48 protein-coding genes (2 of these 48 cut by a window edge) are annotated in these 57671 nt (G+C 64.6%); 20 read left to right on the top strand and 28 right to left on the bottom strand.

Translation table 11 applies throughout. The annotated features are described in order from the left end of the window. Together AC54AG_RS02545 and AC54AG_RS02540 are read right to left on the bottom strand one after the other, a co-directional pair. On the bottom strand, window positions 1-508 hold the 5' portion of the coding sequence (locus tag AC54AG_RS02545) for a sugar phosphate isomerase/epimerase family protein (RefSeq protein ID WP_072455608.1). It extends 314 nt beyond the left edge of the window; only the first 508 of its 822 coding nucleotides appear in the window; it begins with the start codon at window positions 506-508; the stop codon falls past the left edge of the window. Further along, window positions 508-1347 (bottom strand): phytanoyl-CoA dioxygenase family protein, encoded by an 840-nt coding sequence (locus tag AC54AG_RS02540; protein WP_034747250.1) that lies wholly within the window; start codon window positions 1345-1347, stop codon window positions 508-510. Before AC54AG_RS02540 ends, AC54AG_RS02545 begins: the two co-directional genes overlap by 1 nt. Window positions 1348-1456: 109 nt before the next feature. On the opposite strand from AC54AG_RS02540, the gene AC54AG_RS02535 reads away from it, so the two are divergent. Further along, the gene (locus AC54AG_RS02535) at window positions 1457-2416 is read left to right on the top strand and encodes a LysR family transcriptional regulator (RefSeq protein WP_496629420.1); all 960 of its coding nucleotides are present in this window, start codon (window positions 1457-1459) and stop codon (window positions 2414-2416) included. 3 nt (window positions 2417-2419) lie between these two features. Here the strand turns inward: AC54AG_RS02535 and AC54AG_RS02530 are convergent, their stop codons facing one another. After that, the gene (locus AC54AG_RS02530; protein WP_496629419.1) at window positions 2420-3490 is read right to left on the bottom strand and encodes a M29 family metallopeptidase; all 1071 of its coding nucleotides are present in this window, start codon (window positions 3488-3490) and stop codon (window positions 2420-2422) included. Window positions 3491-3782: 292 nt separating this feature from the next. Between AC54AG_RS02530 and AC54AG_RS02525 the strand changes: the two genes are divergently transcribed. After that, window positions 3783-4202 (top strand): hypothetical protein, encoded by a 420-nt coding sequence (locus AC54AG_RS02525; protein WP_080698430.1) that lies wholly within the window; start codon window positions 3783-3785, stop codon window positions 4200-4202. Window positions 4203-4357: 155 nt separating this feature from the next. Here AC54AG_RS02525 and AC54AG_RS02520 read toward each other — a convergent pair whose 3' ends face one another. Both AC54AG_RS02520 and AC54AG_RS02515 read right to left on the bottom strand, forming a co-directional pair. Further along, entirely contained in the window at window positions 4358-5860 is a 1503-nt protein-coding gene (locus AC54AG_RS02520) for a hypothetical protein (RefSeq protein ID WP_034747262.1), read from the bottom strand. Continuing rightward, window positions 5857-6741 carry a hypothetical protein gene (locus tag AC54AG_RS02515; protein WP_070301377.1) on the bottom strand — a complete coding sequence of 295 codons (885 nt, stop codon included), beginning with the start codon at window positions 6739-6741 and terminating at the stop codon, window positions 5857-5859. The genes AC54AG_RS02520 and AC54AG_RS02515 overlap by 4 nt, the downstream gene beginning before the upstream one ends. 168 nt (window positions 6742-6909) lie before the next feature. Here AC54AG_RS02515 and AC54AG_RS02510 point away from each other — a divergent pair, with 168 nt between their 5' ends. After that, window positions 6910-7824, top strand: coding sequence for a hypothetical protein (locus tag AC54AG_RS02510; RefSeq protein WP_496629418.1), 915 nt, complete (start codon window positions 6910-6912; stop codon window positions 7822-7824). A gap of 65 nt (window positions 7825-7889) precedes the next feature. On the opposite strand, the gene acpA is transcribed toward AC54AG_RS02510, so the two are convergent. Beyond that, window positions 7890-10010, bottom strand: a complete 2121-nt coding sequence (gene acpA, locus AC54AG_RS02505) for an acid phosphatase (RefSeq protein ID WP_496629417.1) — start codon at window positions 10008-10010, stop codon at window positions 7890-7892. Window positions 10011-10173: 163 nt separating this feature from the next. Between acpA and AC54AG_RS02500 the strand changes: the two genes are divergently transcribed. Together AC54AG_RS02500 and AC54AG_RS02495 are read left to right on the top strand one after the other, a co-directional pair. Beyond that, window positions 10174-11454 carry a cytochrome-c peroxidase gene (locus AC54AG_RS02500; protein ID WP_319990847.1) on the top strand — a complete coding sequence of 427 codons (1281 nt, stop codon included), beginning with the start codon at window positions 10174-10176 and terminating at the stop codon, window positions 11452-11454. Between the two features lie 137 nt (window positions 11455-11591). Then, entirely contained in the window at window positions 11592-11924 is a 333-nt protein-coding gene (locus tag AC54AG_RS02495; protein WP_034747273.1) for a hypothetical protein, read from the top strand. 31 nt (window positions 11925-11955) lie between these two features. Here AC54AG_RS02495 and AC54AG_RS02490 read toward each other — a convergent pair whose 3' ends face one another. From AC54AG_RS02490 to AC54AG_RS02475, 4 genes are all read right to left on the bottom strand, one after another. Then, a complete protein-coding gene (locus AC54AG_RS02490) occupies window positions 11956-14007 on the bottom strand; it encodes a sensor domain-containing diguanylate cyclase (protein ID WP_319990848.1) in 2052 nt (683 codons plus the stop codon). A gap of 183 nt (window positions 14008-14190) precedes the next feature. Further along, a complete protein-coding gene (locus AC54AG_RS02485) occupies window positions 14191-15999 on the bottom strand; it encodes an ABC transporter ATP-binding protein (RefSeq protein WP_496629416.1) in 1809 nt (602 codons plus the stop codon). Beyond that, window positions 15989-17740, bottom strand: coding sequence for an ABC transporter ATP-binding protein (locus AC54AG_RS02480; RefSeq protein WP_496629415.1), 1752 nt, complete (start codon window positions 17738-17740; stop codon window positions 15989-15991). Before AC54AG_RS02480 ends, AC54AG_RS02485 begins: the two co-directional genes overlap by 11 nt. Window positions 17741-17906: 166 nt before the next feature. After that, window positions 17907-18767, bottom strand: coding sequence for a phasin family protein (locus tag AC54AG_RS02475; RefSeq protein ID WP_496629414.1), 861 nt, complete (start codon window positions 18765-18767; stop codon window positions 17907-17909). A gap of 380 nt (window positions 18768-19147) precedes the next feature. Here AC54AG_RS02475 and AC54AG_RS02470 point away from each other — a divergent pair, with 380 nt between their 5' ends. The 3 genes from AC54AG_RS02470 to AC54AG_RS02460 are packed head-to-tail and all read left to right on the top strand — an operon-like array spanning window position 19148 to window position 21498. Beyond that, window positions 19148-20422, top strand: a complete 1275-nt coding sequence (locus tag AC54AG_RS02470; protein ID WP_496629413.1) for an amidohydrolase family protein — start codon at window positions 19148-19150, stop codon at window positions 20420-20422. A 36-nt stretch (window positions 20423-20458) separates the two neighbouring features. Next, window positions 20459-20977 (top strand): GNAT family N-acetyltransferase, encoded by a 519-nt coding sequence (locus tag AC54AG_RS02465; protein WP_034747283.1) that lies wholly within the window; start codon window positions 20459-20461, stop codon window positions 20975-20977. Then, on the top strand, window positions 20974-21498 hold the full coding sequence (locus tag AC54AG_RS02460) for a GNAT family N-acetyltransferase (protein WP_070301383.1): 525 nt from the start codon (window positions 20974-20976) through the stop codon (window positions 21496-21498). The genes AC54AG_RS02465 and AC54AG_RS02460 overlap by 4 nt, the downstream gene beginning before the upstream one ends. A 29-nt stretch (window positions 21499-21527) precedes the next feature. Here the strand turns inward: AC54AG_RS02460 and AC54AG_RS02455 are convergent, their stop codons facing one another. The 6 genes from AC54AG_RS02455 to AC54AG_RS02430 form a co-directional block, all read right to left on the bottom strand. Further along, window positions 21528-22775, bottom strand: a complete 1248-nt coding sequence (locus tag AC54AG_RS02455) for an ROK family transcriptional regulator (protein ID WP_496629412.1) — start codon at window positions 22773-22775, stop codon at window positions 21528-21530. 103 nt (window positions 22776-22878) lie between these two features. Then, on the bottom strand, window positions 22879-25506 hold the full coding sequence (locus AC54AG_RS02450; RefSeq protein WP_496629411.1) for a GH32 C-terminal domain-containing protein: 2628 nt from the start codon (window positions 25504-25506) through the stop codon (window positions 22879-22881). A 44-nt stretch (window positions 25507-25550) separates the two neighbouring features. Next, on the bottom strand, window positions 25551-26006 hold the full coding sequence (locus tag AC54AG_RS02445; RefSeq protein WP_496629410.1) for an RbsD/FucU family protein: 456 nt from the start codon (window positions 26004-26006) through the stop codon (window positions 25551-25553). Then, window positions 25999-26790, bottom strand: a complete 792-nt coding sequence (locus AC54AG_RS02440) for an ATP-binding cassette domain-containing protein (protein ID WP_496629409.1) — start codon at window positions 26788-26790, stop codon at window positions 25999-26001. The genes AC54AG_RS02445 and AC54AG_RS02440 overlap by 8 nt, the downstream gene beginning before the upstream one ends. 5 nt (window positions 26791-26795) lie before the next feature. After that, complete coding sequence (locus AC54AG_RS02435; RefSeq protein WP_496629408.1) at window positions 26796-27755, bottom strand: ABC transporter permease; 960 nt, start codon at window positions 27753-27755, stop codon at window positions 26796-26798. A gap of 96 nt (window positions 27756-27851) precedes the next feature. Continuing rightward, window positions 27852-28844 (bottom strand): sugar ABC transporter substrate-binding protein, encoded by a 993-nt coding sequence (locus AC54AG_RS02430; RefSeq protein ID WP_456150849.1) that lies wholly within the window; start codon window positions 28842-28844, stop codon window positions 27852-27854. Window positions 28845-29137: 293 nt separating this feature from the next. On the opposite strand from AC54AG_RS02430, the gene AC54AG_RS02425 reads away from it, so the two are divergent. The 9 genes from AC54AG_RS02425 (at window position 29138) to AC54AG_RS02385 (ending at window position 40670) form a co-directional block, all read left to right on the top strand. Then, window positions 29138-30409, top strand: coding sequence for an ABC transporter substrate-binding protein (locus AC54AG_RS02425; protein ID WP_070301390.1), 1272 nt, complete (start codon window positions 29138-29140; stop codon window positions 30407-30409). Window positions 30410-30528: 119 nt separating this feature from the next. Further along, a complete protein-coding gene (locus tag AC54AG_RS02420; protein ID WP_058048862.1) occupies window positions 30529-31419 on the top strand; it encodes a carbohydrate ABC transporter permease in 891 nt (296 codons plus the stop codon). Then, window positions 31407-32234 (top strand): carbohydrate ABC transporter permease, encoded by an 828-nt coding sequence (locus tag AC54AG_RS02415; protein ID WP_319990861.1) that lies wholly within the window; start codon window positions 31407-31409, stop codon window positions 32232-32234. The genes AC54AG_RS02420 and AC54AG_RS02415 overlap by 13 nt, the downstream gene beginning before the upstream one ends. 11 nt (window positions 32235-32245) lie before the next feature. Then, complete coding sequence (locus tag AC54AG_RS02410) at window positions 32246-33286, top strand: NAD(P)-dependent alcohol dehydrogenase (protein WP_331776932.1); 1041 nt, start codon at window positions 32246-32248, stop codon at window positions 33284-33286. A gap of 2 nt (window positions 33287-33288) precedes the next feature. Beyond that, window positions 33289-34413: an ABC transporter ATP-binding protein gene (locus AC54AG_RS02405; protein ID WP_496629407.1), complete on the top strand. Its 1125-nt coding sequence runs from the start codon at window positions 33289-33291 to the stop codon at window positions 34411-34413. A 35-nt stretch (window positions 34414-34448) separates the two neighbouring features. Beyond that, window positions 34449-35339, top strand: coding sequence for an AraC family transcriptional regulator (locus tag AC54AG_RS02400; protein WP_058048865.1), 891 nt, complete (start codon window positions 34449-34451; stop codon window positions 35337-35339). Between the two features lie 17 nt (window positions 35340-35356). After that, window positions 35357-36826 (top strand): xylulokinase, encoded by a 1470-nt coding sequence (gene xylB, locus AC54AG_RS02395; RefSeq protein ID WP_496629406.1) that lies wholly within the window; start codon window positions 35357-35359, stop codon window positions 36824-36826. Between the two features lie 232 nt (window positions 36827-37058). Then, entirely contained in the window at window positions 37059-38687 is a 1629-nt protein-coding gene (locus AC54AG_RS02390; RefSeq protein ID WP_496629405.1) for a methyl-accepting chemotaxis protein, read from the top strand. A 168-nt stretch (window positions 38688-38855) separates the two neighbouring features. Beyond that, complete coding sequence (locus AC54AG_RS02385) at window positions 38856-40670, top strand: putative bifunctional diguanylate cyclase/phosphodiesterase (protein WP_496629404.1); 1815 nt, start codon at window positions 38856-38858, stop codon at window positions 40668-40670. On the opposite strand, the gene AC54AG_RS02380 is transcribed toward AC54AG_RS02385, so the two are convergent. The 8 genes from AC54AG_RS02380 to AC54AG_RS02345 all read right to left on the bottom strand — a co-directional run bounded on the left by AC54AG_RS02380 (window position 40661) and on the right by AC54AG_RS02345 (window position 50039). Next, window positions 40661-43108: a TonB-dependent siderophore receptor gene (locus tag AC54AG_RS02380; protein WP_496629403.1), complete on the bottom strand. Its 2448-nt coding sequence runs from the start codon at window positions 43106-43108 to the stop codon at window positions 40661-40663. The two genes, AC54AG_RS02385 and AC54AG_RS02380, sit on opposite strands and share 10 nt — an antisense overlap. 78 nt (window positions 43109-43186) lie before the next feature. After that, complete coding sequence (locus AC54AG_RS02375) at window positions 43187-44140, bottom strand: FecR domain-containing protein (protein ID WP_496629402.1); 954 nt, start codon at window positions 44138-44140, stop codon at window positions 43187-43189. After that, window positions 44137-44664 (bottom strand): sigma-70 family RNA polymerase sigma factor, encoded by a 528-nt coding sequence (locus AC54AG_RS02370; RefSeq protein WP_496629401.1) that lies wholly within the window; start codon window positions 44662-44664, stop codon window positions 44137-44139. The genes AC54AG_RS02375 and AC54AG_RS02370 overlap by 4 nt, the downstream gene beginning before the upstream one ends. 5 nt (window positions 44665-44669) lie before the next feature. Next, the gene (locus AC54AG_RS02365) at window positions 44670-45023 is read right to left on the bottom strand and encodes a DUF3325 domain-containing protein (RefSeq protein ID WP_034747326.1); all 354 of its coding nucleotides are present in this window, start codon (window positions 45021-45023) and stop codon (window positions 44670-44672) included. Then, on the bottom strand, window positions 45023-46645 hold the full coding sequence (locus AC54AG_RS02360; protein WP_496629400.1) for a PepSY-associated TM helix domain-containing protein: 1623 nt from the start codon (window positions 46643-46645) through the stop codon (window positions 45023-45025). Before AC54AG_RS02360 ends, AC54AG_RS02365 begins: the two co-directional genes overlap by 1 nt. Next, window positions 46642-46977: a DUF3649 domain-containing protein gene (locus AC54AG_RS02355; RefSeq protein WP_070301399.1), complete on the bottom strand. Its 336-nt coding sequence runs from the start codon at window positions 46975-46977 to the stop codon at window positions 46642-46644. Before AC54AG_RS02355 ends, AC54AG_RS02360 begins: the two co-directional genes overlap by 4 nt. 2 nt (window positions 46978-46979) lie before the next feature. Further along, on the bottom strand, window positions 46980-47726 hold the full coding sequence (locus AC54AG_RS02350) for a DUF4198 domain-containing protein (protein ID WP_496629399.1): 747 nt from the start codon (window positions 47724-47726) through the stop codon (window positions 46980-46982). A gap of 51 nt (window positions 47727-47777) precedes the next feature. Further along, window positions 47778-50039 (bottom strand): TonB-dependent siderophore receptor, encoded by a 2262-nt coding sequence (locus AC54AG_RS02345; RefSeq protein WP_496629398.1) that lies wholly within the window; start codon window positions 50037-50039, stop codon window positions 47778-47780. Between the two features lie 316 nt (window positions 50040-50355). Between AC54AG_RS02345 and AC54AG_RS02340 the strand changes: the two genes are divergently transcribed. The 3 genes from AC54AG_RS02340 (at window position 50356) to AC54AG_RS02330 (ending at window position 53780) form a co-directional block, all read left to right on the top strand. Beyond that, entirely contained in the window at window positions 50356-51987 is a 1632-nt protein-coding gene (locus AC54AG_RS02340) for an alpha-D-glucose phosphate-specific phosphoglucomutase (protein WP_496629397.1), read from the top strand. A gap of 152 nt (window positions 51988-52139) precedes the next feature. Continuing rightward, window positions 52140-52439 carry a helix-turn-helix transcriptional regulator gene (locus tag AC54AG_RS02335; RefSeq protein WP_070301402.1) on the top strand — a complete coding sequence of 100 codons (300 nt, stop codon included), beginning with the start codon at window positions 52140-52142 and terminating at the stop codon, window positions 52437-52439. 3 nt (window positions 52440-52442) lie between these two features. Continuing rightward, a complete protein-coding gene (locus AC54AG_RS02330) occupies window positions 52443-53780 on the top strand; it encodes a type II toxin-antitoxin system HipA family toxin (RefSeq protein WP_496629396.1) in 1338 nt (445 codons plus the stop codon). Between the two features lie 73 nt (window positions 53781-53853). Here the strand turns inward: AC54AG_RS02330 and AC54AG_RS02325 are convergent, their stop codons facing one another. The 4 genes from AC54AG_RS02325 to groL all read right to left on the bottom strand — a co-directional run. Beyond that, the gene (locus AC54AG_RS02325) at window positions 53854-55428 is read right to left on the bottom strand and encodes a POT-type proton-dependent oligopeptide transporter (RefSeq protein ID WP_051990839.1); all 1575 of its coding nucleotides are present in this window, start codon (window positions 55426-55428) and stop codon (window positions 53854-53856) included. A gap of 81 nt (window positions 55429-55509) precedes the next feature. Next, complete coding sequence (locus AC54AG_RS02320) at window positions 55510-56067, bottom strand: GNAT family N-acetyltransferase (protein WP_496629395.1); 558 nt, start codon at window positions 56065-56067, stop codon at window positions 55510-55512. Between the two features lie 87 nt (window positions 56068-56154). Continuing rightward, complete coding sequence (locus AC54AG_RS02315; protein ID WP_496629394.1) at window positions 56155-56667, bottom strand: hypothetical protein; 513 nt, start codon at window positions 56665-56667, stop codon at window positions 56155-56157. 210 nt (window positions 56668-56877) lie between these two features. Further along, on the bottom strand, window positions 56878-57671 hold the end of the coding sequence (groL, locus tag AC54AG_RS02310; protein ID WP_010400981.1) for a chaperonin GroEL. The gene runs 856 nt beyond the window's last position; the window shows 794 of its 1650 coding nt (coding positions 857-1650); its start codon lies beyond the right edge, outside the window; its stop codon occupies window positions 56878-56880.

Raw genomic sequence — 57671 nt, 5'->3', positions numbered from 1 at the left:
GGTCTTCCAGCAGCGATTCGCAGGCGCAGCACCAGTGCGACAGGTCGGCCGTCAAGGGCAGATCGGGATACTGCCGCAGATACGGCAGCAGCAGCATCGGGTGGCCGCTGAAACGGCTGCGGTGGATTTCATGCACGATGGGCACGCCGTGCCTGGCTGAGATGGCGGCGGCCAGGTCGAGCAGTTCTGCGTTTTGCGCCTGCGTATAAAAATCCTTGCCCGTGTGCGTGTTGACCAGCACGGGGCGTGCCAGGCAGGCGTTTTCCAGCAGTTCGGCGAGAGCGGCGCGGTGCAGCGCGAAGTCGCTGTGGAACACGGTTTCCCACTGCGCGGCGATCAGTTGCAGTCCCGCCTTGGCGATGCGGTCCGTCCATTCCTCGCGCAGGGCGGCGTCGAGCGGTAGCGACATCTCGATGCCATCGAAGCCGGCCGCCGCTACCCTGTCGATGAAGACGTCGGGCGGCAGCGCGTTATTGCCCCAGTGGGCGGCGAAGACGTCGATGCGCATCAGACGAAGCCCCGCACGGGGAAGGAGTCGTCGCGCTGGATCCAGTTGTGGGCCGCGTATTGTGTCCGGCCGTCGGTGGCGTGCAAGGTGTAGGCGTGGCGCGACACGGGCGAGCGGTTCGGCGCGCTGTAATGGGGCAGCAAGCCGTGGAAGCAGACGAGGGCGCCCGCCTTCACTTCCAGCGGCACGGCCGTGCTGTCGTCGGGCCACGGCATGGCATCGAGTTTTTCCACGCGCACCTGGTCGCCGTTGCGGATGAAGCGTTCGCGCAGGGGGCCGCGGTGGCCGCCCGGTTCCGCCCACAGGCAGCCGTTTTCCAGGGTCGCGTCTTCCAGCGCGAACCAGAACGTGGTCACGCTGATCGGCGTGGTTTCGAAATACGTGGCGTCCTGGTGCCAGCGCACTTCGCCGCCGATGCCGGGCTGCTTGAAGATGTACATCGATTGCCACACCTGCGCGTCCGCCAGGCCCAGGTCGCGTGCCACTTCAGCCAGTTTCGGATCGGCCGAAAAAGCGCGGAAGACGGGGTCCAGGTCGTGCATGGCGTGGCCGATTTTGTTGATCGACAGCGATTTGGCCTGCTTCAACTGGCCGTCCGGACCGAACGCTTCTTCCTCGAAGAAGCAGCGGATGGTGTTGTCGGACGCGAGGAAATAATCGTTGGTGTTCTTTGCCTGGTCGCGCGTGGTGAAGATGGATTGACTCAGGCTGGGATCGAATTCGTTGACAATCTGCTCGGCACGCGCGCGCAGGGCGGCGATGTCGTCCGCACCCTTGAAACCGGGCAGGATGATGTAGCCGTCGCGTTGATACTGTTCTTGTTGTTCGATCGTTAGCATGGCGGCGGCTCCTGAAGTCAGTGGAAAGCGCCATTGTAGGATGGGCGAGGGCGGCAAACAATCGCCCAGCGGTTGACAGATTGTCGCCAAAACGAAGACAATCTTTGACATGGATCAATTAAAAGCGATGGAAATTTTTGTCGAAGTGGCGCGCCAGCGCAGCTTCACGGTGGCCGGGCAGCGCCTGGGCTTGACGCGGGCCATGGTCAGCAAGACCATCATGCAGCTGGAAGAACGCCTGCATGCGCGCCTGCTGCACCGCTCCACGCGCGAAGTGAGCTTGACGGACGCGGGCCGCGCCTATCTGGCGCCGTGCATGGCCACCGTCAGCCAGGCGCAGGAAGCGGCGCGCATGGTGGCGCACGTGGCGCAGGCGGGAGCGGGGGCGGAGCTGGCCGGGCCGCTGCGCATCCAGGCGCCGTCAAGTTTCGGCAGCGCGTGGCTGGCCGATGCCGTTGCCCGTTTCAGCCTGCTGCACCCGCAGGTGCAGGCCGAGTTGTTTGTCGACGACGCTCTGCTTGACCCGATACGCCACGGTTTTGACTTGACGATACGCGTGGGAGGTATCCCGGACAGCAGCGCGCTGGCCATGCGGCCGCTGGCGCCGTGCCGCGCCGTGCTGTGCGCCAGCCCCGCCTACCTGGCGCAATGGGGCGTGCCGCAGACGCCGCAGGATTTGCTGCAGCACCAGTGCCTGCATTTCAGCCACCTGACCGATGGCACGAACTGGCATTTCCAGCGTGGAGAGGGAGCGTCGCGCGAAGAAGTGAACGTGCGCGTACAGGCGGGTTTTACGGCGAATAACGGGCTGGTGCTGCACCAGGCGGCGCAGCGGGGACTCGGCATCGTCTACAGCACCACGTTCCTCGCCTGGCGCAATCTGCTCGATGGCAGCCTGGTGCCCGTGCTGTCCGGCTGGGATCTGCCGCTCAATCACTTGAGCGCCCTGTATCCGGCCAGCCGCCAGCCGTCGCCCAAGGTGCGCGCGCTGATCGATTTCCTCGTGGCCGAATACCAGCCCGTGCCGCCGTGGGACCGCGAGCTGGAAGCGGCGGGTTTTTTCAGCTGAGGGTCAATTGATAGCGACCGGCTCCACCGTCCACGCGCCATCGGCGTACACGCGCTCGTCGTCGAGATAGACGGCTTCGGTGACGGCGAAGATATCGACGTGGTAGCGCGCATCCTTGCGCTTGAATTGTGGCTTCGTGTAGACGCCGTGCTTGGCGCCCAGCGACAGATGGATGCCGCACGTGCGCTCATACGTGCCGATGTCGTTGACCAGCTGTTCGCGCGAAAAGGCGCGGTTCATGCCGAAGCCCAGTTCGCGCACCCACACTTCGCCTTCGTGCGCGCGGATGATCTCCAGCATGGCGGTAAATTCCGGCGTGGCGTTTTCCGTGCCCGTGACTCGGCCCTTGTCGATGATCAGCGTGATCGGCGTGTCGGGACGGTTGACCATGAAGTGCGTGTCGCCGAAAACAAAGATGCGCACGCGCCCGTTCACGGCTTCCAGATCCTGCGCTTCCGTGAATACTTCGCCCAGGGGGAACTGGCCGCCGATATTGTTCATGCCGCTGTAGTCGCCGATATTGAGCTTGGCCGATTCGAATGGCGAAGCAAACACGAGCTGCTCGCCACCGCTGTCGACCATGCCGTGGCGGGCGCCGTCGATGCGCGCCTTCAGCGCATGGCCGACGCCGCGGTAGTAGGCGGGGTCGTAGGCCAGCGAGGCGATGTAGTGCAGCCCCTGCACGCCGGGCATGCGCGACAGGTGCACGTGCTCGATGACCTTCAGGCCACGCTTGAACAGCTCGATGCGGATGCGGAACGCTTCCAGGCGGAAGCTGGTCGACTGGATCAGCACGACGAGGCTGCCGGCCGGCAGTTCGGCAAACGCGGCCAGCACGGCCTCGGGCGTGACCTCGTCGAAATCGATGAAGGTCGCGTCCGGCAAGGCCTGGCGATACGCTTCCGTCAGCACGACGTTGAGCCAGCTGCGCTTGTCGCAGACGATCAGGGACGGTTCGTCCGGGCGGTGGCAGATGGCCATGGCCAGCAGGTCGGCCACGTTTTGCGCGGCCACTTCGGTGGCGGCGGCGCTGATGGCGTCGAGCCGGCTGGTGTCATTCTCGGGAAGCGTCATGGTGCGAAGGTGGGGACGTGAAGTAAACACGGCATTATAAGGCGATTGCCGCGGGCGCCGCCATTCGCCATCGGGCGTAGGGCCGCTTGCCTGTGGCGCGGGTGATCTTGTGTAGTGCCACACGGCAATGTATTATTGATAAACCGCCTGACGGCGAGCTTGGACAGGGCAGGGAGCAGCGGTAGAGCCCGTTTGCGCCAGGCGCGGTTCCACAGAATCATATCAATACAACAGGCTGACAAGCCAGAACTAAGAGTGTGATGCGATGAGCATAATCGGACAAGATATTCCCATGGAGCGGCCGGATACGGATGGGCGCGCCGCCGTCTTCGTTCCCGTCACGGGCGTCAAGGAAGATGTCCTGTTGACCATACGCAAGGGTGCGGCCATCGTCGGTTTTGCCAACCACGACCGCACCATCACCGTGTATTTTGAAAGCAACCGCTTTGACGACCCCGTGCTGGCCAAGTGGGAGCACAAGGCGCGCAAGGCCTACGACCGCTTGGTCGACAATGCGCCCACCGTGTCGAAGCTGACCACCAGCCCCGCCAATTTCGAGCAGATCGGCTACATCAATGGCAAGGGCATCACGATTCGCCGCATGGAAAGCCTGCAGCGCTGGCTTGCGTATTCGGATGCGATGGATACTTGCCCGGCGACGGATATTATTCCGCGCACGGTCATTGCCAAGGCTGAAAGCGTCAAGGTTTAAGGGCGGCTGATACAAGGCCGGGGAGATGTTGCCTGCCCCAGGATACTTCCTCTGTTGCCTTTCGCGTGCGCGCGGTGCCAACAATATTGTCGGATTACGCGGGGCTTTGCCCCGCTAATCCGACCTACGCGACCTACGCCTGACCTCGCTTATCACTACACCACGACGATATTCGCCTGCGCCTTGAGCGGGCAGGGCAGGGTGTCGTCGAAGGTGATTTCGATGGCGCTGGCGACGAACATGCCGCCGATGTGCTGGGCGGCGATTTCGGGCGGCGTGCCGGGCTTGGTCAGGTTGACGTCCTGGGCGAAGACGAAGACTCGCCACGTGCCATAGACCTTTTGATCATATTGCAGCAGGGTGCGGTAAGCGCGCTTCAAGTCCAGGCTGCCTGCGTAGACGCCATCGTTGGCGCCCGGGTCGAAGCCCAGGCCGTCGTCGGTCAGCGATTCGACGAAATACAGGCCTTGCGGCGCCTGGAATAGCACGAAGGCGTACAGTTCCGTGCCGCGGAAGACATTACCATTGTCGCGCTTGAAGCTGGCGCGTATCCACAACGGTTCGTAGGCCTGCACGACGGCGGGCGTATCCGTCTCCACGGGCCCCGCCACGTGGATGTTGACTTGCGTTTCGGTGACGGCATGCTGGTAGGTGGCGCCCGTCGTGAAACGCTGATATTCCCAGCTGATGTCGGCCGTGTAGGGCAGGCCAGCGTTTGGCGCCTCCGGCAACACCCATTTCGCCACCACGCGCTCGGCCAGGGTCAGTTCGCCGGCGGCCGGTGGTGTTGCTTCCTGGCCACGCCAGAACGGGTCCGCGATATCGGAGCAGGCGACGGCGATGGCGCCCGAGGCGATGGCCGAGGCCACGCCCGCCACCGTGAATTCGGGCTGGCCCGAGCCGGCCCCCTCGAGTGAGCAGCAATCGACGCTGGGATCGGTTTCCTCGAAGGTGCCGCCCACGCTGAAGCTGGCCTTGCCCGAACCGAGCGCGGCGGCAATGATGGCCACCAATGCGGCGATGATGGCAATGATGATGGCGAGCACTTTCCACCACGGGTCGGAAAACGGCAAGTCTCCGTGCGTGCCCGCATAAGCGGGGTTCGGCGTCCAGACGAGGGTCATGCCGGTCGGCACGATGGGACCCAGGCCGGGCGGGCAGCGGCACTCCTTCCCATCCGTGCCCGTGCTGCCCCAGCGCTTGCCCGGCAGGTGGCCTTGCGGTTTGGACAGTTCCAGCGTGCCTTCCTCGACCGTGCACGTGTAGGTGTTGGTGGCGCTGTCGAAGCGCGTCTGCGACACGAAGATTTGCTGGATCGAGCGGTGCGGCGTGTGGCCGTCCGCCTTGGCGACAAAGCTGACCAGGCGCTTGCCGGGCGCCGCATGCTGGAAGTCGGCATCCCACATGACCAGCATGGCCGCGCCGGCGGGAATGCTGGCAAAGAAAAAGGTGTGCGCCACGGGCACGATGCCGGGGTCGCCCACGCTTTCCAGGTACACGGTGACATTCGTCAGGGCGCTGCCGGACATATTGGTGACGTGGGCGGCGATGCGCAAGCCATAGATGGCATTGTCGAAGATGCCATCGGGCAGCATGATATTGGTGACGGGCTCGATCGCGAACGGCCGCGTCAGCACCTGCAGGGGGGTATCGCTCATGATGCTTGCTCCTCGGGGCTGTGCTGTTCTTGCGCGGGCTCTTGAGCTTGCTCGTTCTCGAGATCGGTGACGACATACGTAACGCCACCCATGACCTTGCCGTCGCGCGTTTCCAGCACGCGCAGCAGCGCATACTGGCGTGGCGGCAAGGCTTCGGCGCGCACGCTCAGGTACACGGCCTGCGCCTGGCCGCGCGGCACTTCCAGCACCAGCTTTTGCTCGCCGGGCGCATCGCCATTGCAATGCGGCGTGCGCACCAGGCCCGCTACCAGGCGTGCGTCCCTGGCCGGCTGCCACCGCTCCAGCCCCAGGGTGGCCAGCAGGCGCTCGGGCAGCTCGCCGCCATATTCAATCTGCAGCTCCACTTTTTTCGTCGCACGGGGCAGGGCCGCGACCGCGATGCTCAGCAATTGCGCGCGTCTTGCCGCCAGCACCACGGTGACATTGCGCTGGGCGATCTGCTCGTGCTGCTTGGGCTGGAAGGGAAAGCCGTTGGGAAGGGGATCGGGCAGCGGGTTGACGTCGCCCGGGCCATGGGCCACGGCCAGCAGGCATTCGTGGCCGCCATTGACGATGACGGGGATCCACGGCACCAGACACAGCACTTCCTGCGTGGCGCCGGGCGGCAAGTCCGCAAACGCGGAACCGACCTGCGTGGCGGCGCCGACGGCGATCTGGCCGGAAGGATCGGCCCAGTAAAAATCCACGCGCACGCCGTTCGAGGCGCTGTTGCCCGTGTTGTGCACGCGGCCCCACAGGTAATTGCTGGTGCCGGCGATGGGCGCACCGGGCGGGCCATTCGGATCAGTGCCCGGCACGACCCAGATATCGGCGCTGTCCCACCAGGGCTGGCCGTCTTCGATGATCAGGTGGGCTGGCATGGCGTTCTCCTTGTCCTTGGCCGGTGCTTCCAGCTTAGGCCGCGGCGGCCGATGCTTTTTGATCGGTATCAAGGCCGTGGAACACGGTGCGGGTGCGCCGTTGTGATGCTTGCGTAAGGTAATATTGCGGCAGAACGCAGTGGAATGACTCCAGGAAAAGGTTGGAATGTGCTTGAAACAGTGAATGACGTTTGCATCAACGCCGCGTGCGGCCAACCCTTGCCGCTGCGCGTGGCGCATTGCCCGTTTTGCGGCGCGCGCCAGCTGGCGCAAGCACCTGTTCTGGAGAAAGCAGTGGCGCCGCCCCCGGTGCCCGTAGCTCCGCCCATTCCCATGCCGCAGCCTGCACCGCAGCCCGCTGCCGCGCCTGCTCCCAAGCCTGTCCCTCCAGTACCCTTGCCGCCAGCGCCTGCCGCGCCTGCCGCGCCGGCCAAGGCGCCGCCCGCCAAGCCTGCCGGCAAGGGTTCGGTGCCGCCGCCGCGCCCGCCCGTGCGCTTGCGCACGTGGATTGCGGCGGCGGTGGTGCTGACCGGCATCTGGTTTTATAACAAGCCCGCCGACAAGCCGGCCAGCGTGGCGGAACAGGTCGAGGCCGCCACTGCGCTGGCGGCGCAGTGCGACCTCGATGGGGCGCGCAGCGCGCTGGCCGTGCTGAAAAGCGCCAAGGCGCCCGCCGCACAGATCAAGCGCTTGCAGGCGAGCATCACCAAGTCTGCCGCCGCGTGCGACAAGCAACAGCAGCGTGCGCAGGCGTGGACGGCGCTGCAAGACAGCGTCAAGCAGGCGCTCGATGCGGGCAAGCCGGATCTGGCCGCCACGCGCCTGGCCATCTACGTGAAACGCTGGGGCGACGATCCCGACACCCTGGAAATCGACGCCAAGGTGAAAGTGGCGCAAGCGAGCGCCCAGCTCGACCTGGCCGACGCTTGCCTTGCCAGGGGCGACCGCGTCTGCCTGGAAAACAGCCTGATCGCCGCCGAGCGCTACAAGCGGCCGGAATTGGCGGCGCGCACGCAGGCGCTGCGCACAGCGCTGTCGCAATTGCTCGAACGCTCGCTGCTCGATGCGTCACCCGGCCAGTAGCGCCAGCATGTAAAACGCCCGCCGCGGTCAAACCGGGCGGGCGAATTTTTCAGCCTTACTCAGTCTTACTCTTGCGGCACCAGCGCCAGCGCGGCGCTGAAGTCGCCCATCGGCTTGCCGCCATTGGCCACCAGCGCCTTGTCGCGCGTGCTCAAGCCATCGAGCACGGGCAGGGCGAAGCGGTGCGTGATGGCGCGCAGGATCGAGGCCGAATCGTATTGCGTATGGTCGACCAAGCCCTTTTTCACGTACGGCGAGACGAGGATGGCCGGCACGCGCGTGCCCGGACCCCAGCGGTCACCCTTCGGCGGTGCGGCGTGGTCATAAAAGCCGCCGTTCTCATCGTAGGTGACGATGACCAGCATGTTTTTCCATTGCGGACTTTTCTTCAGCTGGGCGATGACGCTGGCGATGTGCGCATCGCCGTCGGCCACGCTGGCGTAGCCCGGGTGCTGGTTCAAATTGCCCTGCGGCTTGTAGAAGGTCACGGGCGGTAACTTGCCGGCGCCCGCGTCGCTGAGGAACTGGCTGTCGAAGTCGCGCAGGTGGGCGGCGCGGTAGGCGGGCGCCTTTACGGGGTCCATGTTGGCAAAGTAATTGAACGGCTGGTGGTGGAACTGGAAGTTCGGCGGATTCGGGAAGCTGCCGGCGCGCGCGCTGGCCGTGGCCAGGGCCGTCGTGTCCTTCCAGGCGCCCGCATACCAGGCCCAGTCGATGTTCTTGCCAGAGAGCAGGTCGCCGATATTCGTCTGCGTTTGCGGCGGCAGGGTGTTGGCCTTGCCCGTGTCCGCATACAGCTTGCTGCTGTCGCCCGAGGCGGGCGCGTTGCTGCTGGGCTGGAACGGCGGCTGCATGGTATTGACGGCGTAGAACATGCCCGTGCTGTCGGCCGGTGTCAGCGCGCCGTCGTTGGCATAGGCGGGCGCACCGTTCAAGACCGTGCCTGGCGCCGTGGCGGATGGCGTCAGGCGCACGAAGTTGCCGTTGGCGTCGACGTCGATCTTGGCGATCAAGCCTTTCGCCACCGACGTGTCGGCGTTCGGATACGTGGGCGCGCAGGCGCAGATCAGGTACTGGTGCGTGAGGAAGGAGCCGCCGAAGGCGCCGATGAACAGGTTGTCGGCCAGCGCATATTGTTTCGCGATGTCCCACAGCTGCATCTTGCTGCCGTCGTAATAGCCCATCGACAGGCCGCCCGCATCGGAATACGCGGCGAACTTGTCGTTGGCGCCGCCGTTGATCTGCATCTGGTTGTTGTAGAAGCGGTGCACCAGGTCGCGCGTGATCACCGATTGCGGCAGGTACAGCGGGCTGCTGGCGTCGTCGATCTGGAACGGCTTGTTGGGCAGGTTGGCCGATTGCGCCTGCGTGATGACGGTGCTCTGGCCGGCCGCCGTCATGCCGCCCCAGGTGGGTGGCAGCACGGGCAGGGTGCTGCCGTCGATGTCTTTCTGCGGCACATAGGCGGCGCTTGACGTGGGGTTGACGCCCGGTACGCCGTTCGCGCCCGGGAACAGGCCGTACAGATTGTCGAAGCCGCGGTTTTCCGCATAGATGACGACGATGGTCTGGATATTGTTCAGCGCCAAGCTGCTATTCAGTGCGGCCAGCATATCGGCGGGCGCCGCCTGCGTGCTGGCGCTGGCGATCAAGGCCGTCACGCTGGCGTTTTCCGCCTTCAGTTTCGCCAGCTCGTCGCCGCTGGCCTTGTTGAAGTCCGACGCCAGGCCCGCTTCGGACACGCCGATGCGCGCGGCCAGCTTGCCGCTGGCGGATGCAAAGTCGCCGCCATTGCCATCCATGACTTGCGCCAGTTCCGTCGACAGGGCGCTGACGAAAGCGCTGTGGCCGGCGGGGGCGCGCAGCAGCAGTTTTTGCGTGACCTTGGTGCCTGCGTCGCCGACGACTTCATGGCGGATCGCGTCCGTGCCGATGGTCACCAGCACGGCGCCCTGGCCGTCCAAGGTGTAGCTGCCGTCGGCGGCCGTGCGCACGGGGCTGGAGGCGCTGTCGCACGTGAGTTTGGCGCTGGCGCTTTCCAGGCATACCTGGGCGTTTTCATAGTAGCTGCCGATCACCTGGCCCGTGGTGCTGGGCGTGATCGCATAGTTGCTGCCGCAGGCGGCCAGGCCCAGCGACAGCAAGATAGGCAGGGGACGTAAGACGGGGCGGGAGTACGGTTTCATGTGCATGCCTTTTGGGTGGAAAACGTCGCATGCTAGGCAGGCAATATGTCAGCTGCGTGACATGTCAGTCCCTGTTACATGACGTAATGTACGGACTTGATACATTAGGTTTTGCAGGGTTTTGTCACGCAGCTGTCACATGCCGTTGCTACGCTGCCAGCCCATGATGAAAACGAACTCCACCTTGCTGCTTGCCGCCGTGGCCGCCTGTCTGCTGGCCGCCTGCCATCCTGCAGCGCAAAAAGAAGCCGTCGCCAAGCCCGCCTATCTGTCGGGCGCCTACGCGCCCACCCTGCAACGCCAGCCTTCCGTGGCCCAGATGACGGCCATGGGACGGGCCATGTTTTTCGAGCCCAGCCTGTCTGTCTCAGGAAAAATGTCGTGCGCCAGCTGCCACAGTCCCGAGCACGCGTATGGCCCGCCGAATGGGCTGGCGGTGCAGCTGGGGGGACCAGAGCTAAAAGATGCGGGCACGCGCGCCGCGCCCTCGCTGCGCTACCTGCAGACGGCGCCCGCCTTCACCGAGCACTATCACGACGACGATGGCGACGACAGCGTCGACGCGGGGCCCACGGGCGGGCGCAACTGGGATGGCCGCGCCCAGTCCGGCCACGAGCAGGCGCTGGCGCCCTTGCTCTCCAAACGCGAAATGGGCAACCGCGATGCGGCCGCCGTCGTCGCCAAATTGCAGGCCGGCCCCCTGGCGGCGCAGTTCCGCCAGACGTATGGCGCGGATATCTTCGCGCAGCCGGGCCAGGCGCTGCGCTGGGCGTTGATGTCGCTGGAAGTGTTCCAGGAAAGCCCGTTGGACTTCTATCCATATACGAGCAAGTACGACGCCGTGCTGCGCAAGCAGGCCGTCTTGAGTCCGCAGGAAGCGCGCGGCCTGGCCCTGTTCAACGATGAACGCAAGGGCAATTGCGCGTCCTGCCACATCAGCGAGATTACTTCCGGCGGCGCCTTTCCCCAGTTTACCGATTACGGCTTGATCAATATCGGTGTGCCGCGCAATGGCAAGCTGCCTGTCAACGCGGACCCCGCGTACTTCGACATGGGCTTGTGCGGCCCGGACCGCACCGACTTGATGGCGCATAAGGAGTACTGCGGCAGCTTCAAGACACCGTCCCTGCGCAACGTCGCCCTGCGCAAGGTGTTTTTCCACAACGGCAGCTTTACCAGCCTGGAGCAGGTGCTGCGCTTTTACGTGCAGCGCGATACGGCGCCGCAAAAATGGTATCCGATGGATAAAAACGGCAAGGTGCGCAAATACGACGACCTGCCGCCCGGCCTGGCGGCGAACGTGAACGTGGAAGCGCCGTTCGACCGCCAGCCGGGCCAGGCGCCAGCCCTGAACGACAGGGAGATCGCCGACGTGATCGCCTTCCTGCACACCCTGACGGATGGCTATCGGGAACCTCGCCCGGCACAGGGAAAACATGGCTAAAAGATATCAAGATACCATTGCTTACAACTACGCCACAAAAGCCTGTTTTTATGTGCGTTAGCGCACGCTAGAAAATTTTAGGCAGGTGTATATTGCGAACTGATCTGTGTCTTTTGATAACAACGAAAGGGAATACCATGAAAGCAAGCAAAAATTGGATGACCGTGTGCGCCGCCGGGATGATGGTTGTGGCACTGGCTGCCTGCCAGAAGAAGGATGATGTCGCCGCCGCCGGTCCTGCGGAACAGGCTGGCCAGAAGATCGATGCGGCCGCCGCCAAGGCTGAAGCCGACATCAAGGATGCCGCTACCAAGGCCGACGCCGCCGTGAGCCAGGCCGCTGCCGATACGGGCGCCAAGATGGACCAGGTCGCCGCTGACGCGGACAAGAAAATGAGCGAAGCGGCCGATGCCGTGGGCAAGAAAGTGGAAAAAGCCGGCGAAAAGATGCAGGACGCCGCGCACAAGTAATCGTCGTCATCAGCGCGCCCCGCAGCTGCCGTCAGGTGATGGCGGCTGCGGCGACGCCTTCGCTGGCCTGGCCGCCTGATACGGTCGTCCCTGTCTTGTCCATCCCGTCCGTTCCCCCCAGCACCACGCTCAAATCGACAAAGCCGTCGCGCCATGCGCGTTCCAGGTCTTGCTCCACCGCTTCCAGTGTCGTTTTTTCCACCTGCCGAAAACCGCGCAAGCCATACGCCCGGTTGCGCCCGTGCGCCTTGGCCAGGTACAGCGCCATGTCGATCAGGTTGACGCTGCGCTCCCACGTGAGGGGCCGTCCCAGCGGCGCCAGCGGATAAGGCGCAAAGCCGACGGACACGTGCACCTGGATGGCCTGCCCCTGGTAGTCGATGCTTTGCGCCGCCATGCCGTTGAGGATGCGCCGTGCGATGTCGTCGAGCCCGTCGCGCGCGACGGCCGGCAGGAAGGCGAGGAATTCCTCGCCGCCCCAGCGCACGATCATGTCCGTTTCGCGCAACACGTCGTGCAAGGTTTCGGCGATCGTCGTCAGCACGAGGTCGCCCGCCGCATGGCCGTAGCCGTCGTTGATATGCTTGAAATGGTCGACATCGAGTAGGAACAGCGCGCCCACGACATCGCCGCCGGCATAGGATGGCTGCGGCTTGCCCGCATGGCTGCGCATGAATTCCTGGAAATGGCGGCGGTTGTACAGGGCCGTCAGCGGGTCGCGCGAACTCTGGCGCTTGAGTTCCTGGTTTTTCACCTTCAGCTGCACGTTCGCGTGGCGCACCTTGCGGTATAGCAAGCCGACGATGGCGGACGCCATGGCCAGTACCAGCGCCAGCAGCCACCACACGCGCTGCTGCAGGCGGCGGTTGTCGATTTCCGTGCTCTTCAGCTGATTTTCGCGGCTCAGCAGTTCGATCTGGCGCTGTTTCTTTTCCGCCTCATACTTTTCTTGCAGCTCATACACGGCCTTTTGCCGCTGCTTTTCGAACAGCTGGTTGGAAATGCCGCGCTCGCGGTGGTACGCCGTGACGGCGCCGCGCAGGTCGCCCGCCTTTTCCAGCGCCATGCCGTACTCCAGCAGCACGGCCTGCATTTCCGGCTGGTTGGCCGTGCGTTCGTAGTAGGCCAGGCCAGTGGCCACGCTTTGCTTGCCTTCCTGCAACCGTCCCTGGCCGATCAGCGCTTGGCCGATATTGAGCCTTGCCGTCGCCTCCACCTGTTCATCGTTGACGAGGCGCGCCGCCGTGATGGCTTCATTCGCGTAGCGCAAGGTTTGCCCGTAGTCGTCTTCCTTCAGGTAGCTGTCCGACAGATTGACGAGGGTGACGGCCACCATGCCGCGCGCGCCCAGCTGGCGTTCCAGCGCCAGGGCCGCCAGCAGGGCGCGCTGGCCCCGCCGCGGCTGCCGCGCGTCGAGCGCCAGCCCGTATTCCGTATTCTTCGCCTGCGCCATGCGGCCCGGCGACGCCAGGGTGCTGGACACGGCCAGCAATTCGTCGAGCACCTCGAACCCCTTGTCGTATTCGCGCATCTGCGTGTACAGCAGGGTGAGGGCATTCAGGGCGGCGGCCAGGCTGGACGGGGATTTGCTCTGGCGCGCCAGGTCGACGGCCGCCTGCAGCTTGGTCAGCGCAAACGGGAAATTGCCTTCCTCGGCCCACGACTGCCCTGCGCTGATGGCCGCCTGCACGCGCACGGGCAGGTCGTCCGTGCGGTTGGCGATCTTTTCCGCCTCAAAGGCCAGCAGGTGCGAGGCGCGGCGCTCGTTCCGGGCAAACGTGATGTAGGCCTTGTTGAGCATGCCTTTCGCCAGCGCCACGTCGCTCTTGTTCAGGCGGGCGTAGGCGATCAGCTCTTCGGCCAGCTGCATGGCGATATCATTCTGCCCCAGGCGCATGCGGGCGTGGCTCAGTTGGGTCAGGAATTCCGCGCGTACGGGCAAGGGGGCGCTGCGCGCCTGCGTCTCGACTTCTTGCAGGCGCTGCAGGGCGCGCGCGGGCACGAAGCGGCCATCGTCGCGCACGGCGGTCAGATACTCCTCGAGGTTGCTGCCGGCCTGGGCATGCGCGGCAGGCGGCAGCATGCAGGCCAATACCAGCAGCCAATGCGCCTTTCGCCATGATGCCCGTCTCTGTCTGCCTGCCAACGTCCCGCTCCCGCAATGACCACCTGTCTGTAACAGATTATATTCTGTTGCAATCAAGAAATATCATGCGCACCGCAGAAATTTGCGAAAGTGCACACAGCCGGCATTGACAAGGCGCTACTACTGCGCCAGCTGCTGCAGCAGGTACAGGCGCTGGTACAGGCCGCCTTCGATCTGCATCAGGGCGTCGTGCGGCCCCGCTTCCGTGATGCGGCCGTGATTGAGCACGATGATACGGTCGGCCTCGCGGATGGTCGACAGGCGGTGGGCGATGGCGATGATGGTGACCTTGCCGCGCAACTCGTTGAGGGCCAGCTGCACGATCTGCTCCGTCTGGCTATCGATGCGCGATGTCGCTTCGTCGAGCAGCAAGATGCGCGGCTGGCCGGCCAGCGCGCGGGCAATGGCGATCAGTTGCTTCTGCCCCGACGACAGGCGCGAGCCGCCTTCGCCCAGCGGCGTGTCGTAGCCGTGTTCCAGCGCCGCGATGAAGTCGTGCGCATGCGCGGCGCGCGCGGCCGTCTCGATCTGTGCCTGCGTGTAGCCGCGGCCCATGTCGATGTTTTCGCGCGCCGAGGCGGCCAGCAGGAACGGGTCTTGCGGCACCAGGCCCACGTCGGCGCGGAAGTGCTCGTTGTCGATGCTGTCGAGGGCCACGCCATTGATGGCGATGCTGCCCTGCGTGACGGGGTAAAAGCGCAGCAGCAAGGACAGCAGGGTCGACTTGCCGCTGCCCGTGTGGCCGACGATGCCGAAAAACGCACCTTGCGGTATCGTCAGCGACAGCTCGTGCAGCACGGGCTGGTTTTCCACGTAGGCGAAGGTCAGCTTCCTGATGTCGACGGCGGGCAGCTCGCTGCCCGTTTGCGCCTGCCGCAGGGCCGGAGTTTCCCGCCCCTGCGCATGTTCGAGCGCCTGTGCCTCGTCGAGCAGGGCCGAGACGCGGGCCGTGGCCACCACTGACTGCTGCAACTGGCTGAACTGCATCGTGATCTGGATCAGCGGTTCGATCACGCGCGCGATGTAGCTGATGAACGCATACAGCACGCCCACTTCCACGGCGCCCATCTCGCGCCGGCCGAAGCTGAAGATGACGACGGCCAGCAGCACGATGTTGAGCATGTCGAGCGCGGGGCGCAGCAGCCAGGCGTTGGCGCGCAATTCCTGCATGCGCGCCGTGTAGTGGTCCTGGTTGATGCCCGTGAAGCGCGCGCCGAAGCGCTTTTCCGCGTTATTCGCCTGCAGCACGCTCATGCCGCCGATCGATTCGGCGATCTGGCCGTTGATCTCGCTGCGCAGGGCGCGTGCGCGCGTGACGGCCGGCGCGCTCCAGCGCTGGTACAGGAAGACGATCACCAGCACGGCCGGCAGCAGGGCCAGCACGATCAGCATCAGCCGCCAGTCGAGAAAAGCCATGGCGGCCATCGTGCCGATCAGGACGATGGAGCTGTCGAGGATGACGAACAGCACCTGCACGTACAGCGATTTCACGGCTTCCGTGTCGTTGGTGACGCGGCTGACCAGCTGCCCCGTGATGGCGCGGTCGAAAAAACTCATCGGCAGGCGCAGCACGTGCTGGTACACGGTTTCGCGCAGGCGCTGCACCGAGCGCATGGCCAGGCCGGATAGGCGCACCAGCTGCAGATAGCGCAGGCCGGACGCGACCCAGCCCGTCAGCAGGCAGCCGCCCAGCAGCAATGACATGCGCGTCCAGTCGAGGTGGCGCGGCAGCAGATGCTGGTCGATCAGGGCCTTGCCCAGGATCGGTCCCGTCACTTCGAGGGCGGCGGCGATGATCAGCCAGAACGTGGCCCAATACAAATGGCGCAGGTCGGGCGCGGCGGCGCGGCGCAGCAGGCCGATCGCTTGCGCGGCCTGGCGGCGCACGGATTGGGTGGCTGTATCTGTTTGTACTGTCTTAGATGGCATCGAGGCTGGCCTCCAGTTGTTGATAGCGCCACTGGCTGGCATACCAGCCGTCGCGCTGCATCAGCGCGTCGTGGTTGCCCGTTTCCGTGACGTGGCCGTCGCGCAGCACCAGGATCAGGTCCGCGTTGACGACGGCGCTCAGGCGGTGGCTGGCGATGATGGCGCTGCGCTCGGGGCGGCGGGCGCGCAGTTCTTCCAGGTGCTGCAGGATGCGCGTTTCCGTGCCCGTGTCGACGGCGGACAGCGCATCATCGAGCAGCAGCAAGCCGTTGTCGGCCAAGAGCGCGCGGGCAATCGCCACGCGCTGGCGCTGGCCGCCGGACAGGGTGATGCCTTTCTCGCCCACGTGCGTCTGATAGCCATCGGGGAACTGCAAAATATCGGCATGGATGTCGGCCAGCTGCGCCGCCCGTTCCACTTCCTCGCGCGTGGCGCCGGGGCGGGCCAGGGCGATATTGTCGGCGATGGTGGCGGAGAATAAAAACGACTCTTGCGGCACCCAGCTGATGGCCGCGCGCAGCGCGTGCAGGGTGTAGGCGTCGAGCGGCTGGCCATTCCACGTGGCTTGGCCTGATTGCGGCGTCACCTGGCGCAGCAGCACGCGCAGCAGGGTCGACTTGCCGCTGCCCGTCGGGCCCACCAAGCCCAGGGTCTGGCCCGGCTGCAAACGCAGCGAGATGCCGGACAGGGCCGGCGCCGTCTGGCCCGCGTAGGCAAAGCCGACGTCCTGCAATTGCAGGGGGCCGGGCGTGAGCGTGGCGATGGTGCCGTGGTCGTCGATGGCCAGCGGCGCGTCCAGCATCGGCTGCAAGCGCTGCCAGGCGGCGCGGCCCCGTTCGATCAGCGAGAGCACCCAGCCGGCGGCGAACATGGGCCAGATCAGCTGGCCCAGGTACATGGAAAAGCTTGTCAGCGCGCCGATGGTCAGCTGGTCTTGCCACACGAGGTAGCCGCCCAGGCCCAGGGTCAGCGCCGTGGCGGCCGTCAGGGTCAGGCCGACGGCCGGTTCGTACGCCGCTTCCCAGCGCTGCGCCGTCAGGCTGGCGTTGGCTGCGTGGCCGGCCAGCGTGGAAAACTGCTTGCTGCTGCGCTCTTCCAGGCCCAGCGCGCGCAAGGTGCGCACGCCCGACAAGGACTCTTGCACATGGTCGTTCAGCGCGGAAAAGCGTTTCAGCGAATCCGTCGACGCCGTGTGGATATGGCTCGAGATGCGCCAGAAGGCCAGTCCCATCAGCGGGAAAGGCAAGAGGGCGATGCAGGCCAGGCGCCAGTCCACGCCCAGCAGCATGATGCCGAGCACCATCAGCAGGGTCAAAGTGCCGTCGAAGCCGGCCAGCATGGCTTCGCCGGCGGCCATTTCGATGGCGTCGATGTCGTTCGTCGCCAGCGCCATCAGGTCGCCCGTGCGCTGGTTCTGGTAGAACGACGCGCCCTGCTGCGACATGCGCGTGTAGAAGCGCGTGCGCAGCATCACGCCCAGCTGGTAGGCGGCCTTGAACAGGGTGATGCGCCAGCCCACGCGCAGGAAGTAGATGACGACGCCGACGGCGAGCAGGGTCAGCAGTTCAAGCCACAGTTCGGCCGCCGTCATGCGGTGGGCGGCCAGCGCGTCGATGATGGCGCCCACGCGGCGCGGAATCCAGACGTTCAGTGTTGCCACGCCTGTCAGCATGACGGCAGCGGCGGCATACGCCGGCCAATGCTGACGCACGAAGCCGGCGATGAGCCTCGATAAACTCATGGTTACCTTTTGTTTTGTAGTAATGGGGTGTCGCGGGGCGGAAGGACGGGCACGCGGACGGAAAGTACGCGTAGGATACAACAAGGCGGAAAAGCGCGCTGTGGACGGGCACGCAAAAAACGGGCCGTAGCCCGTTGTTTTGCTGCGTCAGTGGTGCGCGCGAGGCTTACTTGCGGCCGCTGCCTTTAGCGCCACCCAGCATGTCGAGCTGTTTCGATGGCGTGCCTTTGGGCGCTGCCTTGGCTGCCGGCTTGGCGGCTGGCGCAGGGGCGTGCTTGACGGCGGCCTTGGCTACGGTCTTGCCGGCGGCACTGGCTGGCTTGGCGGCCGGTTTGCTCGAAGGAACTGGCTTTGCAGCTGGCTTGGCCGGTGCCGGCGCGGCGGCTTTCGCCGGTGCTGCGGCGGTGTGCGCCTGTGCGGGCTTGGCCGCTTCCGGCTTGGCTGCCGGTTTGGCCGCCGGCTTGGCTTCCACCGCTTTCACGGCTGGCTTGTCGGCGGCTTTCTCGGCAGGTTTGGCCGGCGCTGCTTCTGGTTTGGCTGCCGGCGCGGCGGCAGGCTTGGCTACTTCGGCAGGCTTGGCGGCAACGGGCGCTGGTGCCGCTGCTGGCGCTGGTGCAGGCACAGCGGCAGGCGCAGGTACAGCTGCCAGCGCAGGCTTGGCTGCGGCAGGAGCGGGTGCGGCGACAGGCGCGGCTTCGTCGAGGCGGGCCTTGGCCGAAGCCAGCAATTCCGCCTGGGTGCTCGAGGCGATGCCGAACAGCTGGCGGCTGTAGGCCAGCACGCTTTCGATGTTCGGTTGCGCCTGGCTGGTGCTGTAGCTGAAGAAGTCGCGCGGGTCCTGCGTTACCAGTAGCTGCTGCGCCGTTTCCGCCGTCTGCGAGATGGCGGCCTTGCCGGCGTTCAGGTTCAGCGCAATGATTTTCTCGGCGCTTTCAAAGACTTTGCTGGTGAGGGTGCTGAAGATTTGCAGCTGGCTTTCCAGTTGCGACTTGGCGGCGCTGGAAAATTGTTCAGGAAGCGGAAACATATTTACTCCTTTGTACGGATTAAAATGCTGGCAAAACGCTCTGCAAAATCCCGAAAACCAGAGTTGGCCGCGTTTTGTAAAGTAGGTAGCGTGCTAAACAGCTGATCATAGACTTTTTATGATGCAACGCAATATGAATATTCTAGCGGTGATTCGAGTTAGTTGAAAGCTATTTTCTCAAGGGCGTGTACCGCGTGCCGGCTCCATTCATGCGCCTGGCAGCATTTGCGGTAAGTTTGCGCGTGCGCAAAGCGTTGTCAGGGAATCTATGGCTACGCTTTTGCCAGTGACTGTATTCTTGCACTGCAACATGCTTGAAAAGATACGATGGCAATGCACTCGAAACACCAGGTACCGTAGTCAACCGAAGGAGTGTCCGCATGGACCTTGTCATCCGCAATGCCAGCCTGCCCGACGGGCGCCGCGCCATCGATATCGCCATCGAGGGCGGCCGCATCGCCGCCGTCGGCACCGCCTTGCCCGTGACGGGCGCGCAAGAGATCGACGCGGCCGGCGACCTCGTCACGCCGCCGTTCGTCGATGCCCACTTCCACATGGACGCCACGCTCAGCTATGGCTTGCCGCGCGTAAACGCCTCCGGCACCCTGCTCGAAGGCATCGCCCTGTGGGGCGAGCTGAAACCGCAATTGACGCAGCAGGCATTGGTGGACCGCGCCCTGCAGTACTGCGACTGGGCCGTGGCGCGTGGCTTGCTGGCCATCCGCTCGCACGTCGATATCTGCGACCCGCGCCTGCTGGCCGTCGAAGCGCTGCTCGACGTCAAGCGGCAGGTGGCGCCGTATCTCGACTTGCAGCTGGTGGCGTTCCCGCAGGACGGCATCCTGCGCAGTCCCGGCGCCTTCGACAATCTGAAGCGCGCGATCGCCATGGGCGTCGACGTGGTGGGCGGCATCCCGCATTTCGAGCGCACCATGGCGGACGGCGCGGAATCCGTGCGCCTGCTGTGCGAATTCGCCTGCGAACGTGGCCTGATGGTCGACATGCATTGCGACGAGTCGGACGACCCGCTGTCGCGCCACATCGAAACCCTGGCCTTCCACAGCCAGCGCCTTGGCATGCAGGGCAGGGTGACGGGATCGCACCTGACGTCCATGCATTCGATGGACAATTATTATGTGAGCAAACTGCTGCCCCTGATCCGCGAGGCGGGCGTGGCGGCCATCGCCAATCCCCTCATCAACATCACCTTGCAGGCGCGCCACGATACGTATCCGAAGCGGCGCGGCATGACGCGCGTGCCCGAGATGCTGGCCGCCGGCATCCCCGTCGCCTTTGGCCACGACTGCGTGATGGACCCGTGGTACAGCCTCGGTTCGGGCGACATGCTGGAAGTGGCGCACATGGGTTTGCACGTGGCGCAGATGACGGGCCAGCAAGCGATGCACGACTGCTTCCTGGCCGTGACGGAAACGCCGGCGCGCATCCTGGGCCTCGATGGCTACGGCATCGCGCCCGGCTGCCATGCGGACTTGCTGATCCTCGATTGCGGCAGCACCGTGGAAGCGCTGCGATTGCGCGCGGCGCGGCGCCTGGTGCTGCGGCGCGGGAAAATCGTCAGCGAAGCGCCGCGCGCGCAATCGCGCCTGCACCTGCCGGGGCGTCCGGACAGCGTGAACTTCCGCCTGGGCCGCTGATACAATCAGCCATCACTTGTTATCGGGAGCACCGACTTGAAAGAAATTGATATCCGCCCGGCCAGCGAAGCCGATTTCGACGCCATGTGGCCGATCTTCCAGACCCTGGTGGCCGGCGGCGACACGTATTCCTTCCCCGCCGATACCACGCGCGAAGCGTGCCACGCCTACTGGTTCGGCCCCGGCGTACAAAGCTTTGTCGCCACCATGGGCACGGAGCGCCTGCTGGGCATGTACAAGCTGGTGGCGAACCAGCCTGGCCATGGATCGCACGTGGCCAATGCCTCGTTCATGGTCGACCCGGCCGCGCAGGGCGTGGGCGTGGGCCGCCTGCTGGGCGTGCACTGCATGGAAGAAGCGCGCCGCGCGGGCTACCTGGCGATGCAGTTCAACTTCGTCGTCAGTACCAACCTGGCCGCCGTCACCTTGTGGAAAAAACTGGGCTTCACGGTGGTCGCCACCTTGCCGCTGGCCTACCGCCACGCGCAGCTCGGCTATGTCGACGCCTACGTGATGTACCAGCTGCTGACCGACCCGATGCAGTGGCCGGCATGAGCGGCGCCGTCACCGTGATCGAGACGCCCCGTCTGCGTCTGCGCACCGCCAGCGTCGATGACGCGGCGTTTTTCCTCGGGCTGGTAAACGAGCCGACCTGGCTGGCGACCATCGGCGACCGTCAGATCCATACCGTGGACGCGGCGCGCGCGGCGCTGGAAACGGGGCCGATCGCGCAGCAGCAGGAACTCGGCTACTCTTTCTATATCGTCGAGCACCGCGCTGACAACGTGGCAATCGGCATGTGCGGCCTGATCAAGCGCGCCACCATGCCGGGCCCCGATATCGGCTACGCGCTGCTGCCCGCGTATTGCGGCCAAGGCCTGGCCTGGGAGGCTGCAGCTAGCGTGCTGCGCCATGCGCGCGACGTGCTGTGCCTGCCGGCCGTATATGGCCTCGTGTCGCCGCAGAACCAGCCTTCGATCAACTTGATCAACAAGCTCGGTTTGCGCTTCGAACGCTTTTCGCGCCAGCCCATCGTCGGCAAGGACATCAATATCTATCGCAAGAGTTTTTCTTAATCTCTATACAAAACAACGCGGCAGGACCTTTACTTGAGGAACAGATCGCGGTCCGGCGCGAAATGCGCGTACAGGGGCAGGAAGGCGCCGCCAACGGCGCGCGCGTCGGAGCCGACGGTGCCGCCGAGCACCTGCGGTCGGGCGATGCCCTCCCAGCTATAGCATTCCAGGGCGCGCTCGACCTGGGCCAGCAATTGTTCGAGCAGGCCGCGGTCGAAGGAGCCGTCGATAATCACCCCCTCCAGGTCGAGCAGGCAGGTGGCGCTGGTGATGGTGAGTGCGATGGCCCGCGCCGCGTCGTCGAGCCAGGCTGCGGTGTGCGTGACGAACGGTTCCTGCAGCGCGCGCCCGTCGTGGGCGGCGGCCGGGTCCAGCCCGGCCAGGCTGTACAACTGCTCGAGGTTGAACAGGGAAGCGTCGCCCAGCAGCTGGCCCGGCGGATGCCTGGCGCCGGCCGTGGCCATGCCGAGCGGCAAGGAGCCGACCGCACCGGCGTTGCCGTGCAGGCCGCTGTGCAAATGGCTGTTGATGACCAGGCCGCCGCCGATGAAGATGTCGACGAAGATGTACAGGAAGTTCTTGATGCTGCGCCCGCGCCCGAGCACCAGCTCGGCGACGCAGGCGGCGGCCGTGTCCTTGGCGAACTCGACCGGCAACGCCGTCATCGCCTGCACGCGCTGGCCGATGTCGATGCTGTCCCACGCGTTGGCCTGCTCCGGCGCCATCTCGAGCAGATTCTGCCAGCCGCCCAGGCCCAGTGGCGCGGCGATGCCGACGCCGCACAGGCGCGGCAGCAACTTCGGTCCCAGCAGCACGGCCATGCTTTTCAGCGCCGACTCGATCTGGCCGAACACGGTGTCGGGGACGGGAAAGGAGTAGGGGAACGACAGGCGCTCGCGCGTCTTGCCGACGAAATCGACCAGCAACACGTCGAGGCTGCGCCGGCCGATCTTGATGCCGATCGAGAAGGCGCCGTCCGGATTGAGCATGATGGGCACCGACGGCTGGCCGACCTTGCCGCGCACGGGCGCGCGCTTGCTGACCAGGCCGTCGTCCAGCAGGCGGTTGATGATCAGGGAAACCGTTTGCGTGCTCAGATTGGTCAGCCGGGCCAGGTCGGCCTTCGGCATGCTGCCGTGCAAGCGCACGGCCTGCAGCACCACCCGCTCGTTGAACTGGCTCATGCCCATCTGGTTCGAGCCGCGCGGCTGCAGCCATGGAACATCGTCGATGGCTGCTTGCGGCGCGCACGCCTCTTCGGTAAAGCTGTCTGACATGGCGGGGCGGGTCCGGTTTCTACAGGCGTAAAAGAAGGACATTTTATTACATATCCACCGCCCCGCCAGTGAAGCTCCAGATGGCTGGAGCTTCCGTGCAGCTTTAGCGCTTGGCCCAGATCGACTTCAAAGGCCAGATGGTCAGCTCTTTCAGTGTTGCCGCGCCGCCCACGGCGAACAGCGCGACACCGTTGCTGGACGGTTGCGGAAAGATCTGGTCGGTCAACACCACCTCGTTGCCCGCAAATACCATTACCGACGAGGTATCGACCACGATGCGCAGGTCCACCGTGCCGGTGCGCAGGGGCAGCGGGGCGGTATGGCGGGCGGCAAAGCTGGCGTTGAAACTGGCGTCGCCCGATTTGCTGCGGTCGATGTAGACCTCGCCCGCTACCGCGTCATAGCCGATGACGGTTTCTTCGCCATTCGTGCCGGTGCGCACCTTCAGGCCAAAACCGGTGGCGCTGCCCGGTTGGAATTTGGCCACGATGTCCAGGGCCTGGCCCGGGGCGGGGGCGATAGCTAGCGTTTGCACGCCGGCGGCCACGGAACGGTCCTGGGCGCTGTACAGCGCTTTGCTGCGCAGCGTACTGAAGTTGTCCACCGGCTGCTGCACCAGCCGCACCTGGCCGGCTATGGTCCGCAGTGTGAATTCCCGGGCGAAGGTCTGGGCGCTGCGCCATGGCGTGGTGGGCGTGTTGCCAGCGTAGTCCCAGTTGCTCATCCAGCCCAGGCCGATGCGCTTGCCATCGGGTATGCCGTTCCAGGTCACGGCGGCATAGAAGTCGGCGCCGTAGTCGAGCCAGTTGGCCTCTTCCTTGGCGCTGTCCGAAAAGACGATATGGTCGACCAGGATATGGCCCCAGCCGCCCGTGTTTTTGTCCACCACCTGGATCTGCGCGCTCTTGCCCCGGTAGGCGTCCACGTTCCAGCTGCGCCAGTTCAGGGTTTCGGCATTGGCGCCGGTTGCGCTTTTGACCACCTGGCCGTTGACCAGCAGGTTGACCGTCGTTTCATCGCTGACGGGCTTGGCCGGCTGGTCCGATGCCTCGAACACGTCGGCAAGGATGTGTCCCCAGGCGCCGTCGTTGTCGTCGATGATGACGATCTGGGCCTGCTGTCCGGCGAACTCGCGCACGTCCCAGTTTGTCCAGTTCAGTTCGGAGTCCGCCCCGGTGGCGCTGCGCACCACCTTGCCGTTGACCTTGAGCACTACCGCCACAGGATTCGGGCTGTCATAGGGATGGTTGCCGCCCCCGACGAGGAAGTTGATATAGGCCCTGGAAATGGTGAAGGTGGGCGACGTCAGGCTGCCCTTGGGCGTGTCGCCGGCACCGAAGAAGGAATTGAACACACCCGCGCCCAGCTTGCCAGCTGCCGCTTGCCGGTCGGCGTCGCTTCCGGCGGCAACCTTTTGCCCCACCAGGTCGCCGGCGGGCGTCCAGCCCAGGTCGGCGTAGGTGGCATTGGCCGGGCCTTCAAAACCGGCGCCCGGGAACAGCAGGGTTCCCGCAGGCACCGTGCCGTCGCCCGCACCGGCCAGACGCGGATGGCGCCCGCCGCCGACCATCAGATTGATGTACTTGCTGGACACGGTAAAGGCGGGCGAGGTGAGCGTGCCCGTGGCGCCGTCATCCTTGCCCAGCCGGTAGGTGTCGAGCAACTGGCTGCCCTGGTTGTCGGCCACGCCATGCGAGGGGACCACGGGCGTCTTGCCTGCAAAGTCGCCCGTCGATGCCCAGCCGGTGGCATCGAAGCTGGCCGCTTCAAAGTCCTGGTAGACGGTGCCCGTGGGAGGCTTCTTGTCGATCACGCTGTTGGCGTCGGCCACAAAGCGCGTGCCGTCGAATTTCCCCACAAAATAATGCGCCCCGGAACCGCCAGCCACCGAGCCGGGGTTGATGTTGATGTTCATCACCCATTTGCGTTTGCTGGCGTCGCCATCGACGGGCAGTTCGAACAGGTCGGGACATTCCCAGATGCCGCCGACCGCGTTGGCCGGGCCAAAGGCGCTCATGTAGGTCCAGTCGCGCAGGTTTTTGGACGAGAACAGCAGCGCCTGGTGCTTCTCCGAGGCCACGGCAACCATGACCCATTTTTGCTCCGGTGCATACCAGAAGACTTTTGGATCGCGGAAATTTTGCCCTTCGGTTTCAAACGGCGCCGGTGGCGCGGCAATCACCGGGTTCGCGGCGTACTGCGTCCAGGTGCGTCCCCGGTCCAGGCTGTAGGCGATCGATTGGGACTGGGTGTTGGGGGCGAGCACCTGTCCGTTGGCCAGCGTTTTTCCTTGCGGATACACACTGGTATAGATGGCCACCATGGCGGGATTGCCGGCGCTGCCAAGGCCGCTGGTATTGTTGGTGTCAACCACCACGCTGCCGGAGAAGAACATTTGCGTGAGCTTGCCGCCAGCATCTTTTTCCGCCGTCAGGGCGACGGGCAGCTCGTTCCAGTGCAGCAGGTCGGTGCTGACGGCGTGGCCCCAGGACATGTCGCCCCAGGTATTGCCGTTCGGGTTGTACTGGTAGAACAGGTGGTATTCGCCGTCGTGGTAGACCAGTCCGTTGGGATCGTTCAGCCAGTTTTTTGCGGCGGTGTATGAGAGCTGGGGACGGTAGGTTTCCAGGTGGCTGGACTGGGGCGGTCCGCTGGTGCTGTCGCTATCGCTGCCGCAGCCCACCAGCAGGGTGGCAAGGCAAGAGGCGAGAACAGGGAAGTACTTTGACATGGTTGTCTCCTTATATTTTATGTTTTATTCCAGCTGCACGTTTCTCAGCCCGCCAGCGGATCGCTGATCACACCCTTCTTGAACAGGAAATTGGCGTACGGCTGCATTTCGCCGGTCTGCACGATGGCGTAGGCGCCCTTGACGCGTTCGTAGAAGGCGAAGCGCTCGACCGCCTCGCATTGCTCGGGCGTGGCGGCGCCGGTGGCGGCGATCTGCTCGAGCATGGTGCGCTGCAGCGCAGACAGGTAGCCGTCGGCGGTGTTGCATACCTTCATGAAGGCGACCGGCTGGTCGACCATGGCGTCGAGCGGAAACACCGACAGCAGCGCCGCGCTGGCGCGCTGCAGGTCGATGCCGGGCAGGCGCGCCAGCGGCTTGCCCTGACCCAGGGTCTGGCTGGTGAAGTTGGCGTCGACCAGCACGACTTCCTCGCCATGGCCCATTTCGCACAGGATCTTCAGCAATTCTGGGCTGAGCAGCGGATCGATTCCCTTAAGCATGGGCTTCCTCCGGAAATTCTTCGGCGCTCTTCGCGCCCGTCATCACTGCCACGGTGTCGGACATGCTGATGTGCTTGGGGTTCAGCACGGCGACGCGCTTGCCCAGGCGTTGCACGTGGATGCGGTCGGCGATCTCGAACACGTGCGGCATGTTGTGGCTGATCAAAATTACCGGCAGGCCGCGGTCGCGCACATTGCGTATCAGTTCCAGTACCATATTGCCCTCCTTTACGCCGAGTGCGGCGGTTGGTTCATCGAGAATCACGACGTGTTTGGCAAACGCCGTGCTGCGCGCCACGGCCACGCCCTGGCGCTGGCCGCCAGACAGGGTGCCGACGGCTTGCTTCATCGAGCGGATGCCAATTTTCAGATCGCGCATATGGGCTTCCGCCTCGGCCAGCATCCGCTTCTTGTCGATGCAGCGCAGGAAGCGCGACAACATGCCCTTGCGCAGCAGTTCGCGGCCGAGGAACAGGTTCTCGGCGATCGTCATGGCTGGCGCCACGGCCAGGTCCTGGTACACCGTCTCGATACCGTAGCGGCGGGCGTCGATCGGCGACTTCAGATGGATCGGCTTGCCGTCGAGCAGCATCTCGCCCTCGTCGGGTACGAGGGCGCCCGACAGGGCCTTGATCAGCGAGGACTTGCCGGCGCCGTTGTCGCCGATCACGGCGAGTATTTCTCCCGGCAACAAGTCAAAATCGGTGCCGTCGAGCGCGGTCACGCTGCCGTAGCGCTTGACCAGGCCGCGGGCCTGGAATACCGGTTGCACATGCGTTGTCATGCTTATCAACCTTTCTTGTGTGTCAGTTGATCGGTGGCCACGGCCAGGATGACCAGGATGCCCGTCACCAGGATCTGGTACACCGAGGACACGCCCATCAAGGTCAGGCCGTTGCGGAACACGCCGACGATCAGCACGCCGACGAGGGTGCCCATGATCGAGCCGCGCCCGCCGAACAGGCTGGTGCCGCCGAGCACGACGGCGGTGATGCTGTCGAGGTTGTCGGTCTGGCCGCCTTGCGGGTCGCCCACGCCCATGCGCGCCACGGACATCAGCGCGGCGATGCCGTAGCACATCCCGGCGATCATGTAGACGCCCAACAAGACTTTATTCGTGGCGATGCCGGTCAGGCGGGCCGCTTCCGGATTGTTGCCGACGGCGTACAGGTGGCGGCCGGGCGCGGTCTCGCGCAAGTACAGCCAGGTCAGCACGTACATGCCCAGCATCAGCACGGTGCCGTAGGTAAAGGTGGCCTGGCCGAGCTGAAAGGTGTTGCCGAAAAATCCCATCGCTTCCGGCAGACCGGTGACGGTCTGGGCCTGCGAATACAGCTGCGTGACGGCGAAGGCAATGTTCATCGTGCCCAGCGTGACGATAAACGCCGGCAGCTTGATCGAGGTCACCAGCGCGCCGTTGATGAAGCCGATCAGCACGGTGACGGCGATGCCGCACCCGATCGCGAGATAGGGGTTCATGCCGAGGTCGACGGCGAATTTGGTCATGATGACCGAGCCCAGGGCCATGGCCATGCCGCAGGACAGGTCGATGCCGGCGGTCAGGATGATCAGGGTCTGGCCGATGGCGATAATGCCGACGACCATGACTTGCTGCAAAATCAGGGAAAAATTCTGGCTGCTGAGGAAGCGGTCGCTTTGCGACGCAAAGAACACGCAGGCGGCGAGCAGGGCAATGACCGGGCCCAGTGCCGAGAGCGGCGGCATAAATGTCGGGATGGTGGAACGCATCTGTTATCCATATTCAAGAGGGGAAAAAGGAGGCGCGCAGGCGGCCGCGCGCCGGCAAGGCACGCAGCCTTGCCGAACGTGGCCGCCTGCGTGGATTTATTTACCCCAGCAGGAGTTCAGGCCGAACGCCGTGTCGCGGCTCTCGATGCCTGCTTGCTGCTTGTCGCTGATCAGGGTGACGCCGGTGTCGACGTAGCCGCTGGCCTTCTTCCCGTTCTTGGCGTACTCGACGCCGGCTTCGACGCCCAGGCCTGCCATGTTCAGCGGATACTGCTGCGCGGTCGCCGCGATGACGCCGGCCTTGACGTCGCGCACGCCCGCGCAGCCGCCGTCGACCGAAACGATCATCACGTTCTTTTCCTTGCCCACGGCCTTGAGCGCCTTGTAGGCACCGGCAGCGGCCGGTTCGTTGATGGTGTACACGAGATTGATGTCGGGATTTTTCTGCAGGCAGTTTTCCATCGCCGTCTGGCCCTTGCCCTGGTCGCCGAAGCTGTCGGCCATGCACACCACGTCGGCGGTTTTCGCCGGCCCGACCGTCTTGGCGCTGATGCCCGGCGCGCCAAAGCCGGCCAGGAAACCGTTGTGGCGGGCTATGCCCACCGGATGGCCGGGGAACAAGTCCAGCATGGCGATCTTGACGGGCTTGCCGGCGAAGGCGGCTTTCGCGTATTGGCCGATCAGCAAGCCAGCCTTGTAGTTGTCGGTGGCGAACAGTGCATCCGTGGCGTCCTGCGGCTCGGTCGGGCTGTCGAGGGCGATCACCAGCACGCCGGCCGCGCGCGCCTTCTTGATGGCCGGCACGATGGCTTTCGAATCGCTCGGGGTGATCATGATCGCCTTGGCGCCGGCGGCCACCATGTTCTCGATCGCCGTGACCTGGCCGGCGTTGTCGCCGTCGGCGCGTCCGGCCGCCGTCAACAGCTTGGCTCCCTTCAGTTTCGCGCGTTGCTGCGCGCCTTCTTTCATCTTCACGAAGAAGGGGTTGGTATCGGTCTTGGTGATCAGGCCGACGATTGCTTCCTCGGCCATGGCGGCGCCGCCGGCTGCCGTCAGGACAGCCAGTGCGATGCATTGTTTGACGTTCATTGTGTTGTCTCCAGAATCTATTTATTTTTTACCGGGAGGCGATTGCCTCGGCCTGGGGGCGGCCGTCAATGCGGTGCCCGAGCCAAATATACGCCCGGCTAATTAATAAATCAAGCGGCTTTATATATTGTGTGTGGTAAAAAAGATCAGCCCATCGCGGTCGGCATGGAGGCCGTTTTGCTGAAAAATAGTATTTGAAAACTCGCCGCTTTTGCAGTGGTGGCAGATGGACTTTGTTTTTATAGTTGGCATACCGGTGGAAAACCGCCGGACTATAAAAATGGAGACGTGTTATGAAAATCATGACTGCTGTTGCATGGGGCACCCTCATGTCCGCCGGGTTTGCAGACGCCTCGGCGCAAAGCTGCTCGGTGCCCGTGATCAAGGTGCTGGCGCAAAAAAGCCTGGGCCTGACGGTGATGGAAAAGACTCTCGCCGAGTATGAAAAGAAAAGCGGCACCAAGGTACAAATCAGCTATTTCGGCGAAAACGACCGCCGCTCGAAAGCCCGCCTCGATGCTTCCACCAAGGCCGGCTCCTACCAGATCTATTACATCGACGAAGCCAACGTGGCCGAATTCGCCACGGCCGGCTGGGTCGTCCCGCTGCTCAAATACCTGCCCAAGGACGCCGACTACGACGACTTCCTGCCGGGCCGCCGCGCCGTCGCCTCGTACAAGGGCGTGGCGTATTTCGCGCCCCTGATCGGCGGCAGCGATTTCCTGTTCTACCGCCGCGACCTGCTGGAAAAAGCCGGCATCGCCGTGCCGAAGACGCTCGATGAACTGGTCGCCGCCGTCAAGAAAATGAATAATCCGCCGAATGTGTATGGCTGGGCGGCGCGGGGCCAGCGCGGCTCGGGCATGAATGTGTGGCGCTGGGCGCCGTTCATGCTGGCCGCCGGCGGCAAGTGGGAAAACAACGGCGTGCCCGCCTTCAATTCGCCGCAGGCCGTCAAGGCCACCACCCTGTACCGCGAGCTGTTCAAGTATTCGCCGCCGGGCGGCGCCACCTACGACTGGAGCAACGCGCTCGAAGCGTTCAGGTCGGGCAAGGTGGCCTTCATGATCGAGTCGACGCCGTTTGCCGACTGGATGGAAGACCCGAAAAAATCATCGGTGGTCGACAAGGTCGGCTATGTGCGTCCGCCAGCGCCGCTGCCATCGGCCGCATATGGCCACGGCCTGGCCATTTCCGCCACCGGCGCGAAAGATGAATGCACGCGCCAGGCGGCCGGCAAGTTCATCGCCTTCGCCACGGGCAAGGAGCAGGAGCAGGCGCGCCTGAAGGACAACGTCTTCAGCGACTACAACCGCACCAGCACCATCAACAGCGACTACTTCCGCAAGCACGTCAAGCCGCAGATCCAGGCGGGCCTGACGGACACCACGCCCGTCTCGCGCGTCACCATCTGGCCCAGCCCCGAGTGGCCGGACATTGGCGACAACCTGGGCGTAGTCTTGGAGGAAGTGTTTACGGGCACGCGCGGCGACGTGCAAAGCGCGTTGGATGAGGCGAATGAGTATGCGACCGAGGTGATGCAACGGGCTAAGAAACGTCAGTAAGCCCGTATCGCCGACGACTCCGCTAGCTTAAATCAGGGGTCAGACCCGGCGGGTCTGACCCCAGCTCTTGCTTTTGGGGTAAAGCCAGCGCTTGCATCTTCACGTCTGAAAGCCATCCTATGCCACACACCATCCATAAAAAACGCCACACCTGGCTGCCGGCCGTCTTCCTGACCTTGCCGCTGCTGGTCCTGCTGGTACTGGGCCTGGTGCCCAGCATCGCCGCCATCAACCTGGCCCTGCAAAATCGCGTGCTGCGCTACAGCGACAGCGATTACGTCGGCTTTGCCAATTTTCTCCGCCTGTTCGGCGACCGCCGCTTCGTCAATGCCGTGCAGGTGTCGGCCATCTGGGAAGTGGTGACTGTGGCCGGCTCGCTGATCGTCGGCGTGCTGCTGGCCGTGTTCTTGTTCGAGAAGGTGAAGGGACGCACGCGTGACATCATCGCGCTGCTCTTGATCGTGCCCGTGCTGCTGCCGCGCGTGTCGGCCGCCTTCATCTGGAAGTTCATGTATTCGCCATTGATGGGCATCCTCAACTGGATGCTCGAATGCGTTGGCCTGGGCGGCACGGCCCTGCTGTCCGATCCCGCCACCGCCCTGTACGCGGTGGCCTTGGTCGACATCTGGCAGTGGGGCCTGTTCTTCGGCGCCGTCATCCTGAAGCTGCTGGAAACTCTGCCCGGCGAACCGCTGGAAGCGGCGCGCCTCGACTACGCCAGCACGCTCCAGGTGTATGCCTACATCGCACTGCCCATGCTGAAGGTACCCATCATGAGCCTCGTCTTCATCAAGATGGTCGAGTCGCTGCGCTCGTTCGACCTGATCTACGTGATGACCAAGGGCGGCCCCGGCATCTCCACCGAAACCCTGGACATGTACGCGTATGCGCAGGGCATCGGCTTGATGGGCAAGGTGTCGTACGCGTCCAGCATGGCCGTGCTGATGATGCTGGCCACGACAGTAATATTCACCCTGCTCTGGAAGCGAGTCGCCAAATGGGAAAACTGACTATCCGGCGCGGTGTGGACCATGCCGCCACCACCGCCATTACTACCGCGATTATCCTCGTGGCGCTGTTCCCCATCCTGTGGGCCGTGCTCAACTCATTCAAGGAGCTGATGGACATCGTCACGCCCGTGCCCCGCTTTTTCTTCAGCCCGACCCTGGCCAATTACAAGCAGGTGCTGGCCAGCCCCGAAGTGCTGACGGGACTGGGCAACAGCGTGGCCATCGTCGGCGTCGCCGTGCTGCTGGGGGCTGTGCTGGGCGTGCCGGCCGCGTATGCGATCGCCCGCTATCCGATCCCGGCCAAGAAGGATATCCAGTTCTTCCTGCTGTCGCTGCGCTTTTTGCCACCTGTCGCCGTCGCCATTCCCTTGATCTCGATCTGGATCGACCTGGGCCTGTACGACTCGCGCCTGTCGATGGTGGTGACGTATCTGCTGGTGACCCTGTCGACCATCATCTGGCTATCGATTCCCGCGTTTGCCCGCATTCCGAAAGAGATCGAGGAAGCGGCCGCGCTCGACGGCTACGGCCCTTACCAGGTGTTCTGGTACGTGGCCCTGCCGGTGGCCTCGAAAACCCTGATGGGCGGCATCGTCTTCAGCTTCGTGCTGGTCTGGAATGAACTGATGATCGCGCTGGCGCTCACCTCGTCGAAAAGCATGACCCTGCCCGTGGTGGCGTCGGCCTTTACCTCGATGGGCCAGGAAGTGCCGTGGGGCGTGGTGAACGCTTCCACCGTGCTGCTGGCGCTGCCGCCGCTGCTGTTCGTCGGCATCCTGGGACGGCTGCTCAACTCCATGCTCAAACATAAATAAGGAAACCCATCATGCAAGCACTCGTACTGGAACACGCGCATTCCATCACCCTGCGCGACATCGATTTGCCGCTTGCCGTCGGCCCGCGCGACGTGAAAATCAAGATCCATACCGTGGGCATCTGCGGCAGCGATGTGCATTACTTCAAACATGGCAAGATCGGCCCCTTCGCCGTCGAAGCGCCGATGGTGCTCGGCCACGAGGCGTCCGGCGTGGTGGCCGAAGTGGGCGATGGGGTGACGCACCTGAAGGTGGGCGACCGCGTCTGCATGGAGCCGGGCGTGCCGCAGTTCGATTCGCCGGCCACCATGCGCGGCCTGTACAACCTGGACCCCGCCGTACGCTTCTGGGCCACGCCGCCCATCCACGGCTGCCTCACGCCGTATGTCGTGCATCCGGCTGCCTTTACCTTCAAGCTGCCCGACAACGTCAGCTTTGGCGAAGGCGCCATCGTCGAACCGCTGGCCATCGGCCTGCAGGCGGCCAAGAAGGCGGCCATCAAGCCGGGCGACGTGGCCGTGGTGATCGGCGCCGGCACCATCGGCGCCATGAATGCGCTGGCCGCGCTGGCGGGCGGCTGCTCGCGCGTGATCCTGGCCGACCTGGTGCCGGAAAAGCTGGCCCTGTTCGCCGGCAATCCCGCCGTGACCACGGTCGACGTGCGCCACGCCAGCCTGTTTGATACGGTGCGCGAGCTGACCGACGGCTGGGGCGCCGACATCGTTTTCGAGGCCAGCGGCAGCATGCGCGCCTACGACAACATCGTCGACCTGCTGTGCCCGAACGGCTGCCTGGTGCTGGTCGGCATGCCGCCCGAAAATGTCCCTTTCGATATCGTTGCCATCCAGGCGAAGGAAGTGCGCATCGAATCCGTGTTCCGCTACGCGAACATCTTCCCGCGCGCGATCGCCTTGCTCGCCTCGGGCAAGATCGACGTCAAACCCTTCATTTCGCGCACCTTCGGCTTTGCCGACGGCGTGCGGGCGTTCGAGGAAGCGGCCCAGGGCCATCCGCGCGACGTCAAGATCCAGATCGAACTGGCAGGAGACTAACCATGGCAAACATCGCTTGCAGGCAGTTGCACAAGACTTATGACGAGAAGACGGCCGTGCTGCAGCCGTTCGACCTGGAGATAGCTGACGGCGAATTCATCGTCCTGCTGGGGCCATCGGGCTGCGGCAAGTCGACCTTGCTGCGCATGATCGCGGGCCTGGAAGACATCAGCGGCGGCGAGCTGCACATCGGCGGCGCCATCGTCAACGATTTGCCGCCGCGCGCGCGCAACGTGGCGATGGTATTCCAGAACTACGCGCTGTATCCGCACATGACGGTGTACGACAATATCGCCTTCGGCCTGCGCCGCCTGAAGGTGCCGAACGACGAGATCGAGCGCCGTGTGCGCGAGGTGGCGGCCATCCTCAGCCTGGACAGCCTGTTGGAACGCAAGCCGCGCGCCATGTCGGGCGGCCAGCAGCAGCGCACGGCCATTGCGCGCGCCATGATCAAGACGCCGCAAGTGTTCCTGTTTGACGAACCGCTGTCGAACCTGGACGCCAAGCTGCGTGCGCAACTGCGCGCCGACATCAAGCGCTTGCACCGCCGCCTGCGCACCACCACCTTGTACGTCACGCACGACCAGCTGGAAGCCATGACCCTGGCCGACCGCGTGGTGCTGATGAAGGGCGGGCATATCGAGCAGATCGGCACGCCGGCGGAACTGTACAACCATCCGCGCACCCTGTTCGCGGCCGGGTTCATTGGCACCCCTGCCATGAACTTCATCGATGGCGTCGTCGAGAAGGATGGCTGGCAAACGGTGCTCGTGTGCGCCGGCTACCGCTGGCCATTGATATCGCCCCGCTTCACCGCGCTGGCCGAGGGCACGCGCGTGGTATTCGGCCTGCGTCCGAATCACTTGCGCGCGGCGCTGCCGCAGGAGCATGCAGGCACGCATGGCCTGGCGTGCGTGATCGACCTGGTCGAGCTGCTGGGCGCCGAAGCGCTGATCAGCTTCCAGTGCGGCGCCCTGACCTTGTCGGCGCTGCTGCCGGCGAACGCGGCCAACAGCGCGGCGCAGGTGGGCCAGACCCTGGCGCTGGCCTTCGATGAAGAGCACATGCACCTGTTCGACGCCGACAGCGGTCTGGCTTTGGCGCTCAATGCCCAGGTAAGTGGTTAGAATAGCTGGCAACGAGACCGCGCAAGGGAACTGCCGTGACGCCTGACCTGGAACTGATCCACAAACCGATCCATGAATCGTTTCGCGCGTGGGCGCACGGCTTTCCGCATACGGTGGCGAAATGGCATTTTCATCCCGAGTACGAACTGCACTTCATCATCACGTCAAACGGCAAATTTTTCATCGGCGACCATATCGGCAGCTACGGGGCGGGCAATCTGATCTTGACGGGGCCGAACCTGCCGCATAACTGGGTCAGCGAATTGCCGGAAGGCGTGGTGCTGCCCGAGCGCGACCTGGTGCTGCAGTTTTCCAGCGACTTCATCGAACGCTGCGCGCTGCTGTTCCCGGAAATGGCACCGCTGAAAGCCCTGCTGGGCGAGGCTGGCAGGGGCTTGCAATTTCCCGATGCGCTGGGCCTGCGCCTGGTGCCGCTGATGAAGGAATTGACGACGGCGCAGGGCTTGCGCCGGGTCGAACTGTTTACGCGCCTGTTCGGCGAGTTGTGCGAGTGCCGCGAGCGGCGCCCGCTGGCCAGCGTCACTTACTTGGCACAGGCCGGCCGCTACATGTCGTCGACCATCAACCTGGTGCTGGCGTATATCAAGCAGAACATCACGCTCGATTTTTGCGAGCAGGACGTGGCCGACGTGGCGGAAATGAATACCTTGAAATTCACGCGTTTCTTCCGCAAGCATACGGGCACCTCGTTCATTCAATACGTGAACCAGGAGCGCATCGCGCTCGCTTGCGAGCTGCTGATGAACACGGACATGAAGGTCACCGATATCTGCTACCGCACGGGCTTCAACAACCTTTCCAATTTCAACCGCCAGTTTTTGGCGCACAAGCACATGTCGCCGTCGAAATTCCGCTCCTGCCTGCTGATGAACATGCCCGATCCATCCGGCGACGGCCATTCTTAACTTTATTCTGGAATCAAATGACTTATCTCGGTATCGATATCGGCACTTCCGAAGTCAAGGCCATCCTCACCGATGACGCGCAAACCATCGTTGCCAGCGCCGGCGTGACCCTGCGCGTATCCAGTCCCCATCCCGGCTGGTCGGAACAGAATCCCGAGGACTGGTGGCACGCCACCCTGGACGTCATCGCCGCCATCCGCGCCGCCCAGCCGGTGGCGTTTTCCGGCTTGCGCGGCATCGCCCTGTCGGGCCAGATGCATGGCGCCACCCTGCTCGACAAGCAGCAGCACGTGCTGCGCGCGGCCATCCTGTGGAACGACACGCGCGCCTTTGCCGAATGCGTGGAACTCGAGGCGCTGGTGCCCGAGTCGCGCGCCATCACGGGCAACCAGGCCATGCCCGGCTTCACGGCGCCCAAGCTGCTGTGGCTGCAAAAATACGAGCCATCGCTGTTCCGCGCCACGGCCAAGGTCTTGCTGCCCAAGGATTACGTGGCCCTGCGCCTGACGGGCGAGTATGTGTCCGACATGTCCGACGCTTCCGGCACCCTGTGGCTGGACGTGGCCAAACGCGACTGGTCCGAGCGCATGCTGGCCGCCACCGGTTTGACGCGCGAGCACATGCCGCGCCTGGTCGAAGGCAGCGCCGCCGCCGCGCAGGTGCGGCCTTCGCTGTGCCAGGAATGGGGCATCGTGCACCCGGTGCTGCTGGCCGGCGGCGCGGGCGACAATGCGGCGGCGGCTGTCGGCCTGGGCGTGGTGGAGCCTGGCGCCGGCCTGCTGTCGCTGGGGACCTCCGGCGTACTGTTCGCCGGCAGCGACGGTTTTGCACCGAATCCCGGCCAGGGCGTGCACGCGTTCTGCCATTGCCTGCCCGAGCGCTGGCACCAGATGAGCGTGATCCTCAGCGCCGCGTCCAGTCTCAGCTGGGTGGCGCGGCTGACGCAGTCGGGCGACATCGGCGAATTGGTCAACCTGGCGGAAAACGTCGAGGCGCGCACGGCGCCCATCTTCCTGCCGTATTTGAGCGGCGAGCGCACGCCGCACAACGACGCTTCCGCGCGCGGCGTGTTTTTCGGCCTGTCGACGGAACACGGGCGGGCCGAGCTGGCGTACAGCGTGATGGAAGGCGTGGCCTTTGCCATGGCCGACGGCAATGCGGCCCTGCGCAGCGCCGGCACACAGCTGGAAGAAGCGTCGTTCGTGGGCGGCGGTTCGCGCAGCCGCTTCTGGGCGCAGCTGTGCGCGAATGCCTCGGGCTTGAACGTGCTGCGCCACGACCACGGCGCGGCTGGCGGCACCATGGGCGCTGCGCGTCTGGCGCAGATGGCGGTGACGGGCTTGCCGCCCGCGCAGGTGTGCACGCGGCCAGCCGCGCAGGAGACAATCGCGCCGCAAGCGTCCTCCATGCTGGACGAACGGCTGGCGCGCTACCGGCGTTTGTATCCGCTGCTGCGCGCGGAGTTTGCGGGAGCGGCTGCGGTGTAGCGCTGAAGCGACCGGCAAGATTGCCGGCCTGACCATGCTGCGAGCGCGTCATTATAGCCAGGCAGTCAACCTTTCCTTGTAATTTGTTGTTTCTATGTTGAAAGTGTTTCTCTAGCGAAAGCGTTGCTTGGTTTTTCACGGGGCGCACCGCATGATTTCCCCATTTGGTGAGAATTGGATAGTTTTGGCGGCGCCTTTGTTGCCATCCTGTTCTTGCCGCCGGGAGAAACCCATGCAACTCGCGAATCTGAAAATCTCCATCCGCCTCGGTCTGTTGGGCGCCTTCTTCTTTCTTGCGCTGGTGTTCGTCGGTGCGCGTGGCTGGAGCGCGCTCGACGCGGCCAGTGCGCGCAGCGCGGACGCCATGCAGCGCTCCGTGGCCCTGACGGAAGCGGTCGATGCGGCGCGCAGCGCGCAGGTGGAATTCAAGATCCAGGTGCAGGAGTGGAAAAACATTTTGCTGCGCGGCGGCGATGCGGCCGCCTTCCAGCGTTACCGTGAAGCGTTTGTCGCCAGCGGCGCGCAGACGCGCAAGGAATTGAAAAGCCTGCAATCGATGATGGCGGCGCTGGGGCTCGACACGGCGCCCGTGGTGCAGGCGCTGCAGGCGCACGATGCGCTGGGCGTGAGCTACCTGGCGGCCCTGCAAAAATTCGATGGCGCGCGCGCCGACAGCGCCCACGTGGTCGATGCACTGGTCAAGGGCATGGACCGCGAACCGACGCGCCAGATCGATGCCATCGTGACGACCATCGGCAAACAGTCGCACAGCCTGATGGCGCAGATGAAGGAGCAGGACGCGGCCGCGCACCGCAGCGCCAGCATCGCCATGCTGGCCACCGTGCTGGTGACCCTGGTCGTCGGCAGCGTCACCGTGTGGTGGCTGATCCGCAGCATCACGGTGCCGCTGGGTGCGGCTGTCGGCATCGCCCAGCAAGTGGCGGCCGGCGACCTGCGCGCCGTGGTGGCCGATGGCAGCCGAGATGAAATCGGCGACCTGCTGCGGGCCCTGAAAGCGATGAGCGGCAACCTGGCCGCCATCGTGGGACGTGTGCGCACCGGCACGGACGCCATCGCCACGGCCTCGGCGGAAATCGCCAGCGGCAATATGGACCTGTCCTCGCGCACGGAAGAACAAGCCAGCTCGCTGGAAGAGACGGCCGCCTCGATGATCGAGTTGACGTCTACCGTGCGGCAGAATAACGACAACGCAGACCAGGCGCGCCAGCTGGCTGGCGGCGCGTCCGACGTGGCGCAGCGCGGCGGCGCAGCCGTGGCGCAGGTGGTGCAGACCATGAGCCATATCAATGCCTCGTCCAAGCGCATCGTCGACATCATCGCCGTCATCGACGGCATCGCTTTCCAGACGAATATCCTGGCCCTGAATGCAGCCGTGGAAGCGGCGCGCGCGGGCGAACAGGGGCGCGGCTTTGCCGTCGTGGCGACGGAAGTGCGCAGCCTGGCGCACCGCTCGGCCGCGGCGGCCATGGAAATCAAGCAGCTGATCGGCGAATCCGTGCGCACGGTGGAAGAGGGCAGCGTGCTGGCCGGCCAGGCGGGGCGCACGATGGATGACGTGGTGAGCAGCGTGCAGCGCGTGAACGCCATCATCGGCGAGATCGCCGTGGCCAGCGTGGAGCAGCGCGACGGCATCGAGCAGATCAGCATCGCCATCAGCCAGATGGATGGCGTGACGCAGCAGAACGCGGCCCTGGTGGAGCAGGCCGCCGCCGCCGCAGACGCGCTGCAGCAGCAGGCGGCCAGCCTGGCCGACGCCGTCAGCATCTTCAAGCTGCACGGCACGCCCGGCGTGGTCGCAGCGGCGGGCGCCGCCCCGGCCCGGACGCTGTCGCTGGCCTGAAGCGGGCGTGCCACGCGCCGCTTGATGCCAGTCAAGCGGCGCCCGATCAGGCAAATATCGCGCCAAAATTCTTATATTATTTCCTTTCAGCATGTATCTGCGCCCGGCCGCATGGCGCACGTTGCAAAGGAAAACCATGTTCCGTACTTTCCGCCTGCCGGGTGACGCATGACGGCGCTGCTGCTGGCGCTGTGCCTGGCCCTGGCCATGGTGCTCGCCGTGCTGCTGGCCTGCCAGTGGCGGGCGGCGCGCATGTGGCGCATGCGCCATGCGACGGGCGTGGTGCTGCAGGCGGCGCAGGCGCAACGCATGGCAGATGCGCTGTCGCTGCTGCATGCGCTGCCGGCGGCCGTCATCGGCACCGACCACGATGGCGTGGTGCGGTACCTGAATCCCCGCGCCAGCGCCATGGGCGGCTTGCAGGGCGACGATGGCCCGGGCCAGGCCGTGACGCAGCTGCTGCCGCTGTTTCATGATGGCACGCCCATCGATGCGGCGCGCCAGGTGCGCGACTGCGTGGCGCGGCAGGAAGTGCTGGAAGTGGCGCGCGGCGCCGTGCTGCTGCGCCATCTCGACGGCAAGCGCATCGACGTGCAGTACAGCTGCGCGCCACTGGCGCAGGGCGGCGCGGTGCTGCTGCTGCACGACGTGTCGGCCCGCCGGCGCGCCGAGCAGCAGCTGGAATTCATCGCCCACCACGACGGCTTGACGGGCTTGCCGAACCGTTTGCATTTCCAGATCCGCTTCGAGCACGGCATCGCCTACGCGCGCCGCCACCAGGGGCTGCTGGCCGTGCTGTTCGTCGACATCGACCGCTTCAAATCCATCAACGACAGCCTGGGGCACGACGTGGGCGACCAGGTGCTGACGGAGTTCGCGCGCCGGGTGCAGCAGTGCGTGCGCAAGGTCGATACGGTGGCGCGCCAGGGCGGCGACGAATTCATCATCCTGCTGACGGAACTGCGCACGGCGCACGATGCCGAGCGGGTGGCCGAGAAAATCGTCCGCGCCATCGCCGCGCCCTTCGTCATCGGCGAATACAGCCTGTCGGTGGCGGCCAGCGTGGGCGTGGCCCTGTACCCGGACGACGATGACGACGTCAATGCGCTGATCGAAAAGGCCGACCTGGCCATGTACGCGGCCAAGCGCCACGCGCCCGGTACCTGCCAGCGCTATGCGCCGCGCATGCAGACGCAGTCGTATTCGCGCACCATCCTCGAGACAGCCCTGCGCCACGCGCTCGAACGCAATGAATTCGTGCTGTACTACCAGCCGCGCATGGACTTGAAGACGCGCAGGATCACGGGCGTGAAGGCGCTGCTGCGCTGGAAGCACCCGGAACTGGGCCTGATGATGCCGCTCGACTTTTTGCCGGTACTGGAGGAAAGCGCCTTGATTCTGCCGGTCGGTGCCTGGGTGCTGGCCACGGCCGTGGAGCAGGCGCGCAGCTGGATCGCGCAGGGGCAGATGCTGACGGTGTCCGTCAGCCTGTCGGCGCGCCAGTTCTACCAGCGCGATATCGCGCGCAATTTCGCCGCCGCGCTCGAGGCGGCCGGCGTGCCGGGCCATTGCATCGAACTGGAAATCGCCGCCGGCATCCTGATCGACAGCAACCAGAACTGCGAACTGATACTGCGCCAGTTCCGCCAGCTGGGCATGGCGATCGCCATCAGCGATTTCGGCACGGGCGACGCTTCGCTCACTTACCTGAAACGCTTTCCCACGGATGCTGTGAAGATCGAAAAGTGCTTCGTCGACGACCTGGGCAAGCCGGGCGGCGATAGCGCCGTGGTGCGCGCCATCGTGGCGATGGCGCGCACGCTCGGACTGCGCACCATCGCCGGCGGCGTGGAAAGCGGCGAGCAGCTGGAACTGCTGGCCGAGATGGGCTGCGACGAAGCATTCGGCTATTTTCTCGGCCGCGCCGTGGCGCCCGAGGACATCGAGGCGCTGCTCAAAAGTAGCGAAGCCATTCAGAACTGATAGCGCAGCGCCAGCATCGCGTTGCGCGGATCGCCGTAGTAGCCGCCCATGCCCGTCGAATAGTACTTCTTGTCGAAGACGTTATTGACGTTCAGGGTCGCCACCAGCTGTTTGCTGACCTGGTACTGCGCCATCAGTCCCGCCACCGCATACGCCTTCTGCGTGAAGCGTTCGCCATTCGGTCCGCGATCATCCATGTAGATATCGCTCTGCCAGTTCACGCCGCCGCCCAGCACCAGGCCCGGCACGCCTTGCGCCAGGCGCCAGGTGGTCCACAGCTTGGCCATGTTCTGCGGCTGGTTGGTCTGGATGCGTGCGCCGGCGGCATTGCGGATGCGGCTATGCGCATAGCTGGCCGTCAGTTGCCAGTCGGGGCGCAACTGGCCCGATACTTCCGCCTCGAAGCCGCGCGTGGTGGCGCCCTTGACCGTGTGATAGGCGTAGGAACCGCCGCCCGTGCCGATGATCCAGACATTGCCCGGATCGGCTTCGGCCAGGTTTTCCTGCCTCAGCTGGAAGACGGCGGCGCTGGTGGTGAGCTTGCCGCCGAAGAATTCGCCCTTGGCGCCCACTTCGTAGTTCTTGCCCTCGAGCGGTGCCAGGAAGCGGCTGTTGACGTCGCGCTGGCTTTGCGGCGTGAAGATGCTCGTGTAGCTGGCATAGGCCGACCAGTTTCTGCCCAGGTCGTAGACGAGGCCCGCATACGGCGTGATCTTGCCGTTTTCGCGCATCGCGTCGTACAGGTCCGTGTCGGCATCGTAATCGCTGCGGATGTCGCGCTTCCAGTACGACAGGCGCGCGCCCAGGATCACCGACAGCGCGTCCGTCGGGCGCAGGCGCAGCGTCGAATACAGGCCGCTTTCGCGCTCCTTGTCGTACGAGCTGCCCAGGCGCGTGCCGCTGTAGTCGGGCACCGGCATGTCGCCATTCCAGGCGTGGATATTCGGCACCGCATGGTCATAGCCGGCCAGGCGCCAGCCCGGATAGATGGGGCTATTCGTCTCGAGTTCCGAGGCGCTTACGCCCAGCACCAGTTCGTGCTGGCGGCCGAAGGCCTGGAACGGTCCGCTGACGTACGCGTCGAGCGAGGTCTGTTGCGGCTTGCTGTGCCAGTTGGCCAGCCACAGCCGCATGCCGCCGCCCGTCATGCGGTCCGGGTAGCCATTGCCGGAAAAACCCTGCAAGGCGTCGTACTGGTTGCTGCTGCGGCTGACGGCCAGCTTGGCGATCCAGTCGTTGTCGAAATAATGGTCGAGCGTGGCGAACAGCATGCTCTGCTCGCGGTCATACGTGCTCCACGCGGCCGTGCCGTTCATCGAGCGGGGGAAGCGCGTCTGCGAGCCGTCGGCATAGAACATGGGGAATTCGCGGCCCGCGCCCTTGAGCTTTTCCTGCTGGTAGTTGATGCCGGCGCTGAGCACCGTCGACGGCGTCAGGTCCGCTTCGACGATGGTGTACAGCACGTCCTTTTTCTGCCGGTAGCGGTCGATGAACGAGCGCTGGTCTTCATGCGCGGCGACGAGGCGCGCGCGTACCTTGCCGTCCGCCGTCAACGGCGTCGAGACGTCGCCTTCGATGCGGTAGCGGTCCCATGATCCCAGCTGCGCGCCGGCCGTGGCGGCAAAAGCGCGGCCCGGGCGCTTGCGCACCAGGTTGACGGCGGCCGACGGGCTGCCCGTGCCGCTGATCAGGCCCGTGGCGCCGCGGATGATTTCGACGCGGTCGTAGATGGCCATGTCGTAGGTGCGCGCTTCCAGGTTCTTGCTGGTCGGGATGCCGTCGAACATGTACGACGTCACTTCGAAGCCGCGTGAAAATACCTGGTCGTATTCGCGCGTGCTCGACGAATGGTCGACCGTGATGCCGGGTGCCTGCACCAGCACGTCCTGCAAGGTGCGCAAGCCCTGGTCGTCGATCTGCTGGCGCGTGATGACGCTGACGGCCTGCGGCGTTTCGCGCAGCGACAGATTCAGGCGCGTGGCGCTGGTCAGGCCCGCGTAGCCGCGCTTGCCTTCCGTGGTGCCGTCGCGCAGGGCGCTGGAGCTGACGGCCACTTCGTCCAGGGTGGCGGCAATCGGCGCGCCGGTCGATGCGGCGCCCGCCTTGCGCAGCACGTAGCTGCGTTCCCCGCTGGGCAGCGCCTCGAGGCCCGTGCCGGCCAGCAGGCGGGCCAGTGCCTGCGGCACCGTGTAGCTGCCGCTCAGGCCCGGCGTGCGCACGCCTTGCAGCAGTTCGGCCGCCGCGCCCACGCTCACTTTTGCTTCGATGGCAAAGCTGGCGATGGCGGCGGACAGTTCGCCGGCCGGCACGTGGAAGACCGTTTGCGCTGCGGCTGGCGTGGTGGCATCGGCCGCCATGGCCGGCGCCTGCGCCAGCGACAGCAGGATCAAGGCGCTGCCGATGGCGCGCGCGAGGGGAGTCAAACGGGGTGGGTGCATGGTGTGGCCTTTCCGGTGAGTGTCGTTGTCGTACTTACAGGACAGGCCATGCCGAAAAAAGGGGCCAACTTTTAACAATTATTTTTTGCGGGCCGCGATGGTGACCCAGTACGGGGTGCGGTACAGCACGTCGACGGGCAGCATGCGCGCCAGGCTGTCCAGCACGGCGCCCGTGTCGTCGAGCTGGAAGGCGCCCGACAGGCGCAAGCCCGCCACTTGCGGCTCCACGCGCAGCAGGCCGGGGCGGTAGCGTGACAATTCGGCAGCGAAGGTATCGAGGCGCATGTCCTGCACCGCCAGCATGCCGCGCGCCCACGCATCGGCTTGCAGCGGCTCCGGCGTGGGCAGGCCCGCGTGATTGGCGTCGAAGCGGCTGTGCTGGCCCGCCACGAGCGTGCGGACGGTGGCCGATGCCGCGCGCGGCGTGATTTCCACCGCGTGTTCGAGCACCGTCACGCGGCTGCCGTCGTCGTCGACGCGCACGGTAAAGCGCGTGCCCAGCGCGCGGATGCGGCCATGGCAGGTGGCGACGATGAAAGGGCGGCTGCCCGCATGGTCGGGGCGCGTCTGCACCAGCACTTCGCCGCGGCGCAGCGTCAGCCGTCGTTCGCCGGCGCCATACGCCACATCGACGGCGCTGTCCGTATTGAGCACCACGGTGCCCCCATCGGGCAGCGAGACTTCGCGCCGTTCGCCCACGCCGCTGCGGTAATCGGCCAGCATGTCGTGGCGTACCAGCAGCCAGGCGGCGGGCGCCGCCATCAGCGCCAGCAGCACTTGCACTGCCACGCGGCGCTGCGGCCGGCGCAGCACGGGCACGGCCAGGTCCGGCGGCAGCAGGCCTGCCGTCTGGCTCACCTGCTGCACCCTGTTCCAGGCGCGCGCGTGTTGCGGGTCGCGTGCACGCCACTGGGCGCTGGCGGCCAGGTCGTCCGGCGTGGCCTGGCCCGACTGCTCCAATAAATACCATTCGACGGCCTGGCGCGCCACCTTGCGCGACAACGGTGGATATGGCGAAGTGGCCGCGCTCATGCCGGCAAGTCCTGCGCCAGCAGCACGCATTCGGTCAGCGCCTCGGCCATGTAGCGTTTCACGGAGCGCTCGCCGATGCCCAGCTGTGCGGCGATGTCCGCATAGGCATGGCCTTCGATCTGCGCCATGATGAAGACGGCGCGCACCTTCGGTTTTAGGCCGTCGAGCATCGTGTCGATCGCTTGCAGCGACTGCAGGATTTCCGCGCGCTGCTCGGCCGATGGCACATGCTGTTCGGGCAGGGCGGCCAGCGCGGCCAGCCACGCGCGTTCCAGCGACTGGCGGCGCAAGTGGTTGATCAGCAGATGTTTGGCGACGGTCGCCAGGTAAGCCTTGGGCGTGCGCAGGGCCGGCGTGTGCGGCTGCATGGGCGCGCCGGCCAGCAGGCGCGCGAAGGTATCGTGCATCAGGTCGGCCGCCTCGGCAGCATTGCCCAGGCGCCGCTGCAGCCAGTGCGCCAGCCAGCCGTGGTGCGCGCGATAATGGCTTTCCAGCTGCGTGGGCAGCAGGGGGGGCATGGCCATGATAATTACAGCACTGCCAGCGCGACGGCGGCCAGCAAGGCCGCCACGCCGATGATGCGCGCCAGGCGCATGGCCTGGTGGGGCGCATACGGCAGCAGCCAGATCAGCAGCAAGCCGCAGCCCGTCAGGCTGCCGACCCAGTAGACGAGGCCATAGCCGCCGCCGGCGATGTGCATGGCCCAGGCCAGGGCCGCCGCCAGCGCCAGCCAGCCTGCCCACTGCAGGCGGCGGCGCAGCGGCGCGGGCGGTTCGGCGCCGCGTCCGTGCAGGTCGGCGTAGTGGCGGTCCATGGCCAGGCACAGCGAAGACAGGCCCGCATAGCACAAGGCAAAGACGAGGAAGTTCGACAGCAGCTCCATCACGCGGCCTCCATCGTCTGCGCCGGTTGTACTGGCGCCGCCTTGGCCGCTTTCACGGGCAGCGGTTTCAACTTGAACGCCGCATACGCGAGGCCCAGGCCCAGCACCAGCACCACCAGGTCGAAGGCGGCCACCGCCACCGGGCCACGGCCCAGGAACAGCGTGACGCCCAGGTGCGAATCGGTGGTAAAGACGTTCAGCACGGGCAGCGACGCCAGCAGGAAGGCGCCGGCGGCCAGCTGCATTCGCCACATGGCGCGCGACGGGCGCAGCTGGGCGATGATGGCAGCCAGGGCCCAGGCGCCGAAGAAGCAGGCGATTTCCTCTTGCGGCCGGTCTTCCATCGCCACCGGCAGCAGGCGGTTGGCCCAGAAGTAGGCGCCGAAGGCGATCGGGATGCCGGCGATGGCGCCGATGTTGAGCGCCTCGACCAGGCGCAGGCCGAAGCTGGCGCGCTTGCCGGCGGCCAGCGCCTTGGCCTGCTTCTGGCGCGTCTTGACGGCCCATAGCAGGGCGCCCGTGGCAACCATGGCGCAGCCGGCCAGGCCGGACAAGAAGAACAGGGCGCGCAGCAGCGGGCCGCCGAAATGCGCGACGTGCAGTCCCACCATCACGCCTTGCGTGGCGGCCGCGCCGGGCTGCGCCTCGCCTTCGCTTGACAACAGCTTGCCGGAAACGCCATCGAATTCCATCGACGGCTGTTTCGACGACATGTCGCGTCCACCCGCGCGCGTCAGTGAAATGGTGGCGTTGGCGTCGCCCGGGTGGCTGACGGAGATACGCTCGACCTTGCCGCCGCCCCAGTGCTGTTCCGCCTGGCGCACGAGGGGCGCGAGCGCCGTCAGCGGCGCGGCCACGCCGGCCGGCTTGCTGTCGCCCGAGCGGCCGGGAAACGCCTCGGCGAAGAAGGCATCCTTGTCGCCCTTGTAGGCGGCCGTGGCGCCCGATGGCATGTACAGGAACATCAGCGTGACCAGGCCCGTGTAGGTGATCATGATGTGGTAGGGCAGGGCCAGCACGGCCGTCACGTTGTGCGCATCGAGCCATGAGCGCTGGCCTTTTTTCGGCCGGAAGGTAAACAGGTCCTTGAAGATGCGCTTGTGCGTGACGATGCCGCTGATGATGGAAACGAACATGAACATGGCGCAGAAACCCACGATCCAGCGGGCCCAGATGGCCGGCATGTAGTGCAGGTCGAAGTGCAGGCGGTAGAGGAATTCGCCGCCCCGCGTCTCGCGCGGCTTGAACAGCACCTCGCCCGTGGCCGGATCGGCTTTTTCGCTATGAAAATTGCCGCGCCGTCCGCGTTTCTTTTCGCCCGGTTGCGATGGCTTGCTCCAGCCCAGTTGCGTGGCGGGGCTGCGCTCGCCGGGCAGGCTGATGAACCAGCGCGTGGCGCCCGTGGCCCGCTCTTCCATCGCTTTTTGCGCGACCTTGGCCGCTTCCTCGGTGCTCACTTGGCTGGCGGCGGCGCCATGCAGTTCGGGCTGCATCCACAAGGTGATTTCATTGCGGTAGTAGCTGGCCGTGCCGGCGCAAAACACCAGCAGCAGGATCCAGCAGACGAGCAGGCCGGACCAGGTGTGCAGCCATGCCATCGACTGGCGGAAACCTTCTTTCATGCGAGACTCCAGGATAGTGCGTCCATCCATTGCAGGATGGCGGCGATGACGGCGGCCGGCATCAGAAGGCCCAGCCAGGCGCGCAGGGCGCTGCGCGTGGCGAAGACCCACATCACGGCGCAGGTGTAGATGGCAAACGACAGCAGGGTGGCTGTCATGACGGCTTCGGAACGGGCCATGGGCAGGCTTACCGACAGCAGCATGGTGACCAGCGCGGCCAGCACATAGCCGCCGACGATGGCCGCCACACTGCGCGAGGCCACGCCGAGACGGTAGACCACGCCGGCGGACAGCCGCAGGCGCGGCATCTTAATGATGGCTGGCGCTTGCATGGTCAGTCGTGATCCTTGCTGGGGGGGACGGCCGGGCCGGCCGGCAGCGGCGTCACGCCTTGCGGCTGCACCAGGCTCAGGGTGGTCACGAACATCGCCTTGTCATACACTTGCGCACCGCGCTGGCCGGCCGTCTTGTCCGTGTGCTGCACTTCCAGCACATAGGTGCCCTTCCAGGGCAGCGGGAAGCTGACCAGGCCTTGCGCATCGCTCCACGCTTCCTTGCCCCAGCCCGATTGCACCACGGCGTTGACCTTGGCTTGCGCCAGCGGCTTGCCCTGGTAGCTGACCTGGAACTGGCCTGGTTTGCCGGTCGGCACGAGGTCCAGGGTCAACGCTGGCGTCTGCGCCTTGCCGTCGGCGATCAGGCGCGCGGCCGGGACCCACACGGTGCGCGTGGCCTTGCCATCCTTTTTCTCTTCCCACGACGGGTAGTTGTCTTCCTCGACGATGATGCTTTCGCCGGCGCCCACCTTGCCATTGAGGAGGAACGCGCCGGCAGTCTTGCTTGCCTGCAGCGGCTGCGCGCCCTTGGCCGACACCCACGTCACGTTCTTGATGCTGAACTTGTCGAGCAGGCCGGGCGACGCTTCGCGCAGGTTGTCGCCGAATTCGCCGAAGTAGACGCTGGCCGCCTTGCCGTCCTGCTGCAGCCAGATCTGGTGCGCGCTGGCGCTGCCGGATGCGATGGCCGCGCCCAGCAGGGCGGTGGCGAGGGCGCCGAGGCGCGCGATGGAAGTGATGTGCATGGTGTATCCCTTATCTTGTTATGTGAATGGAAAATCGGCTCGTATCGTGCGTCAGTACTGGTAGCGCAGGTTCAGCGCCACGTTGCGCGGCTCGCCGTAATAGCCGCCGTTATAGAAGCCCACGCGGCGGAAATACGTCTTGTCGAACAGGTTGTTGACATTCAGGCTGGCCGACAGTTTCGGGCTGATCTGGTAGCGCGCCATCAGGTTGGCCAGCACGTAGCTGCCCTGGCTGACCCGGATCTTGCTTTTGTTCGGCAGGGTGGCTGTCGTGTAGATCTCGTTCTGCCAGTTCAAGCCGCCGCCGACGGTGACGTTTTGCAGCTCGCCCGGCAGGCGGTAGGTGGTCGAGACGCGCAGCATATTGGTCGGCTGGATGGTGTTGGTCACCACGCCCTTGCCCGTCTTCGATTTGTTGTGCGTGTAGCCGGCGAACAGCTGCCAGCCGCTCAAGGGGCTGCCCGACACTTCCGCTTCGTAGCCTTTGCTTTTCGTGCCCTTGCCCGAAGAGACATAGGGACGGCTGCCATCGGGCAGCACGAAGGTCAGCGGCACCGATCTGTCTTCCTCGCCCAGGTTGTCCTGCTTGGCTTCATACACTGCGAACGAAGCATTCACGGCGCCGTCGAAGAATTCGCTCTTCACGCCCGCTTCCACGTTGCTGCCCGTGATCGGGTCGAGGAAGGCGTTGTTCTTGTCCTTCAGGTTTTGCGGCTTGAACAGGTCGGTATAGCTGGCGTACAGCGAGGTGCTCTTGCTCACGTCGAGCACCATGCCCGCATACGGCGTGACGACGTCGTCCGTCTTGTAGGCGGAGCTGCGCTTCACGAAACGGCCCTGGGTGTCGATGCGGTCGTTATATGTTTCCCAGCGGGAGACGCGCGCGCCGGCCAGCACCTTGAAGTTGTCCGTGACGTTGATGCGCGTGGCGATGAAAGCGCCCGACTGCTTGGTGGTGGCGATGTCGCGCGCGCCCGTGCGCGTCAGTACCGGCTCGGGCACGTCGCCCGTCCAGTGGCGGAAGTCGGGGATGGTGGTGGCGTAGGGCAGCGGATCGGGCAGCAGGGTTTCATTCGTCGTGCCGGTGCGCTTCCAGCCGTTCACGCCCAGCACCAGGTCGTGCTGGCGGCCGAACAGGGTGAAGGCGCCATTGGCCGACAGGTCGAAGTTGTCCTGTTTTTCATCGTAGGGGAAGGCGCCGCTCCACACTTCCAGGCCGCTGCCATCGCGGTTGGGAAAGCCGCTGCCACCGTAGAACAGCTTGCCGTTCGAGGAGCTGTCCAGGCGGCCGTAGGCAGCCTTGATCTTCCAGTCATTGGCGAATCGGTGCTCGAGGTAGACGTATTTGTTTTCGAATTCACGCTCCCAGCTGCTCCACTTGGCCGCCATGTTGAACGAGCGGGGCATGTTGGCCGAGGTGCCGTCCGAGAAGAACAGGGGCGTGGTGCCCCAGCTCGTGCCTTTCGGCGTGTTCTTTTGATAGTCGATGCCGGCCGTCAGCAGAGTGTCCGGCGTCAGGTCCGCCTCGACGATGACGGCGCCCACCAGCTTGCGTTCCTTGTACAGGTCCATATAGGAATGGCGGTTCTGGCCGGCCACGACGACTCTTCCGCGAATGCTGCCGTCGGCGTTCAGCGGCGCGCTGATGTCGCCTTCGAGGCGGACTTTGTTCCACGAACCCACGGTCAGGCCGGCCGAGGCGGCGAACTCCTTGCCGGGACGCTTGTGCAGCATGTTGATGGTGGCCGACGGGTCGCCATTGCCGCTGACCAGGCCCGTGGCGCCGCGCACGATTTCGATGCGGTCATAGATGGCCGTGTCGAACAGCGCATTGCTGCCGGAATTGACGGCCACGCCATCGATCTGGTAGTTGCCGATGGAAAAGCCGCGCGCCGAAAAGCTCGTGCGTTCGCTGTCGTTTTCCTGCACCGTCACGCCCGTCGACTGCACCAGCACCTCGGCCAGGCTGTTCAGCCCCATGTCATCCATGCGCTGGCGCGTCACCACGGAAATCGATTGCGGCGTTTCGCGGATGGACAGACCCATGCGCGTGGCCGTGGCCATCTGCTTGGTGGTGTAGGAACCCGTGTGCTCGGTCGACGCCTTGTCTTGCTGGGCCTGCACCTTGATTTCGCTCAAGGTGGCTTCTTCGGGCTTGGCGGGCGCTTCCGCTGCCAGGGCCGCGCCCGCGCCCAGCGCCGCCGTCAGCAAGGCCGAATGCACGGCGATGGCCAGCGGGCGCATGGCAACCTTGGAAATGGGTGGGGAAAACGGGCCGGCAACCATGCCGGCCAGCGAACGTGCTCGCGCCATGAAACATCCTTCTTCTCGTGCGCCTGCCTTTGTGCGGCACACAGGTATTGATAGGGGAAGGCTTGCTTGGCGTAGTGCCTGGCTGGCGCAGCGTGTCATCCAGCTGCGCACCAGCCGGTGACTGGGTGCAGACTCTGGTGAGAGTCTAAATGTGAATGAGAACTATTCTTATTATAGTGCGGGGTTGCGAGACATGCAAGAGTGAGCTGCGGCATTGCCGCAGCCAGCGTAAGCGGTTTACCGCACCGTGGCAGACGTACAACGCTTTGTCGCCAGCCCCGCATGCGTTAACATGCAAAGTTAATATGGAGGCAAGATGGCTATTCAAATCATCAATACGGCGCCGATAGCCGGCCAGCGGCCAGGCACCTCGGGCCTGCGCAAGAAAGTGGGCGTGTTCAGCCAGCCGCAATACCTGGAAAATTTCGTGCAGAGCGTTTTCGACACGCTCGGCGATTGCCGCGGCCAGACCCTGGTGCTGGGTGGCGATGGGCGCTACTACAACCGCGCGGCCGTCCAGACGGTGCTGCGCATGGCGGCAGCGCACGGCTATGCGCGCGTGCTGCTGGGTCAGGGCGGCATCCTGTCGACGCCGGCCGTCAGCTGCGTGATCCGCAAGCAGGGCGCCAGCGGCGGCATCATCCTGTCGGCCAGCCATAACCCGGGCGGCCCCGATGGCGATTTCGGCATCAAGTACAACATCGCCAATGGCGGCCCGGCGCCCGAAAAGGTCACCGAAGCCATGTTTGCGCGCACGCAAGCCATCACCGAATACCGGATCAGCGACGCTGCCGATATCGACCTCGATACCCTGGGCACCGTGCGCATCGAGCAGATGACGGTCGAAGTGATCGATTCCGTCGCGGACTACGCGGAACTGATGCAGCAGCTGTTCGATTTCGACGCCATCCGCGCCCTGTTCGCGGGCGGCCTGCGCATCTGCTTCGACGGCATGCACGCCGTCTCCGGCCCGTACGCCACGGCCATCCTGGAAGGCATGCTGGGCGCGCCGAAGGGCAGCGTCATCAACGGTCTGCCCCTGGAAGACTTTGGCGGCGGCCATCCGGACCCGAATCCCGTTAACGCGCAGCAGCTGATCGCCATCATGGCCGGCGCTGATGCGCCGGACTTCGGCGCCGCCTCCGATGGTGACGGCGACCGCAACATGATCGTCGGCCGACGCTTCGACGTGACACCCTCGGACAGCCTGGCCATCCTGGCCGCCAACGCCAGCGTGGCGCCCGGCTACCGCGCCGGTTTGTCCGGCATCGCCCGCTCCATGCCCACGTCGGGCGCGGCCGACCGGGTCGCTGGCGCGCTGGGCATACCGTGCTACGAGACGCCGACGGGCTGGAAGTTCTTCGGCACCCTGCTCGACGCCGGCATGGCGACTCTGTGCGGCGAAGAAAGCTACGGCACGGGCTCGAACCACGTGCGCGAAAAAGATGGCCTGTGGGCCGTGCTGTTTTGGCTCAACTTGCTGGCGGAAAAAAAGCAACCGGTGAAAGACATCGTGCGCGCGCACTGGGCCACGTATGGCCGCAACTACTATTCGCGCCACGACTACGAAGACATCGACAGCGCTTGCGCGGCGCAGCTGATGGAGGCCGTGCGCGGCCAGCTGGCCGCCTTGCCCGGTCAGGTCGTCAATGGCTACACGGTGGCGCTGGCCGACGACTTCAGCTACACGGACCCCGTCGACGGTTCCGTGGCCACGCAGCAGGGCATCCGCATCATCATGACGGACGGCGCGCGCATCGTGCTGCGCCTGTCCGGCACGGGCACCGAGGGAGCCACCCTGCGTTTGTACCTGGAGCGCTACGAAGCCGATCCGGTCCGGCACGATATTCCCACCCAGGAAGCGTTGGCGGGGCTGATCGCGGTGGCGCAGCAGGTCGCGCAGATCCGCGAGCGCACGGGGCGCGATGCGCCCACGGTGACGACCTGACAAATACAACCTTCAAACTGTCATTTCGATTTACAGTTTGAGGGTTGTATTATGAATTTACAGCGTTTGGGTTGTATTTTTAAAATACAGCCTATGACTTGTATCTTGTTTGATTGCTTCTATACTATGAGCTAACCGTCCGGAGTTACCTCATGCGCTACCCCATCAAAACCCTGCAGCAACTACGCCCTTTGCTGATCAGCTACCGCAAGCAGGCTGGACTTACCCAGCAAGCCCTGGCGGAGCGGCTTGGCGTGACACAGCAAAGTTACGCGCAGATCGAAGCCAATCCTGCTTCGACCAGCGTCGAGCGCCTGTATCTGATATTGCGCCTGCTTGGTGTGGAGATGGAATTGGCAAGTGCCGATGCTATCCCCGCGTCCAGAGGTAGCATGGGGGGAATGCGGCCGGAAAAAATCGTTCCCCCATCCGGGGAGAAGGACGTCTGGTAAGTCATGGGAAGAAAAGCACATGCGCAACGCCTGAACGTCTGGCTGAACGGTACGCCTGTCGGCTGTTGGGATGCCATGCCAGGCAAATCCTCGTTCACGTATTTCGATACGTGGCTCGATGACGAGGCCGGACGACCATTGTCGCTCTCCATGCCCTTCAAGCCGCACAACGAGGCTTACCGGGGCGCCGTGGTCCAGCATTACTTCGATAATCTGTTGCCCGACAGTGAACCGATCCGGTGCCGTCTGGCCTTGCATTTTCATACCGACGGTATTGAACCGTATCAACTGCTTGCAGCAGTCGGGCGAGACTGTGTCGGTGCGATCCAGTTGCTGCCGCCCGGTGAAACGCCGGTGGATCTGTTTTCCATTACAGGCGAGCCGCTCGATGCGGCGGGCGTCGCCGGCATCTTGCGCAATACTCTTGCCGAGAAACCTTTTGGGCACGGGACAGAAGCGGATGAGCTGCGCTTGTCGATTGCCGGTGCTCAGGAAAAAAGCGCCTTGCTGTGGCATCAAGGCCAATGGCACCGACCCACGGGCAACACTCCCACTACGCATATCTTCAAATTGCCGATGGGGCTGGTGGGCAATATGCAGGCCGACATGCGCACCTCGGTGGAAAATGAATGGCTGTGCTCGCAAATCATGCATGCTTTCGGGCTACCTACGGCCTCCTGCTCGATCCAGACCTTCGATGGGCTGAAAACCCTGGTGGTCGAACGTTTCGACCGCCGCCTTTCGCATGACGGCAGCTGGATAATACGATTGCCGCAGGAGGATTTTTGCCAGGCTACCGGCACCTCGCCGTTGCGGAAATACCAGGCCGATGGGGGGCCAGGGATTACCAGGATCATGGAGATTTTGCTCGGTTCCGCACAAGCTGAAAGTGATCGACAACGGTTTTTCAAAACGCAGCTCATTTTCTGGCTGCTGGCAGCCACCGATGGACATGCCAAGAACTTCAGCATCGTTCACCTGCCCCATCGCCAATTCCAGGCAACCCCGCTGTATGACATCTTGTCCGCCCATCCGATCATCGGCAATGGCGCGCATCAGCTTGCGTATCGGCGCGCGAGGCTGGCCATGGCGCTGCGCGGAGCGGGAAATCACTATCACATCGACGAGATCCAGCGCCGCCATTGGTCCAGCCATGCCCGGCAAGTCGGCCTGGGCGCGGCCGTTGCCGAACATATCATCGAAGAGGTATTGGCCAGCGTGGATGACGTCATCGCTCAAGTCAGTGCGCTTCTGGCGCAGGATTTCCCCGCTGATGTAGCCGCATCCATTTTCGATGGATTGCGGCGGTCAAGCAAACGGCTGCGCGAGATGCCGGCCTGAATAGTACGACCGGAAATAAAAAAAGCGCCCGACCATTGCTGGCGGACGCTTCTTTTCACTTCACTTACTTACATCACGCCTTGCCCGGCACCACCGCCTGGCGGTAGTTGTCGACCATCTTGTAGCGCTTCGCATACAGGCCGAAGGCCAGCATGGCCACGGCGGCGAAGGCGGCGAAGAAGAACATCTGGAAGGCCGTCACACTGATGCCGCTTTCGGCGATCTTGCCGATCACGCCTTCGTTCATGACGCTGCGGTTGACGATCAGCACCCACAGGTTGCCCACCGTGGTCGACAGATTCCAGAAGCTCATGATGGCGCCCTTCATCGAGACGGGCGCCTGGCTGTAGGCAAACTCCAGTCCCGTCGCCGAGACCAGCACTTCGCCGAACGTCAACAGCGCGTACGGCAGGATCTGCCACATGATGGAGACGGCGCTGCCGCTGTCGAGGGCCAGTTGCAGCAAGCCGATGACGATCCACGCCAGCGAGGAAAAGCCGATACCGGCCGTCATGCGGCGCAGGGCCGTCGCTTCCCAGCCGAAGCGGTTCAGCATCGGGTACAGCACCAGGTTGTTGAACGGGATCAGGAGCATCACCAGCATCGGGTTCAGCGCCTGCATCTGCGCCGGCAGGAACCAGCTTGGTTTTTCCATGGTGTTCGCCTGCACGATCCACGTCGAGGCCTTCTGGTCGAACAGCGAGAAGAACGGCGTGACGAGGGCGAAGATGACGAGGATGCGCAGCACGGCGCGCACGCCTTCGACGGCTTCGTCAGGGTGGATGCCACGTGCGCGTTCCAGCTGCATGGCCGTGCCGATGCTGCCGAAGGCCAGCAGCAATACCAGCGCGGTACACGCGGAAATCACGAAGCCCCATTCGGGAATGCTGTAGAACGCATACAGGGCGCCGATCACGCCGACGTAGGCCACGTACAGGCCGGGACGCGAACCGCCATCGACGCGGGCCAGCAGGGCCGTGCGGGCCACGCGGGTAAACGAATCGGGGTTCGGCGGTGCTGGCGGCACGTGCACGTATTTCTTGGCGCCCATCCAGAAGACGATGGTGGCGGCCAGCATCATCAGGCCGGGGATGCCGAAGGCGATCGACGGGCCATACTTTTTCAGGAACAGCGGCATCAGCAGCGAGGCGAAGAAGGAGCCGAAGTTGATGATCCAGTAGAACAGGTCGAAGACCAGCTTGGCCTTGTGCTTGTTGGTCTGGTCGAACTGGTCGCCGACAAACGAGGCCACCAGCGGCTTGATGCCGCCGGAACCGAAGGCGATCAGGAACAGGCCGAAATAGAAGCCGTTGACGCTGTTTTCAAACAGGGCCAGACAGGCATGGCCGGCGCAATACACGAGGCTGAGCCAGAAGATGGTGTTGTATTTGCCGAAGAAGCGGTCGGCCAGCCAGCCGCCCAGCAGCGGGAAGAAGTACACGCCGATGACGAAGGTGTGGAACACGTGCTTGGCTTCGCCCGTGCGCTGGTCGATCGGGATCATCAGCAGCAAGGTGCTGATGAGGAATGGCGTCAGGATGTTGCGCATGCCGTAAAAGCTGAAGCGTTCGCAGCCTTCGTTGGCGATGATGTACGGTATTTGCCGGGGCATTTTGCCCGTGGCGGTTTGTGTCTCGGCCGATGACATTGGCTCTCCCCAAGTTTTTTTTGTAAGCCGCGATGCTAAGGCCTGCCGCGTTTGCTTGCAACAGAAAAAACGGCCTGTCCGCTATTTCGCAGGGATTTGTAAGGTATTGATTTTCATAAAGACATTACTTTCGGCACTTGCAAGGGCAGGGCGGGGCAGTAATAGTTGCATTTGCAGCATGCCATCCGATGCGGGACCGTCCGCCAGGGTAAAACCGCAGCCCAGGTACAGGGTCAATGCCGCGTTGTTGTCCTGTGCCACGGTCAGGCGCACGCGGGCCAGTTCGGGCACGCCGCAGGCGTGCGCGATGGCGGCCTGCACCAGTTGCCGTCCCGCGCCGTGCCCGCGTGCCTGCGGCGCCACGTACACGCTCCACAGGCTGGCCTTGTCATGCACGACGGCGATCGGTTCGCGGCGCAGGCCGGCAATGCCGATCAATTGTTCCTTGTCGAAAGCGCCAAATATTATTTGGTGCGATGTGGCGCGCAAGCGCTCGGCTATCCGTGCCAGCGGCAAGCCGCTTTCCGCCGCATGCGTGGTGCAGAAGGCGGCGGGCAGTTCGGCGATGCCGGCCAGGCGCAGCGCGCGGTAGGCGCTGGCGTCGTCTGGCGTGAGGGGGCGGACAATGATGGCGGGCATGTGGGCGAGTATCGGGCTTCGATGCCAGAAAGTAAAGCTTGCGCTGCAACGCCAGCGTCCCGCCGCAGGGGATGCCCGCGTGGAGCGTTACTGCGTCGCGATGCGTTGCATGGGCGCGTTGTCCTTGCGCCATTGTTCCAGGCTGATCAGGTCCCCGCTGGCGATGTCGTCGACGAGGATGCGCTTGCCGTCGGGCGTGACGACGAAACTTTCCCAGCGGTGCGCCGCATCGGGCGTGCTTTCGAAAAAGCTCAGCTGATAGCAGGCGACGCCATCGACGAGGCGCGTCTCGGGCGACGTTTCCATCACGGCGCCGTGCGCGCGGCCGCCCGAAGCCTTTTCGATATGCGCCGACCAGGCCTTGATTTCCGGCAAAGCCAGCAAGGCATCGACGGCGCGCGCGTTCTGTTCTTGCGCCGTCGTCTGGCTGCTTGAGGCCTTGGCATTGTCACCGTGCGGCGCGGATTGCTGGTGCAGGTAGAAAGCGCCGAGGCCGGCGGCCAGCAAGCCGGCCAGGATGCCGGCGATGATGGTGGTTTTGGAAGAAGAGGCGCGTGGCGGCATGATGGTGGGATGAGAAAGAACGACGATGGCGGCCATGCTAAAGCAAAACGGGCAGGTGGGCAATCGCCGGGCTTGCCAACGGGTTTGCCAAACGGGTTTGCCAAATTCATAGACGAAAAAAAGCCACCTTCCGTAGAAGGTGGCTTTCGGGGCCGCCGGGGAGGCGCTGACAGTTTTTGGTCTGCCAGCCCTGTCCCGGCGTATGCGGCCAGTCGCGCCGTCGCCTGCGCGACTGGCCGCCGGACATTACATCATGCCGTCCATGCCGCCCATGCCGCCCATACCGCCCATGCCGCCGCCCATGCCGCCGCCTGCTTTGTCGTCAGCGATTTCGCAGACCATGCAGTCGGTCGTCAGCATCAGCGAAGCGATCGAAGCGGCGTTTTGCAGTGCCGAACGGGTCACTTTGGCTGGGTCCAGAACGCCCATTTCAACCATGTCGCCATACGTGCCGTTGGCAGCGTTGTAGCCGTAGTTGCCCGTGCCAGCCAGTACGGCTGCCACGACGACCGAAGCTTCTTCGCCAGCGTTTTGCACGATCATGCGCAGTGGCTCTTCCATTGCGCGCAGGACGATCTTGATACCAGCGTCTTGATCAGGATTGTCGCCCTTGACCGTGATGTTGGCGCGTGCGCGCAGCAGGGCTACGCCGCCGCCTGGCACGATGCCTTCTTCCACGGCAGCGCGGGTCGCGTGCAGTGCATCTTCAACGCGGGCTTTTTTCTCTTTCATTTCGACTTCGGTGGCTGCGCCAACCTTGATCACGGCAACGCCGCCAGCCAGTTTGGCGACGCGCTCTTGCAGTTTTTCACGGTCGTAGTCCGAGGTCGCTTCTTCGATCTGTACACGCACTTGTTTCACGCGTGCTTCGATCGAGGCAGCTTCGCCGGCGCCATCGATGACGATGGTGTTTTCTTTGCCCACTTCGATGCGTTTCGCTTGGCCCAGTTCGGCCAGGGTCACTTTTTCCAGGGTCAGGCCGACTTCTTCAGCGATCACTTGGCCGCCGGTCAGGACAGCGATGTCTTCCAGCATGGCTT

The sequence above is a fragment of the Janthinobacterium sp. BCJ23 genome (genome assembly GCF_059617945.1).
The sequence above is the reverse complement of the archived record's forward strand: the minus strand, read 5'-3'. Positions and strand labels throughout refer to the sequence as shown.

Bases quoted from the DNA above. Each gene is read 5' to 3' on its own strand.
- AC54AG_RS02540 (WP_034747250.1), bottom strand. From the start codon at position 1,347: ATGCTAACGATCGAACAACAAGAACAGTATCAACGCGACGGCTACATC.
- AC54AG_RS02535 (WP_496629420.1), top strand. From the start codon at position 1,457: ATGGATCAATTAAAAGCGATGGAAATTTTTGTCGAAGTGGCGCGCCAG.
- AC54AG_RS02530 (WP_496629419.1), bottom strand. From the start codon at position 3,490: ATGACGCTTCCCGAGAATGACACCAGCCGGCTCGACGCCATCAGCGCC.
- AC54AG_RS02525 (WP_080698430.1), top strand. From the start codon at position 3,783: ATGGAGCGGCCGGATACGGATGGGCGCGCCGCCGTCTTCGTTCCCGTC.
- AC54AG_RS02520 (WP_034747262.1), bottom strand. From the start codon at position 5,860: ATGAGCGATACCCCCCTGCAGGTGCTGACGCGGCCGTTCGCGATCGAG.
- AC54AG_RS02515 (WP_070301377.1), bottom strand. From the start codon at position 6,741: ATGCCAGCCCACCTGATCATCGAAGACGGCCAGCCCTGGTGGGACAGC.
- acpA (WP_496629417.1), bottom strand. From the start codon at position 10,010: ATGAAACCGTACTCCCGCCCCGTCTTACGTCCCCTGCCTATCTTGCTG.
- AC54AG_RS02500 (WP_319990847.1), top strand. From the start codon at position 10,174: ATGATGAAAACGAACTCCACCTTGCTGCTTGCCGCCGTGGCCGCCTGT.
- AC54AG_RS02495 (WP_034747273.1), top strand. From the start codon at position 11,592: ATGAAAGCAAGCAAAAATTGGATGACCGTGTGCGCCGCCGGGATGATG.
- AC54AG_RS02490 (WP_319990848.1), bottom strand. From the start codon at position 14,007: ATGCTGCCGCCTGCCGCGCATGCCCAGGCCGGCAGCAACCTCGAGGAG.
- AC54AG_RS02485 (WP_496629416.1), bottom strand. From the start codon at position 15,999: ATGCCATCTAAGACAGTACAAACAGATACAGCCACCCAATCCGTGCGC.
- AC54AG_RS02480 (WP_496629415.1), bottom strand. From the start codon at position 17,740: ATGAGTTTATCGAGGCTCATCGCCGGCTTCGTGCGTCAGCATTGGCCG.
- AC54AG_RS02475 (WP_496629414.1), bottom strand. From the start codon at position 18,767: ATGTTTCCGCTTCCTGAACAATTTTCCAGCGCCGCCAAGTCGCAACTG.
- AC54AG_RS02470 (WP_496629413.1), top strand. From the start codon at position 19,148: ATGGACCTTGTCATCCGCAATGCCAGCCTGCCCGACGGGCGCCGCGCC.
- AC54AG_RS02460 (WP_070301383.1), top strand. From the start codon at position 20,974: ATGAGCGGCGCCGTCACCGTGATCGAGACGCCCCGTCTGCGTCTGCGC.
- AC54AG_RS02455 (WP_496629412.1), bottom strand. From the start codon at position 22,775: ATGTCAGACAGCTTTACCGAAGAGGCGTGCGCGCCGCAAGCAGCCATC.
- AC54AG_RS02450 (WP_496629411.1), bottom strand. From the start codon at position 25,506: ATGTCAAAGTACTTCCCTGTTCTCGCCTCTTGCCTTGCCACCCTGCTG.
- AC54AG_RS02445 (WP_496629410.1), bottom strand. From the start codon at position 26,006: ATGCTTAAGGGAATCGATCCGCTGCTCAGCCCAGAATTGCTGAAGATC.
- AC54AG_RS02440 (WP_496629409.1), bottom strand. From the start codon at position 26,790: ATGACAACGCATGTGCAACCGGTATTCCAGGCCCGCGGCCTGGTCAAG.
- AC54AG_RS02435 (WP_496629408.1), bottom strand. From the start codon at position 27,755: ATGCGTTCCACCATCCCGACATTTATGCCGCCGCTCTCGGCACTGGGC.
- AC54AG_RS02430 (WP_456150849.1), bottom strand. From the start codon at position 28,844: ATGAACGTCAAACAATGCATCGCACTGGCTGTCCTGACGGCAGCCGGC.
- AC54AG_RS02425 (WP_070301390.1), top strand. From the start codon at position 29,138: ATGAAAATCATGACTGCTGTTGCATGGGGCACCCTCATGTCCGCCGGG.
- AC54AG_RS02420 (WP_058048862.1), top strand. From the start codon at position 30,529: ATGCCACACACCATCCATAAAAAACGCCACACCTGGCTGCCGGCCGTC.
- AC54AG_RS02415 (WP_319990861.1), top strand. From the start codon at position 31,407: ATGGGAAAACTGACTATCCGGCGCGGTGTGGACCATGCCGCCACCACC.
- AC54AG_RS02410 (WP_331776932.1), top strand. From the start codon at position 32,246: ATGCAAGCACTCGTACTGGAACACGCGCATTCCATCACCCTGCGCGAC.
- AC54AG_RS02405 (WP_496629407.1), top strand. From the start codon at position 33,289: ATGGCAAACATCGCTTGCAGGCAGTTGCACAAGACTTATGACGAGAAG.
- xylB (WP_496629406.1), top strand. From the start codon at position 35,357: ATGACTTATCTCGGTATCGATATCGGCACTTCCGAAGTCAAGGCCATC.
- AC54AG_RS02390 (WP_496629405.1), top strand. From the start codon at position 37,059: ATGCAACTCGCGAATCTGAAAATCTCCATCCGCCTCGGTCTGTTGGGC.
- AC54AG_RS02385 (WP_496629404.1), top strand. From the start codon at position 38,856: ATGACGGCGCTGCTGCTGGCGCTGTGCCTGGCCCTGGCCATGGTGCTC.
- AC54AG_RS02380 (WP_496629403.1), bottom strand. From the start codon at position 43,108: ATGCACCCACCCCGTTTGACTCCCCTCGCGCGCGCCATCGGCAGCGCC.
- AC54AG_RS02375 (WP_496629402.1), bottom strand. From the start codon at position 44,140: ATGAGCGCGGCCACTTCGCCATATCCACCGTTGTCGCGCAAGGTGGCG.
- AC54AG_RS02370 (WP_496629401.1), bottom strand. From the start codon at position 44,664: ATGGCCATGCCCCCCCTGCTGCCCACGCAGCTGGAAAGCCATTATCGC.
- AC54AG_RS02365 (WP_034747326.1), bottom strand. From the start codon at position 45,023: ATGGAGCTGCTGTCGAACTTCCTCGTCTTTGCCTTGTGCTATGCGGGC.
- AC54AG_RS02360 (WP_496629400.1), bottom strand. From the start codon at position 46,645: ATGAAAGAAGGTTTCCGCCAGTCGATGGCATGGCTGCACACCTGGTCC.
- AC54AG_RS02355 (WP_070301399.1), bottom strand. From the start codon at position 46,977: ATGCAAGCGCCAGCCATCATTAAGATGCCGCGCCTGCGGCTGTCCGCC.
- AC54AG_RS02350 (WP_496629399.1), bottom strand. From the start codon at position 47,726: ATGCACATCACTTCCATCGCGCGCCTCGGCGCCCTCGCCACCGCCCTG.
- AC54AG_RS02345 (WP_496629398.1), bottom strand. From the start codon at position 50,039: ATGGCGCGAGCACGTTCGCTGGCCGGCATGGTTGCCGGCCCGTTTTCC.
- AC54AG_RS02340 (WP_496629397.1), top strand. From the start codon at position 50,356: ATGGCTATTCAAATCATCAATACGGCGCCGATAGCCGGCCAGCGGCCA.
- AC54AG_RS02335 (WP_070301402.1), top strand. From the start codon at position 52,140: ATGCGCTACCCCATCAAAACCCTGCAGCAACTACGCCCTTTGCTGATC.
- AC54AG_RS02330 (WP_496629396.1), top strand. From the start codon at position 52,443: ATGGGAAGAAAAGCACATGCGCAACGCCTGAACGTCTGGCTGAACGGT.
- AC54AG_RS02325 (WP_051990839.1), bottom strand. From the start codon at position 55,428: ATGTCATCGGCCGAGACACAAACCGCCACGGGCAAAATGCCCCGGCAA.
- AC54AG_RS02320 (WP_496629395.1), bottom strand. From the start codon at position 56,067: ATGCCCGCCATCATTGTCCGCCCCCTCACGCCAGACGACGCCAGCGCC.
- AC54AG_RS02315 (WP_496629394.1), bottom strand. From the start codon at position 56,667: ATGGCCGCCATCGTCGTTCTTTCTCATCCCACCATCATGCCGCCACGC.